Annotated in this window: 56 protein-coding genes (1 of these 56 only partly in view); 22 read left to right on the top strand and 34 right to left on the bottom strand. The window is 69.6% G+C overall.

Annotated elements, in window-relative coordinates; translation table 11 throughout:
- The 6 genes from ACYVDG_RS18425 to ACYVDG_RS18400 form a co-directional block, all read right to left on the bottom strand.
- Positions 1–29: the start of a DUF1416 domain-containing protein gene (locus tag ACYVDG_RS18425; protein ID WP_460754125.1), read on the bottom strand. The gene continues 277 nt to the left of window position 1, outside the view; 29 of the gene's 306 nt are visible here — the first part of the coding sequence; the start codon lies at positions 27–29; its stop codon lies off the left edge, out of view.
- Positions 26–871: a sulfurtransferase gene (locus ACYVDG_RS18420; RefSeq protein WP_460754122.1), complete on the bottom strand. Its 846-nt coding sequence runs from the start codon at positions 869–871 to the stop codon at positions 26–28. The genes ACYVDG_RS18425 and ACYVDG_RS18420 overlap by 4 nt, the downstream gene beginning before the upstream one ends.
- A 360-nt stretch (positions 872–1,231) precedes the next feature.
- Complete coding sequence (locus ACYVDG_RS18415) at positions 1,232–1,318, bottom strand: putative leader peptide (RefSeq protein ID WP_355267795.1); 87 nt, start codon at positions 1,316–1,318, stop codon at positions 1,232–1,234.
- Positions 1,319–1,367: 49 nt separating this feature from the next.
- On the bottom strand, positions 1,368–1,691 hold the full coding sequence (locus ACYVDG_RS18410) for a TlpA family protein disulfide reductase (RefSeq protein WP_460754119.1): 324 nt from the start codon (positions 1,689–1,691) through the stop codon (positions 1,368–1,370).
- Positions 1,691–2,389: an LmeA family phospholipid-binding protein gene (locus ACYVDG_RS18405; protein ID WP_460754116.1), complete on the bottom strand. Its 699-nt coding sequence runs from the start codon at positions 2,387–2,389 to the stop codon at positions 1,691–1,693. Before ACYVDG_RS18405 ends, ACYVDG_RS18410 begins: the two co-directional genes overlap by 1 nt.
- A 242-nt stretch (positions 2,390–2,631) precedes the next feature.
- Complete coding sequence (locus tag ACYVDG_RS18400; RefSeq protein WP_460754113.1) at positions 2,632–3,777, bottom strand: putative quinol monooxygenase; 1,146 nt, start codon at positions 3,775–3,777, stop codon at positions 2,632–2,634.
- A gap of 248 nt (positions 3,778–4,025) precedes the next feature.
- Here ACYVDG_RS18400 and ACYVDG_RS18395 point away from each other — a divergent pair, with 248 nt between their 5' ends.
- The gene (locus ACYVDG_RS18395) at positions 4,026–4,832 is read left to right on the top strand and encodes an HAD family hydrolase (protein ID WP_460754109.1); all 807 of its coding nucleotides are present in this window, start codon (positions 4,026–4,028) and stop codon (positions 4,830–4,832) included.
- A gap of 7 nt (positions 4,833–4,839) precedes the next feature.
- Here ACYVDG_RS18395 and ACYVDG_RS18390 read toward each other — a convergent pair whose 3' ends face one another.
- Entirely contained in the window at positions 4,840–5,520 is a 681-nt protein-coding gene (locus ACYVDG_RS18390; RefSeq protein WP_460754106.1) for a hypothetical protein, read from the bottom strand.
- Positions 5,521–5,644: 124 nt separating this feature from the next.
- Here ACYVDG_RS18390 and ACYVDG_RS18385 point away from each other — a divergent pair, with 124 nt between their 5' ends.
- Entirely contained in the window at positions 5,645–6,130 is a 486-nt protein-coding gene (locus tag ACYVDG_RS18385) for a MarR family winged helix-turn-helix transcriptional regulator (protein ID WP_460754103.1), read from the top strand.
- Positions 6,131–6,146: 16 nt separating this feature from the next.
- On the opposite strand, the gene ACYVDG_RS18380 is transcribed toward ACYVDG_RS18385, so the two are convergent.
- The 5 genes from ACYVDG_RS18380 to ACYVDG_RS18360 form a co-directional block, all read right to left on the bottom strand.
- Positions 6,147–7,082 (bottom strand): NAD-dependent epimerase/dehydratase family protein, encoded by a 936-nt coding sequence (locus ACYVDG_RS18380; protein ID WP_460754098.1) that lies wholly within the window; start codon positions 7,080–7,082, stop codon positions 6,147–6,149.
- A gap of 228 nt (positions 7,083–7,310) precedes the next feature.
- A complete protein-coding gene (locus ACYVDG_RS18375; protein ID WP_013155353.1) occupies positions 7,311–7,409 on the bottom strand; it encodes a 30S ribosomal protein bS22 in 99 nt (32 codons plus the stop codon).
- A gap of 223 nt (positions 7,410–7,632) precedes the next feature.
- Positions 7,633–8,268 (bottom strand): histidine phosphatase family protein, encoded by a 636-nt coding sequence (locus ACYVDG_RS18370; protein WP_460754095.1) that lies wholly within the window; start codon positions 8,266–8,268, stop codon positions 7,633–7,635.
- Positions 8,269–8,323: 55 nt separating this feature from the next.
- Entirely contained in the window at positions 8,324–9,619 is a 1,296-nt protein-coding gene (gene hemL, locus ACYVDG_RS18365) for a glutamate-1-semialdehyde 2,1-aminomutase (protein WP_460754092.1), read from the bottom strand.
- Positions 9,620–9,754: 135 nt separating this feature from the next.
- Positions 9,755–10,417, bottom strand: coding sequence for a phosphatase PAP2 family protein (locus ACYVDG_RS18360; RefSeq protein WP_460754088.1), 663 nt, complete (start codon positions 10,415–10,417; stop codon positions 9,755–9,757).
- 274 nt (positions 10,418–10,691) lie between these two features.
- Here ACYVDG_RS18360 and rraA point away from each other — a divergent pair, with 274 nt between their 5' ends.
- Positions 10,692–11,174: a ribonuclease E activity regulator RraA gene (gene rraA / locus ACYVDG_RS18355; RefSeq protein WP_460754084.1), complete on the top strand. Its 483-nt coding sequence runs from the start codon at positions 10,692–10,694 to the stop codon at positions 11,172–11,174.
- A gap of 155 nt (positions 11,175–11,329) precedes the next feature.
- Here rraA and ACYVDG_RS18350 read toward each other — a convergent pair whose 3' ends face one another.
- From ACYVDG_RS18350 to ACYVDG_RS18340, 3 genes are read right to left on the bottom strand one after another with little or no spacing between them, the layout of a single operon-like run.
- Positions 11,330–12,082, bottom strand: a complete 753-nt coding sequence (locus ACYVDG_RS18350) for an ABC transporter (RefSeq protein WP_460754082.1) — start codon at positions 12,080–12,082, stop codon at positions 11,330–11,332.
- A complete protein-coding gene (locus tag ACYVDG_RS18345; protein WP_460754079.1) occupies positions 12,079–13,044 on the bottom strand; it encodes an ABC transporter ATP-binding protein in 966 nt (321 codons plus the stop codon). The genes ACYVDG_RS18350 and ACYVDG_RS18345 overlap by 4 nt, the downstream gene beginning before the upstream one ends.
- Positions 13,041–13,769 carry a hypothetical protein gene (locus tag ACYVDG_RS18340; RefSeq protein WP_460754076.1) on the bottom strand — a complete coding sequence of 243 codons (729 nt, stop codon included), beginning with the start codon at positions 13,767–13,769 and terminating at the stop codon, positions 13,041–13,043. The genes ACYVDG_RS18345 and ACYVDG_RS18340 overlap by 4 nt, the downstream gene beginning before the upstream one ends.
- A gap of 196 nt (positions 13,770–13,965) precedes the next feature.
- Here ACYVDG_RS18340 and ACYVDG_RS18335 point away from each other — a divergent pair, with 196 nt between their 5' ends.
- The gene (locus ACYVDG_RS18335) at positions 13,966–15,258 is read left to right on the top strand and encodes a sensor histidine kinase (RefSeq protein WP_460754073.1); all 1,293 of its coding nucleotides are present in this window, start codon (positions 13,966–13,968) and stop codon (positions 15,256–15,258) included.
- Positions 15,255–15,911 (top strand): response regulator, encoded by a 657-nt coding sequence (locus tag ACYVDG_RS18330; protein WP_460754070.1) that lies wholly within the window; start codon positions 15,255–15,257, stop codon positions 15,909–15,911. Before ACYVDG_RS18335 ends, ACYVDG_RS18330 begins: the two co-directional genes overlap by 4 nt.
- Before the next feature lie 31 nt (positions 15,912–15,942).
- Here ACYVDG_RS18330 and ACYVDG_RS18325 read toward each other — a convergent pair whose 3' ends face one another.
- The 9 genes from ACYVDG_RS18325 to ACYVDG_RS18285 all read right to left on the bottom strand — a co-directional run bounded on the left by ACYVDG_RS18325 (position 15,943) and on the right by ACYVDG_RS18285 (position 24,551).
- Positions 15,943–16,626 (bottom strand): hypothetical protein, encoded by a 684-nt coding sequence (locus ACYVDG_RS18325; protein WP_460754067.1) that lies wholly within the window; start codon positions 16,624–16,626, stop codon positions 15,943–15,945.
- Positions 16,627–16,711: 85 nt separating this feature from the next.
- A complete protein-coding gene (locus tag ACYVDG_RS18320; RefSeq protein WP_460754308.1) occupies positions 16,712–17,314 on the bottom strand; it encodes a bifunctional DNA primase/polymerase in 603 nt (200 codons plus the stop codon).
- Between the two features lie 142 nt (positions 17,315–17,456).
- Positions 17,457–18,455: a porphobilinogen synthase gene (gene hemB, locus ACYVDG_RS18315; protein WP_460754063.1), complete on the bottom strand. Its 999-nt coding sequence runs from the start codon at positions 18,453–18,455 to the stop codon at positions 17,457–17,459.
- A gap of 83 nt (positions 18,456–18,538) precedes the next feature.
- Positions 18,539–20,227 carry a bifunctional uroporphyrinogen-III C-methyltransferase/uroporphyrinogen-III synthase gene (locus ACYVDG_RS18310; protein WP_460754060.1) on the bottom strand — a complete coding sequence of 563 codons (1,689 nt, stop codon included), beginning with the start codon at positions 20,225–20,227 and terminating at the stop codon, positions 18,539–18,541.
- A 124-nt stretch (positions 20,228–20,351) separates the two neighbouring features.
- On the bottom strand, positions 20,352–21,317 hold the full coding sequence (gene hemC / locus ACYVDG_RS18305) for a hydroxymethylbilane synthase (RefSeq protein ID WP_460754057.1): 966 nt from the start codon (positions 21,315–21,317) through the stop codon (positions 20,352–20,354).
- The gene (locus ACYVDG_RS18300; RefSeq protein ID WP_460754054.1) at positions 21,314–22,822 is read right to left on the bottom strand and encodes a glutamyl-tRNA reductase; all 1,509 of its coding nucleotides are present in this window, start codon (positions 22,820–22,822) and stop codon (positions 21,314–21,316) included. The genes hemC and ACYVDG_RS18300 overlap by 4 nt, the downstream gene beginning before the upstream one ends.
- A 150-nt stretch (positions 22,823–22,972) precedes the next feature.
- Entirely contained in the window at positions 22,973–23,665 is a 693-nt protein-coding gene (locus tag ACYVDG_RS18295; protein WP_460754051.1) for a redox-sensing transcriptional repressor Rex, read from the bottom strand.
- Between the two features lie 328 nt (positions 23,666–23,993).
- On the bottom strand, positions 23,994–24,260 hold the full coding sequence (locus tag ACYVDG_RS18290) for a glutaredoxin family protein (protein WP_460754048.1): 267 nt from the start codon (positions 24,258–24,260) through the stop codon (positions 23,994–23,996).
- Positions 24,261–24,293: 33 nt separating this feature from the next.
- Positions 24,294–24,551 (bottom strand): MoaD/ThiS family protein, encoded by a 258-nt coding sequence (locus tag ACYVDG_RS18285; RefSeq protein WP_460754044.1) that lies wholly within the window; start codon positions 24,549–24,551, stop codon positions 24,294–24,296.
- A 109-nt stretch (positions 24,552–24,660) separates the two neighbouring features.
- Between ACYVDG_RS18285 and ACYVDG_RS18280 the strand changes: the two genes are divergently transcribed.
- The 6 genes from ACYVDG_RS18280 (at position 24,661) to pstB (ending at position 32,903) form a co-directional block, all read left to right on the top strand.
- The gene (locus tag ACYVDG_RS18280) at positions 24,661–25,446 is read left to right on the top strand and encodes a winged helix-turn-helix transcriptional regulator (protein WP_460754039.1); all 786 of its coding nucleotides are present in this window, start codon (positions 24,661–24,663) and stop codon (positions 25,444–25,446) included.
- Positions 25,447–25,733: 287 nt separating this feature from the next.
- Entirely contained in the window at positions 25,734–26,873 is a 1,140-nt protein-coding gene (locus ACYVDG_RS18275) for a hypothetical protein (RefSeq protein ID WP_460754035.1), read from the top strand.
- A gap of 1,901 nt (positions 26,874–28,774) precedes the next feature.
- Positions 28,775–29,770 carry a mycothiol synthase gene (gene mshD, locus ACYVDG_RS18270; RefSeq protein WP_460754032.1) on the top strand — a complete coding sequence of 332 codons (996 nt, stop codon included), beginning with the start codon at positions 28,775–28,777 and terminating at the stop codon, positions 29,768–29,770.
- Between the two features lie 292 nt (positions 29,771–30,062).
- Positions 30,063–31,028: a phosphate ABC transporter permease subunit PstC gene (gene pstC / locus ACYVDG_RS18265; RefSeq protein WP_460754029.1), complete on the top strand. Its 966-nt coding sequence runs from the start codon at positions 30,063–30,065 to the stop codon at positions 31,026–31,028.
- Positions 31,025–32,104 carry a phosphate ABC transporter permease PstA gene (pstA, locus tag ACYVDG_RS18260; protein ID WP_460754026.1) on the top strand — a complete coding sequence of 360 codons (1,080 nt, stop codon included), beginning with the start codon at positions 31,025–31,027 and terminating at the stop codon, positions 32,102–32,104. The genes pstC and pstA overlap by 4 nt, the downstream gene beginning before the upstream one ends.
- A gap of 19 nt (positions 32,105–32,123) precedes the next feature.
- Positions 32,124–32,903, top strand: coding sequence for a phosphate ABC transporter ATP-binding protein PstB (gene pstB / locus ACYVDG_RS18255; protein WP_460754021.1), 780 nt, complete (start codon positions 32,124–32,126; stop codon positions 32,901–32,903).
- Positions 32,904–32,976: 73 nt separating this feature from the next.
- Here pstB and ACYVDG_RS18250 read toward each other — a convergent pair whose 3' ends face one another.
- Both ACYVDG_RS18250 and ACYVDG_RS18245 read right to left on the bottom strand, forming a co-directional pair.
- A complete protein-coding gene (locus ACYVDG_RS18250; RefSeq protein WP_460754013.1) occupies positions 32,977–33,465 on the bottom strand; it encodes a GNAT family N-acetyltransferase in 489 nt (162 codons plus the stop codon).
- 14 nt (positions 33,466–33,479) lie between these two features.
- Positions 33,480–33,896: a PaaI family thioesterase gene (locus ACYVDG_RS18245; protein ID WP_460754009.1), complete on the bottom strand. Its 417-nt coding sequence runs from the start codon at positions 33,894–33,896 to the stop codon at positions 33,480–33,482.
- A gap of 138 nt (positions 33,897–34,034) precedes the next feature.
- Here ACYVDG_RS18245 and ACYVDG_RS18240 point away from each other — a divergent pair, with 138 nt between their 5' ends.
- Entirely contained in the window at positions 34,035–35,021 is a 987-nt protein-coding gene (locus ACYVDG_RS18240) for a hypothetical protein (protein ID WP_460754005.1), read from the top strand.
- Between the two features lie 49 nt (positions 35,022–35,070).
- Here the strand turns inward: ACYVDG_RS18240 and ACYVDG_RS18235 are convergent, their stop codons facing one another.
- The gene (locus tag ACYVDG_RS18235; RefSeq protein ID WP_460754001.1) at positions 35,071–35,514 is read right to left on the bottom strand and encodes a GreA/GreB family elongation factor; all 444 of its coding nucleotides are present in this window, start codon (positions 35,512–35,514) and stop codon (positions 35,071–35,073) included.
- Positions 35,515–35,638: 124 nt separating this feature from the next.
- Positions 35,639–36,895: an NAD(P)/FAD-dependent oxidoreductase gene (locus ACYVDG_RS18230; protein ID WP_460753996.1), complete on the bottom strand. Its 1,257-nt coding sequence runs from the start codon at positions 36,893–36,895 to the stop codon at positions 35,639–35,641.
- Between the two features lie 157 nt (positions 36,896–37,052).
- Between ACYVDG_RS18230 and ACYVDG_RS18225 the strand changes: the two genes are divergently transcribed.
- Entirely contained in the window at positions 37,053–38,612 is a 1,560-nt protein-coding gene (locus tag ACYVDG_RS18225) for a PucR family transcriptional regulator (protein WP_460753993.1), read from the top strand.
- A 45-nt stretch (positions 38,613–38,657) separates the two neighbouring features.
- On the opposite strand, the gene ACYVDG_RS18220 is transcribed toward ACYVDG_RS18225, so the two are convergent.
- Entirely contained in the window at positions 38,658–39,275 is a 618-nt protein-coding gene (locus ACYVDG_RS18220) for a DUF47 domain-containing protein (protein WP_460753989.1), read from the bottom strand.
- A 481-nt stretch (positions 39,276–39,756) separates the two neighbouring features.
- Here ACYVDG_RS18220 and ACYVDG_RS18215 point away from each other — a divergent pair, with 481 nt between their 5' ends.
- From ACYVDG_RS18215 to purM, 3 genes are all read left to right on the top strand, one after another.
- Entirely contained in the window at positions 39,757–40,197 is a 441-nt protein-coding gene (locus tag ACYVDG_RS18215; RefSeq protein WP_460753984.1) for a sterol carrier family protein, read from the top strand.
- A 56-nt stretch (positions 40,198–40,253) separates the two neighbouring features.
- Positions 40,254–41,750 (top strand): amidophosphoribosyltransferase, encoded by a 1,497-nt coding sequence (gene purF, locus ACYVDG_RS18210; protein ID WP_460753980.1) that lies wholly within the window; start codon positions 40,254–40,256, stop codon positions 41,748–41,750.
- Between the two features lie 113 nt (positions 41,751–41,863).
- On the top strand, positions 41,864–42,928 hold the full coding sequence (gene purM / locus ACYVDG_RS18205; protein WP_460753975.1) for a phosphoribosylformylglycinamidine cyclo-ligase: 1,065 nt from the start codon (positions 41,864–41,866) through the stop codon (positions 42,926–42,928).
- A 153-nt stretch (positions 42,929–43,081) separates the two neighbouring features.
- On the opposite strand, the gene ACYVDG_RS18200 is transcribed toward purM, so the two are convergent.
- A complete protein-coding gene (locus ACYVDG_RS18200) occupies positions 43,082–43,309 on the bottom strand; it encodes a DUF3073 domain-containing protein (RefSeq protein WP_460753972.1) in 228 nt (75 codons plus the stop codon).
- Between the two features lie 253 nt (positions 43,310–43,562).
- Between ACYVDG_RS18200 and ACYVDG_RS18195 the strand changes: the two genes are divergently transcribed.
- Positions 43,563–44,396, top strand: a complete 834-nt coding sequence (locus ACYVDG_RS18195) for a hypothetical protein (RefSeq protein ID WP_460753968.1) — start codon at positions 43,563–43,565, stop codon at positions 44,394–44,396.
- Positions 44,397–45,103: 707 nt separating this feature from the next.
- Positions 45,104–45,307 (top strand): developmental transcriptional regulator BldC, encoded by a 204-nt coding sequence (bldC, locus tag ACYVDG_RS18190; RefSeq protein WP_013155387.1) that lies wholly within the window; start codon positions 45,104–45,106, stop codon positions 45,305–45,307.
- A 148-nt stretch (positions 45,308–45,455) separates the two neighbouring features.
- Here the strand turns inward: bldC and ACYVDG_RS18185 are convergent, their stop codons facing one another.
- The 3 genes from ACYVDG_RS18185 to ACYVDG_RS18175 all read right to left on the bottom strand — a co-directional run bounded on the left by ACYVDG_RS18185 (position 45,456) and on the right by ACYVDG_RS18175 (position 49,980).
- Entirely contained in the window at positions 45,456–46,730 is a 1,275-nt protein-coding gene (locus tag ACYVDG_RS18185; RefSeq protein ID WP_460753965.1) for a hypothetical protein, read from the bottom strand.
- A gap of 405 nt (positions 46,731–47,135) precedes the next feature.
- Positions 47,136–48,251 (bottom strand): hypothetical protein, encoded by a 1,116-nt coding sequence (locus tag ACYVDG_RS18180; RefSeq protein ID WP_460753962.1) that lies wholly within the window; start codon positions 48,249–48,251, stop codon positions 47,136–47,138.
- Positions 48,252–48,912: 661 nt separating this feature from the next.
- A complete protein-coding gene (locus ACYVDG_RS18175) occupies positions 48,913–49,980 on the bottom strand; it encodes a hypothetical protein (RefSeq protein ID WP_460753958.1) in 1,068 nt (355 codons plus the stop codon).
- A gap of 541 nt (positions 49,981–50,521) precedes the next feature.
- On the opposite strand from ACYVDG_RS18175, the gene ACYVDG_RS18170 reads away from it, so the two are divergent.
- The 4 genes from ACYVDG_RS18170 (at position 50,522) to ACYVDG_RS18155 (ending at position 53,822) form a co-directional block, all read left to right on the top strand.
- Positions 50,522–51,439 carry an N-acetylmuramoyl-L-alanine amidase gene (locus ACYVDG_RS18170; RefSeq protein WP_460753953.1) on the top strand — a complete coding sequence of 306 codons (918 nt, stop codon included), beginning with the start codon at positions 50,522–50,524 and terminating at the stop codon, positions 51,437–51,439.
- Positions 51,440–51,625: 186 nt separating this feature from the next.
- Positions 51,626–52,414, top strand: a complete 789-nt coding sequence (locus ACYVDG_RS18165) for a DivIVA domain-containing protein (RefSeq protein WP_460753948.1) — start codon at positions 51,626–51,628, stop codon at positions 52,412–52,414.
- Between the two features lie 156 nt (positions 52,415–52,570).
- Positions 52,571–53,503, top strand: coding sequence for a M48 family metallopeptidase (locus tag ACYVDG_RS18160; RefSeq protein ID WP_460753945.1), 933 nt, complete (start codon positions 52,571–52,573; stop codon positions 53,501–53,503).
- A gap of 58 nt (positions 53,504–53,561) precedes the next feature.
- Complete coding sequence (locus tag ACYVDG_RS18155) at positions 53,562–53,822, top strand: DUF6504 family protein (RefSeq protein ID WP_460753942.1); 261 nt, start codon at positions 53,562–53,564, stop codon at positions 53,820–53,822.
- A gap of 596 nt (positions 53,823–54,418) precedes the next feature.
- On the opposite strand, the gene ACYVDG_RS18150 is transcribed toward ACYVDG_RS18155, so the two are convergent.
- On the bottom strand, positions 54,419–55,750 hold the full coding sequence (locus ACYVDG_RS18150; protein WP_460753935.1) for an HNH endonuclease signature motif containing protein: 1,332 nt from the start codon (positions 55,748–55,750) through the stop codon (positions 54,419–54,421).
- Positions 55,751–56,283 lie beyond the last annotated feature (533 nt).

Genomic DNA, 56,283 nt, shown 5'->3' with positions numbered 1-56,283 from the left:
CCCTCGGGTGCTCCGCAGCTGTCGCTCACTTGGCCTCCGCCTCTCCGAGCTCGACCGGAACGCCCACCAGAGAGCCGTACTCGGTCCAGGAACCGTCGTAGTTCTTGACGTTCTCCAGCCCGACGATCTCGTGCAGGGCGAACCAGGTGTGCGAGGAGCGCTCGCCGATGCGGCAGTACGCGATGATGTCCTTGTCGAGGTCCACCCCGGCCTCGGTGTAGAGCTCGCGCAGCTCGTCCGCGGTCTTGAAGGTGCCGTCCTCGTTGGCCGTCTTGGCCCACGGGATGTTGCGCGCGGTCGGGATGTGGCCCGGGCGCTGCGAGGTCTCCTGCGGCAGGTGCGCGGGCGTCAGCAGCTTGCCGGTGAACTCGTCGGGCGAGCGGACGTCGACCAGGTCCTTGGTGCCGATCGCGTTGACGACCTCGTCGCGGAAGGCGCGGATCGAGGAGTCCTGCTCCTTGGCCTTGTACTCGGTGGCGGCCCGCTCCGGGACCTCCTTCACGAGCTCGCGGGAGTCCAGCTCCCACTTCTTGCGGCCGCCGTCGAGCAGGCGCACGTTGTCGTGCCCGTACAGCTTGAAGTACCAGTAGGCGTAGGCGGCGAACCAGTTGTTGTTGCCGCCGTACAGGATGACCTGGTCGTCGTTGCCGATGCCCTTGGCGGACAGCAGCTTCTCGAAACCGGTCTGGTCCACGAAGTCACGGCGGACCGGGTCCTGGAGGTCCGTCTTCCAGTCGATCTTGACGGCGCCGGGGATGTGGCCCTTGTCGTAGGCGGACGTGTCCTCGTCAACCTCCACGAGGACGACGTTGGCGTCGTCCAGGTGAGCCTCCACCCAGTCGGCGTCCACTAGGACGTCGGAGCGGCTCATGGGGAACCTCCTGTTTTTCAGTGCGGTATGACATACGCGGTCGGTGCGTTGCGTTCCGGGCGCGCTCTGCCCGGAACGGGGGATTCAGGCGGCTTCTCACCGGCCCGAACGGCGGGCGTCCGGGTGGTCCCCGCAACCGGCGGGAGCCGGAAAGTACACGGGAGAAGCACTGCGCGTAGAAAGGGCGGGCGCGGCGCTACCGAGCCGCCCCTGGCACACAGGGGTTTCGTGGAAGCTGGCCATCGAAGCGCCGGAGCGCTGTCCGTCGAAGGTGACCTGCAAAGGAATTCATCCCAGCTGCGTGCACGGGGGAGGGCCGGTCGCACGGAGCGGGCGGAGGCTTCGGAGAACCCGTCCGCCCTAGGGACACGGACAGAGCGCGGCGGCGACGCGGCAGAAGTCCACCGCACGTCGCTTCGTCAGATACGCGCTCGTCAAGGAAGTCACGTCCTAGACGCTACAGGCCGGACCGCGCTCTTGTCACGGGTGGGCTGGGTCACAGGACGGCTTCGCCGACCGCGGCGATCACGTCGGCCTTGCGGGGTTGTCCCCCGGCACGGCGGACGATCCTGCCCGACGGGTCGAGCACGAACACCGTTGGGGTTCCGCGGATCTCCAGGTGCCGCACCAGGTCGAGCCGGGATTCGGCGTCGATCTCCACGTGCACGACGCCCTCGACCATCTCCGCCACGTCCGCCAGGATCCGACGGGTGGCGCGGCACGGCTGGCAGAAGGCACTCGAGATCTGCACGAGCGTGGCCCTCGGGCCCAGCTCGGCGCCGAGGAGGCCGGCGCCGAGCGTCTCCGCCGCGGTGTTCATCAGGCGTCCTCAGAGCCCATCAGGGGGACGTCCTCACCGGTGCCGGTGACCTGCAGGCCGTTGGAGGTGGCCTCCATTTCGGTGATGCTCAGGCCGAAGGGCAGCTCGGGCACCTGGGCGCTGAAGGTCAGCATGTTCGTGACCGCGCCGCTGACGTCGACGGGGGCGTCGCCCACCTCGATGTCGACCGGGGTCACGTGGAGGGTGTCGCCCTCGACGGTGAACTCGCCGCCGCTGGTGACCGTGGTGCTCAGGCCGAGCTCGGAGAGGGCGAGCTCACCGCTGATCCGGGGCTCCCCGTCCTCGTTGCTGATGGTCATGCCCTCGGGCAGGTGCGGGTTGAAGTAGGAGTAGGGCACCACGAAGGAACCGTCGATCTCGCCAGCGGTCACCGTGGGCTCGTCCATGAGGTCGCTCAGCGGCGCTTCGACGTCGGAGGCGGTCGCCTCGACCTGTTCGACCGTCACCCCGTCCATGGTCGCGCTGTCGGCGGTGATGTCGATCTCCGTGTAGGTACCGCTGACGACCTGCGGGAGGAACGCCCAGCCCGCGATGGAGACTTCCGGTTCCTCGGACATTTCCATCTGCTGCGCCATGCGCTCGGCAAGGGTGTTCTGCGCGAACGCGCGCGCCCCGATGTCCGCCGCCACGACGAGCACGGCGACAAGGATCAGGAAGACGACAAGAAACTTACGCATCGGACTCCCAGCACACTTTCTTTCGCTCCGGCGCGCCTCTCGACTGGGTCATCCGGCCGGTATCGGTCACACGCCACTGGCACCCGACGGGTGCCGGTCATGAAAAACCTGTAGGGAAGGCTACTTCACTCGGGATTGGACGCAGGTTGCCTCTCGTTGGTTCCGCCCCAGGCCGCTGAACTCGCACCTCTGGAAGGGACCCCCCACCCGTGTTGGAGGATTGCCAGCCGTGAAAACCCTGCTCAGGACTGCATGAGCATGGCTGCGAGGCCGTCGTTGGCCGCGGCACCGGAGAGGGAGAGCTCGATCACGTTGGTGGCCACCACGTGCCCGGACAGGCGGCGGGTGAACTCCACGATGTGCGGCTGCTGGTCGTGCTCCTCCTGAGCGAGCTCGTCACGGTAGATCGCGTAGACGATGCGCTGCAGGGGCGCTCTGGGCACCGTGTGCGCGGCGAACAGCAGAGTGTCCGGTTCGCGCTTGGAGACCTCGGCGACGACGGCGTTGGCGAGCTGGTCGAACCCGCCCCCCTGGCCTTCGGCGAGCGTGTAGATCGTGATGACACCGCGGACCTTGGCCGACGCACCCGCGGGCGCCTCCCCGTAGAGGTCGTCATAGGGGTCGGCGTTGCGGCGTTTGCGGCGCACGGGCTCCTCCTGGGGCTCGTCGTCGTACTCGTCGTAGTCGTCGTCGAAATCGTCGTCGTAGTAGTCGTCATCGTCGTCGAAGGGGTCGCGGCGGGGCTTGGCCGCCAGGGCCCCGGCGCCCCAGAGGGCGGAGATGGCGCCGAGCATCAGCAGCGGGCCGATCGCGTCCAGGCCGAAGCGGCCGACGACGACGGAGAGGATGGAGGCGAGGACGAGGAGGCCCAGCACCGCGAGGTCCGTCATCCCGGAGCCTCGGGTGCCGCGCCTGGCCACGGCGATGATCGCGACGACGAGGAGGACGGCGACGAAGACCTGCGCGCCGTTCACGAGCGCGCGCGGGATCAGGTCGTAGTGTTCGCCCAGCGGGGGGAAGGAAGCGTCGAACCTGCCGCTGGCGCGGTCGGCCGCCAGCACCACCAGGGGGACGATGGTCAGGGCGCTGAGGAACAGGCGCGAGGTGAAGCGGGCGTTCGGCGAACGGACCGCGTACTCGAAGGCGCCCCACGCCATGAAGAGCGGGCCTATGAGGCTGACACCGATATGCAGCAGGCGGAAGGTGAGCTCGCCGAAGTCGAACATCGCGCCTATCACCGCGGCGCTGAGCCCGACGGTCATGCCCAGGGCGGCGACCAGCCAAGCGATCGCGGCGATGCTGGGACGGCGTTGGGCATACGCGGTCAGCGCGGCGGTGGCGCTCCAGCCCACCAACGCGCTTATGAATGTCAGTCCTACCGTGACCATCTCGACAATGATGCTGCACGCGAGCGGGTGGATGTGCACCGAGTGCACTCTTGGGAGGTCGGGCTCGGGGACGATCCCGCAGAGTGGAGGCCGAAACCGCACCCGGGACTGTGAGCTTCATCACTGGACTTGGCGCCTTTGCGCAGCCGCGACACGGGAGTCGCGGGTGGTCGTAGGCTCGCATGTACGCGGGGAGCGCCACCCCGGACACCGGAGGGCCGCCTCCCCACCCGAGCCAGGAGAGAACCGTGTCACACGACGCCGTGTCCCCGGAACCGGTCGGCCCCGGAGCCGCCTTCTTCGACGTGGACAACACCCTGATGCGGGGTGCGTCGATCTACCACTTCGCCCGCGGCCTGGCCTCCCGCGACCTGTTCACCACACGGGACCTGATGCGCTTCGCGTGGGGCCAGACGGTGTTCCGGCTCACCGGCAGCGAGCAGCCCGAGCACATCAACGCGGCGCGCGAGGCGGCCTTGGCCTTCGTGGCCGGACACGACGTCGACGACCTGGTCGCCCTGTGCGAGGAGATCTACGACGAAACCATGGCCGACCGCATCTGGCAGGGCACCCAGGCGCTGGTTCAGGGCCACCTGGACGCGGGACGGCCGGTGTGGCTGGTCACCGCCACCCCGGTGGAGCTGGCCCAGATCATCCGTCGGCGACTGGGACTGACCGGCGCGCTGGGCACCGAGGCGGAGAGCATCGACGGGGTGTACACGGGACGGCTCAACGGCGACCTGCTGCACGGCCCCGCGAAGGCCGTCGCCGTGCGGGCGCTGGCTGAGAAGGAGGGGCTGGACCTCGCGGCGTGCTCGGCCTACAGCGACTCCTCGAACGACCTCCCGCTGCTGTCGCTCGTGGGAGATCCGCACGCGGTCAACCCGGACGGCGACCTCCGCCGGTACGCGCGCACCCACGAGTGGCCGGTCCACGACTTCCGCAGACACCGGGCGGCGCTGAAGGTGGCCGTACCCGCCGCCGTGGCGGGCGCCGTCGCCGGGGCCGTGGCGGTACGCGCGGTACGGCACCGCCGGGCCCTCACGCTGCCCTGAGAGCCGCTCAGAGCCGCCGGTAGAACACGGGCCGGGCCTTCATGCCCGCGCCGCGGAGATCGGCGCGCACCCGGCGGAAGAAACTCGGCCTGGTGAACTGGGCGAGCAGGAAGCGGGCCGGGCCGCTCGGCAGCCGCACGTGGTTGACGAGCTCGAAGGGCGCCTCCCCCAGTGGCTGGAGGAGGGTCGAGTTGTCGACACCGATCCGGCTGACGTACCAGCGGGTCAGACCTTCCCACACCGCCACGGCACGATCGGGGTCGGGCGCGGTGAAGTGGTTGAGCAGGAAGGTCGCACCGGGGTCGCTCCCGGTCTCACCGATCCGGCGCGTGTTCCGGGCGGTCATCACGAGTTCTCCGTCCAGGCGCCCGTAGGCCTCCGAGGCGAGGACTTCCGCCACGGCCTCGGGAGAAGCGGTAGTGACGAGCAGGACGACGTCGAAGCGCGGCCCGCCCTCGAGAGGCGGCATGAACACCGCTTCGTAGACCGTGGTGGCGACGGCCCCTGGGAGCGCCTCCAGCTCGCCAGCGAGCGCCCGGAACTCCTCCAGGGCATCGTCCCGCGCCCTGCTGCGCCGGACGAAGGGCGCATGTCCGGGCGGTGCGACGCGCGCCCCGACGTACACGTAGCCGTACGGGTGAGGGTCGAGGAAGCAGGTGCGGTGCCGCTCCGGGTCGTTACTAGCCATGGGTCACTCCTCCTCTGGGGATTCCCCCGTCACCTCCGGCGGGGAAGGCTCCGTGGAGACGACGCTACCCATTACACTTCGTATATCCAAACAGTTTGGATATACGAATAATATGATCAGGGGTATGGCAGACGACAGGACTCCCGGGTCCCCCGGCACCCCGAACCGCTTTCTCGTGACGGAACTGGGGGTCATACCGCAGTTGGAGGTCTATTTCAGGCGCATCAAGGTGGACATGCCCGACGACGTCGCGGCCGTGTTCGCCGAACACGGGCTGACCGCGCGGCACGGCGGTGTACTCGGGCAGTTGGCCGTGGCCCAGGCGCTCGGGGTGTCCGAACTGGCCGGGCGGATGGCGGTGTCGCTGCCGACCGCGAGCGAGTTGGCGGGAGACCTCAGGCGTGCCGGGCTGGTGGTGTCAGAGGAAGATCCGGACAACCGGCGACGCACGCTCCTGAGCCTGGCCGACGACTACCGGTCCTCCGTGGAGTCTTTGGTGACCGCACGGGCGGCGCCGCTCCAACGTGCGATGGAACGCCTGTCCGAGCAGGACAGGGAGGGTTTCGCCGCGGGACTCCGGGCGTGGGCCGACGAGATGCGCGACTGGTGAGTGCGGGGTTCGGGGCCTAACGCCCCAGGGTGGCGCGGGCCAGGGCGAGGACGTGCACCGGGCGCAGACCCGTGGCGCGGGGCGGGCCGCCGCGGTCGTGCGCGTACGACTCGAAGGCCTCGATAGAGCTGTAGGAGGGCGCCCAGTCCAGAACCCGGACCAAGGGTGCCGGGTCCAGCTGCGAAGCGGTCAGGCCGGCGCCCACCGAGCGGGCGGCGCTGGAACTGGCGTAGTCGATCCGGCCGTGCTTGGCCATGCCCCGCAGCACCTTGAGGCCGCGGGCGGGGACGGGCAGCCGCTGGCCGCCGATCCTGCGCAGGCAGTGCGAGAGCGGGACGGCGTCCGCACCGGCGACGTCGAAGAAGCCGGTCTCGTCGCTGAGAGCCGTACGCACCAGCGCCTCGACCCCGTCGTCCTCGTGCAGGAACTGCACTCGCGGATCGCGGCCCATCACGGTGGGGACGACACGGGAGCACATGTAACGGGTGAGCGGGGTGTCCACCGAAGGACCGATGAGGTTGGCGAACCTCAGGACGGCCACGGACAGATCGGGGCGGCGCCGCTGGAGGCCGCGGGTGTGCCGCTCGACCTCGGCCGCGTCATCGGCGTCCAGGGTGGCGCTGGAGCGCACCACGAGCCGCTGGACGGTGGAGGAGCGCTGGGCCGCGCCCAGCACCCGCATCGTGCCCAGGAGGTTGTCCTCCCGGTTGGGACCCTTCGCCGTGTCCAGGCCCAGGTGCAGGACCAGTTCGGCGCCGGAGCCGGCGACTATGCGGTCCAGGCTGCCGTCGTGGAGGTCGACGTGCTGGTAATCAATACCCGTGTTCCCGCTCGGTGGCGGGGCGGAGTCCGCGCCGATCACCCGATGTACACCGGGCTCCTTGCTCAGGGTCTGGGCGACCCTTGCGGCCAAGGGGCTGGAGACCCCGGTGACGAGTACGACACGAGCCATGGCTACACGTTCCTTGGAAGGAGACGATAGTGGTCCGGATGGCCCGCGGACCGTTCACCCGCTTGGGGTGAACCGGCGACCGCGACCCGTGAAACACAACAGTGGTTCACCCAGAAAATTCCATTGCGGTGGCAAACCCCACGCAAGGAAAAAGAAGTGTCTCCGCGTCCGGGGCGTGCCTGGGGCCCGCCCGCGCCCGCGGAGAGACGACGTTCGCCGCGAACGGTCCTACTTCTTGTTGCGACGCGCGACACGCGTGCGCTTGAGCAGCTTGCGGTGCTTCTTCTTCGCCATCCGCTTGCGGCGCTTCTTGATGACGGAACCCATGGGATCACCTTCTCGCTGACGAGTGAGTACGGACATGCCGAACCACCGGTGACGGACACCTGCTGGCTCGGATGCGGTTGCTGGGCTCGCTCGGGCACACACGCGCGCGAACGCGCGGGTGGACCGGTACGACCGGGGCGTGCCCCGGGGAGGACGACGTTCTCAAGACGCACGTCTACCGCACCCGTGCGCCCAGCTTACCGCTACGGGTAAGCGGCGCGGGTCACGCCCCGGGAAGCGACGGGCCGTCCTTGTAGAGCACGGCGGCCGGTTCGGCGTAACTGACGCTGGCCAGCCGCTGATCCGCGAAGGTCAGCGACGTGACACTGGCGAGATTACATTCCCGCAGGTCGGGCCGGTGCCAGAGACGCTTGCCCTCGGCCGCGCGGCGGGACATCCAGATCGGCAGCTGGTGGCTGACACACACGGCCTCGCGGCCCCAGGCGGCCCTGCGAACAGTCTTGATGACCTCGACCATCCGGTCGACGATCTCCTGGTAGGGCTCGCCCCAAGAGGGCTTGAAGGGGTTGTAGAGCCGCTTCAGCACCTGGGGGTCGCGCACCGACCGGCCGGACAGCGACATTCCCTCGAACTTGTTGGCCGCCTCGATGAGCCGGTCGTCCAGGGTCACCGGAAGGTCGAAGGCCTTCTCCAGCGGGACCGCGGTCTCCTGGGTGCGGTCCAGCGGCGAAGAGAACAGGGCCGCGATGTCGTGGCCCTCGAACCAGTCGGCGGCCATCTCCGCCATCCGCTGTCCCCGGTCGCTCAGGTGGTAGTCGGGCAGCCGACCGTAGAGAACCTTGTCGGGGTTGTACACCTCACCGTGCCGGAGCAGGTGGACGACGGTGGTCGTGGTCATCGTGGCAGCTTTCTGTCTCGATTACGGGCTCTGTGTCCGGGACTCGGACGCCGGTTCAGCCCTGGGCCCGGGCCGCCGCCTGCGCGGCCTTGGGCAGGGCCGAGACCACCCTGTCGATGGCGGCGTCGTCGTGCGCGGAGGAGAAGAACCACGACTCGAAGGCCGCGGGCGGCAGGTAGACGCCCTGCTCGAGCATGGCGTGGAAGAACGCCGCGAACACCTTGGTGTCCGTGCCTCGGGCGGTGTCGAAGTCGGTCACTTCGTGGTCGGTGAAGAACACCGTGAACAGGTTGCCCCCGCTCTGGACCCGGTGGGTGACGCCCTCGGCGCTGAGAGCCTTGGAGATCTCGGACTCGACCTGGGCGGAGACCCGGTCGATGTGCTCGTAGACCTCCGGGGTGGCACCGCGCAGGGTCGCCAGGCCGGCCGCCGTGGCCAGCGGGTTACCGGAAAGGGTGCCCGCCTGGTAGACGGGGCCGTCCGGCGCGAGGCGGTCCATGATCTCGGCGCGCCCGCCGAAGGCCGCCGCGGGCAGTCCGCCGCCCATGACCTTGCCGAAGGTCACGAGGTCGGCGGCCACGCCTTCAAGGCCGTACCAGCCGGAGGCGCTGACACGGAAGCCGGTGAGGACCTCGTCGAGGACCAAGAGCGCGCCGCTGGCGTGCGCGATCTCCTTGAGGCGGGCGTTGAACCCGGCCTTGGGCGGGACGACGCCCATGTTCGCGGGGCAGGCCTCCGCGATCACGCAGGCGATGTCGTCACCGTGCTCGGCGAAGGCCCGCTCGACGGCCTCGACGTCGTTGTAGGGCAGCACCAGGGTGTCCGCGGCGCTGGCACCGGTGACTCCCGGCGAGTCCGGCAGGGCGAACGTGGCCAGGCCGGAGCCTGCGGAGGCGAGGAGTGCGTCCACGTGCCCGTGGTAGTTGCCCGCGAACTTGACGACCTTGCTGCGCCCGGTGAACCCGCGCGCGAGCCGGATCGCCGACATGGTGGCTTCGGTCCCGGAGTTGACCAGGCGGACCCGCTCCGCCGGGGTGCGCTCGACGATCAGCTCGGCGAGTTCGACCTCACCGGGTGTCGGAGCGCCGTAGGAGGTCCCGGCCGCGACGGCGCCGTGGAGGGCTTCCACGACCGAGGGGTTCGCGTGCCCCAGGACGAGCGGCCCCCAGGAGCAGACGAGGTCGACGTACTGGCGGCCTTCGGAGTCCGTGAGGTAGGGGCCTTCGCCCTTGACGAAGAACGGCGGGGTGCCGCCGACGGCACCGAACGCGCGGACAGGCGAGTTCACGCCGCCGGGAACGACGGCGGCCGCCCGCTGGAAGAGCTCTGCGGAAGTCTGTTGAGTACCCACCTCACCAGTGTGTCAGCTGTCTCCGCCGCCGTGACCGTGACCCGCCTCGCAGCGATCTTCCTTCCCTCCCGGTGCGCCCAGACACACGTGTGCCCTGCCCCGAAGGGAAAGGGCAGGGCACACGGGCTCGGGGGTCTAGACGTTGGCGCGGGTGTCCTTAGGGGACTGCTGGGTCTCCGGGGGCTGGCCGGGCCTCTCGGCCCGGAGCAGGGGACGGAGGAGGTCGAACTCCGCGAGCTTGTCGACGAGGGCGGTCATCGGGCGGGCCATCACGAGGGAGACCAGCGCGGCGACCAGGGCGCCGACGATGAGGCCGACGGTGACGTCGTGCGGGTAGTGGGCGCCGACGAGGACGCGGGAGAAGGCCTCGAGGACGGCGAACAGGATCGCGGCGACGGCGAAGCGGCGCCAAGCGACGATGACCGCGGCGGCCGCGGCCCCGGCGATGGCGGCGTGGTTGCTGGGGAAGGACCAGTCGCCGATCGGGTCGCACGTGGCGATGGTGCTCAGATCGGTCATGGCCTGACAGGGGCGCAGCTGTTCGAAGAACGACTTGAGCGTGACGCTGGCGCCGTAGGCGATGACCGTGGCGACCGGGGCGAACAGGGCCAGGCCGACCAGTCGGGAGTTGGCGGAGCGGGCCCGCCACCAGGCCATGAGGAAGAGGATCGCGAAGGCACCGAGGAGGAGGTCGGTGCCCCATTCGGCCGCGGTCTGCATCCAGGGGTCGAGTCCGGCACCGAACTCGATCACGGCCCGCGACCAGGCGGCACTGATGGCGAAGATCTCGGAGACCATCTCACTCCATTGGAGACGTGAGGGGAGAAGAGTCGCTGGGACAAGCAGGGGGAAGGCTCGGCGACGTCCCGGTGACGGGACTCCCACGGGCTAATGACTGGAAGGTTCCCATCTTGTCATCTACCGGGGACTCCCAGGTCCGCAAGAGCGGGATCCTTACGGAGGAGCTGGAGTCCGCCCAGCGCAACAATGCTCGCCCCGACACGACTCCCGTGCTCTACCGGTGAGTAATTTGGACTGGTCCACCCGTTTGCCTCCACAGAGCGGAGCTGTCATGGCCACGAACTTCACCACGGCGGACCTGATCGACGACCACGGCGACACCCTGCGCAGCTGCTCCACGCAGTTCCGCCAGTACGGGAGGCACCAGGTCTTCTCCGGACCGATCCGCACCGTCCGCTGCCACGAGGACAACGGGATGGTCAAGCAGGTCCTCAACTCCCCCGGCGGGGGCGCGGTCCTGGTCGTCGACGGAAACGGCTCCCTGCGGACCGCCCTGATGGGCGACCTGATCGCGGAGGCCGCGGTGCGCAACAACTGGGCCGGGGTGGTCATCAACGGCGCGGTCCGCGACACCGTCGCACTGGGCCAGCTGGAGCTCGGCGTGAAGGCCCTCGGTTCCAACCCCCGCAAGTCCCTCAAGGACGCCGCGGGCCGCCAGGACGTTCCGGTCACCTTCGGAGACGTCACCTTCGTCCCCGGTGAGTGGCTCTACAGCGACCACGACGGCATCGTCGTCAACGCCACGGAGATCTGAGCGGGCCGTGGGTTGGCCGCCCGAGGCGAACCGCCCGGGCCGCCCGGGCCGCCCGAAATCGGAGCACGGGTGAACGGCGGGGGCCGGCCAAGACCCCCGCCGTTCATATTCCATGACGGATCCGCCCTGTTCGCCATGGAAGCGCTCGAATCCCCTCAGATCTCGCGGGCGCCGCTCCTGCGCACGGCGACCGCCAAGACCGCCGCGGTGAACACGACCGTGACCGCCGCCATCGGTGCGAACTCGGCGAGCGGAACCCCCGAGCTCAGGCCGACCTGCCCGTTGAGCAGGCCGCTGGGCCCCCACTGGGCGAGGAACGGCAGCTGGCCCACGATCAGGACCACGACCAGGACCAGGACGGAGAAGCCCGCCGTGGCGAGAGTGCTCCGGGCGACCGTCGACACCAGCGCCACCACGGCCACCGCGAAGGCCAGGTACAGCCCGGCCAGGAAGGCACCGAGCAGCGTCGAGACCAGCGGCAGGGACTGGTAGAGGAACGAGGTCACCGCCCAGGCGACCAAGGCGCCCGCCAGGAAGGCCGCGAGGGCGGCGGCTGTGGAGAGCGCGAACCGCGGCAGGACCAGGTCCGAAGCGCGCTTCACGCGTGAGCGGTAGAAGGCGGAGCGGCCCGGACTGGCGTCCACCGACAGCGCAGCCGCGGCCACCAGCACCACCGCCAGCACCCCGAAGGGCGCGGCCAACTCCATGTAGGAGCCCAGGGCGTCCGGCGCGGTGGCCGCCGGGATGACGATGCCCATTCCGGGCTCGGCCATCTCGACGAGGTCCTTCGTGAAATAGGCCGTCAGAGGCCCGAGTGCCCCGAAGACGCCGCAGAGCAGGACCAGGGCGAGCAGGGTGTGGGTGCGGATCAGCCGGGTGGTCTCCAGTCGGTACAGCGTGCCGTTCATCGGTCCGTCCTGTTCGGGAGGGAGAGGTCGGTTCGGTTCGGGGCGGCGGGTCCAGGCGTGTTCGTGAGGGAGAGGAACGCCGACTCCAGGTCCGCCTCGTAGCCGGTCATGGCGACGAGCGGGGTCCGGTGCTCGGCGAGGATCGCGGGAAGGCGGAGTTCGCCGGACTCGGCGTCGACCGCTTCCAGGTACACGCAGTCCTCCTCCACGGCAGCCGCGTGGGCGACCCAGGGCATGGCCCGCAGGCGTCCGGCCAGCTGCTCAGCCGAACCGCGTATCCGGACGTGCCAAGCGTTCGGCCGCCCCTGGTCGGCGATGTCGGCCATCGGGCCTTGGTAGACCATCCGGCCCCTGACCAGAACGGCGACGTCGTCGCAGACCCTCTGCACGTCCCCGAGCAGGTGGCTGGCGAGGATGATCGTGCACTCCCCTCGCAGTGAGGTGATGAGGTCGAGGACGTCCACGCGCCCCTGCGGATCGAGCCCGGAGGCGGGTTCGTCGAGGATGAGCACGTCCGGGCGGCACACCAGAGCGGCGGCGAGACCGAGGCGCTGGCGCATCCCCCGGGAGAACCGGCCGTTGCGCCGGTCGGCCGCCTCGGCGAGCCCCACCCTGGAAAGCGCCCGATCCACGTCCCGCTCCGTCGCGTGGTCCCCCGTGATCTCCGCGCTGAGGGCGACCACCTCGGCGGCGGTCAGCCACGGCTCGAAGTCGGGGACGTCCGGGCACAGCAGGAAACGCGCCCCCGCAGAATCCACACTGCCTTTCCCTTCGGCCCGCATCCCCGCCAGGATCGAGAGCAACGTGGTCTTCCCCGCGCCGTTCGGGCCGACCAGCCCGAATACACTTCCCCGGGGAACTGCGAGGTCGATATCGAAAACTCCGACCCCGTTGCCATAGGAGCGGGTGACTTTCTCAGTGGTGACTACGTATTCTGGCTCCACCGTTTTCTCGGGGCTCATACGACACTCCTGGTCTTGTTCTTCCACTCCTGGTTTCCGACGAAGGGGACAGCGCAACCGATGAGGATCGCGGGGAGCATGAGCCCCACCAGGTAGGCGGCCAGCATCGGTTCTGAGGCGAGGAACCCGACCGCCGCGCAGAGCACGCCGACGAGTGCGACCGCGATCCCCACCGGCCACCGCGCCCTGTCCCACCAGCGGGCGGACAGCGTGTCGTAGTCGGCCTTGGCCCGCAGGAGCGGGACGAGCAACCCCATCCCCACCAGGAACGCGGCCACGAACAGCACCATCATGTGGTCGGTGGACAGGGGAAGTTCCCGGCCGGCCTCAGCGCGGAGCATGACGGTGTGGATGACCAACACGAAGCCGCCCATCAGCACCAGAAAGAGGTCCAGGAGTGCGCGTGCGCCCTTCGCCGACCAGAACACCGGCATCGTGAGCTCTCGCTGAAACCGCGCGGCTATGGGCAGCCCGATCGACAGGATCACCATCAGCAGCACCATGACGCTCGGAGCGGCCGAAGCATACAGCCAGCGCGGGGTCAGCGTGGGTTCTCCGGCCAAATCGACCTTTCCGCTGGGGACCATCCGGGGGAGCTCCGCCCAGTGCGTCCAGGACACCACGGCCATCAGCACGACCAGGACCAACCCGACCGCCGATCCGGCCCACGGGAACTGGAAAGCGCCCCGCCCGTCCTTCCCTTGCTCTTCCTTCACTTTCTCCACCGCTCCTCCGATCTACGTCCCATTCGCCTTCGACAAAAATCTACGAAGAAAACGGAAAGGAGGCATCGGGCCGGAGGCACGGGAGGGTCACGGGCTTTACCGAACCGGGAACATGCCAGAGGTCATGGTCAGGACGTGCTCGTTCCATGACCCCGGAGTACATTTCCCCCGGGCCGGTCTGGGCTATTGTCGAAGAATGAAGTCGCTCGGTTCCCTTCCCGACCTGTCCTCTTGGGTCGAGCTGCGCGAGGACCGCCCGCCGCTCGTTCTCCACCTGTTGTTCTGGGGGGCGGTGACGACCACTCTGCTGATGCTGGCCCTGGCGATCGCGGTCGCCACTGACACAGGGGAGCTCCAGGAGCAGGGGCCTGCCGTCTACGGGCTCGTGATGACCAGCCTGGTCGCCTTGTGCCTTTCCTGTTTCCTGTGGCCCTTCCTTGCGTGGTCCCCGAACGCTCCGTGGCTCCGCAAAGCGGCGAGCGTGGCATTTCTCGTGCTCACCCTGAGCATCATGTTCATCAGCAACCACACAATGTTCCTCGTCGTGTGCGTGGCCACGATGAACGCGGTGGCGGTCTTCGGGATCCCCGGATTCATCGGCTATGCCGCGCTGCTCACCAGCTCGTCCATGCTTGTGATGGTGGTGCTCCCTGGTGAGCCCTTCTACGTAGGACTGGTCCTCGCGGCGGGACTCGTACTCTTGACCGCCCTGTCCGCCTTGGTCTTCATCGGTCTCGTGGTCTCCGCCCAGCGCGCCGAACACACGCGCGCGCTTCTCGCCGAGTTGGAGGAGGCCCACGCCGAGCTGCGCCAGCACGCCGACCGCGTGCGCGAGCTGACCGTGGCCGAGGAGCGCGCCCGGATGTCCCGGGAGATGCACGACAGCACCGGCCACTACCTGACGGCGCTCACGATGTCCCTCTCCAACGCCCTCCGCTTCCGTACGGCCCGTCCCGACGCCGCCTGGGACGAGGTGGACCAGGCCCGGGAGCTGGCTCGTGAGGCGCTCACCGACACCCGCCGCTGGGTGCGCGCGCTGCGCCCGCTCCAGTTGGAGGGGCGCGCGGGCACGGCGGCCATGCGCGCGATGGCTGAGTCCTTCGACGGCGGCGGTGTCCACATCGACTTCACCGATACCGGAACCTGGCCGGAGCTGAGCCAGGAGGCGGAGCTGGTCTGCTACCGGGCGCTCCAGGAGGGGTTGACCAACGCGCTGCGCCACTCGGGCGGCGACCGGGTCGAGGTGGCGGTTGCGGCCTCTCCGGAAGGTGTGTCCGTCTCCGTGGCCGACAACGGGAACGGCGCGGTGGAGGAGACGGTCCGGAGCGGGTTCGGGCTGCGCGGTCTCCGCGAGCGGGTGTCCGCCTTGGCGGGCTCCGTGACCTCCGGCAACCTTCCGGAGGGCGGTTTCCGGCTCCGGGTGACCGTCCCGGCCGCGTCCGCGGATCCCGGCCCTCCCGCTACGGTGACGGCGGGAGGTGTCGCGTGAGCGCGGTTTCGGTGCTGATCGTGGACGACCAGATCCTGTTGCGGCAGGGGCTGCGGAAGCTGTTGGAGATCGAAGAGGGCATCGAGGTCGTCGGCGAGGCGGCCGACGGGGTCGAGGCCTTGGAGTTCCTGGCAGCCGCACCGCCCCCCGGCGTGGCCCTGGTGGACGCCCGCATGCCGCGCATGGACGGGATCGAGCTCGTCACCCGGATGCGCGCCGAGTACCCGGACGTGCCGGCGGTCATCCTCACCACCTTCGACGACGACGAACTCGTCTTCGGCGGCCTGCGCGCGGGCGCCCGCGGCTATCTGCTCAAGGACGTCCCACCGGACGAGCTGGTGCTGGCCATCCGCCAAGCGGCCCGGGGCGACACGGTCCTCGGCGGCCCGGCCGCGGAACGCCTGGTTGCGGCCTTGGGCGACCCCGTTCCCTCCGCTCCCCCGGCGTCCCCGGCACCTCCGGAGTCCCTGCTGTCCGAGCGCGAGGAGGAGGTGGCGCGCCTGGTGGGCGGGGGCGCCACCAACCGGGAGATCGCCCGGACCCTGTTCATCACCGAGGGCACGGCGAAGAACCACGTCACGAACATCCTCCGCAAGCTGGAGCTGCGCGACCGCACCCGATTGGCCCTGTGGTTCAACGAGCGCGGGGAATGAGATAGCGGGTGCCGACCAAGCATGGACGGGGTCAGTCCACTCGGACCGACGTCAGGATGGCCTCCAAGTCATCGGTGCCGGCCTCGCCACCGTCCGGTTGTGCCGCCTCGTGCAGGACCACGTGCAGCATCGTGAAGTCGTCGGTTCCGGTGTCCACCACCAGCGTGGTCCCGGACAGGTCGGTGTTGTACCCCATGTCGGCGCGGGCGGCGTCGGGTGCTCCAGGCACCTCGAACTCCGTGACGCCGCGCGCCTCGAAGCCCTCGTTCAGCGGGCCGATGAACCCGCTCAGGAGGTTGGCCGCGCCCATCGCGTCCGCTGCCGGACCGTCGTCCGGGGACTTCTCTGCGAGAGTCGCGCTGGTATAGGCGAGCACGGTCCCGTCGTCTCGGACCAGACCGTGCTGGAGGGCCTCGGAGTCCATGGCGAAGTCCTCCGGGGACTCCTCGATCGGCTCCCAGTCCTCGGGGAGGTCGTAGGCGAGTCCTTCGCCCTCAACGGTCGTCGTGGGCTCCTCCGCCTCTTCAGGCTGTCCGTCTCCGGGCTCGCCGGCCCCGGTCTCCGTGTCGGCGGGCGTCTCCTCCACGGCGTCCTCCGCAGCTCCGTCGCCCGCCTCGTCTCCGTCTCGGCAGGCGCCGACCGACAGCACGACGGCAGCGCAGAAAGCCATCATGCGCAGGGGCAGGGGTGGTTTGCGTTGCGTAGTCTCACGCACACGAAGTTAGAGCATGGCGCAGAGCAGCCGGTTCACTCTGGCCGGATACGGCCAAACCGCCCGAAAGGCACCGGTCAGGCCGGGGTCAGCCCGTGAACTCCTCGCTGGCGTCGTTGAGGATGTCGAGTACCGCGATCGGGTCGGGGAGCACGACCGAGCCCTCTACGTCGCGCGGAGCCCGGATCCAGGTGACGCGTCCGCCGGAAGCCAGGACGGAGGGGGCGCCGAGGACGAAGCTGTCCCGGCAGTGCCAGCGCAGCCCCGGCATTTCCTCGACGGACTCGGGGACGCAGTCCAGGTGGCAGGACCACCACTCGTCCTCGTCCATCGGGGAGCGGGTGGCGGCGAAGAACAGGTAGCGCGAGTCCAGGGAGGCGACCGGGCCCGCCGGGACACCGGAGCGGCCCATCCGGGCCAGGGCCATCACACCGGCCTCCCGGGGCACGTCTAGGACGTCGAAGACCCGGCCGGTGGGCAGGACCACGTTCGCGCCCGGGTTCGCCGTCCACCAGCGTCGGATCGTCTCCGTGTCGGTGCTCGCCTCCACGCCCCAGGCAGCGTTGACCGGATGTGCCGCCGGGTCGGGACAGCCCATCCGGTCGCACGTACACGCCCGGTCCTCACCGGGGGCCGCGCCCCGGACCACGGGCCAGCCCAGGCCCGCGTAGCGCAGTGCCGACTCCAGCATGCTGTCCGTCGCGTGGCGTCGTTTCCTTCGGTACAGCACGTCGGCCATCTGGTCTCCCCGGTCGTCGTCGGTGCGGGCGCGGCCGACTGTGAAGAGTGGCCCGGCGCCCGGCGGCCGCGACCGGGGCGTGGGCCTGGCCGCGTCAGCGGAGCAGACGGGCCGCCTCGGTGGCCCAGTACGTGAGGATCTGTTCGGCCCCCGCGCGCCGGTAGGAGGTCAGCGTCTCCAGGATCGCCCGCTCCCGGTCGAGCCAGCCCTTCTCTGCCGCCGCCTCGATCATGGCGTACTCACCGCTCACCTGATAGGCCGACACGGGTACCGGCGCGGACTCCGCGACCTTGGCCACCACGTCGAGGTAGGCCAGGCCCGGTTTGACCATCACCATGTCGGCGCCCTCGGCGACGTCCAAGGCCACCTCGCGCAACGACTCGCGGACGTTGGCCGGGTCCTGCTGGTAGCCGGCGCGGTCCCCGAACCGGGGTGCGCCCTCGGCCGCCTCGCGGAAGGGGCCGTAGAACACGGACGCGTACTTGGCGGCGTAGGCGAGGATCGGCACCTGCGGGTACCCGGCCCGGTCCAGTCCGGTGCGGATCGCCCCGACCTGACCGTCCATCATCCCGCTGGGCGCGACCACCGCGGCTCCGGCCTCAGCCTGGGCGGCGGCGATGGACGCGTACCGCTCCAGTGTGAGGTCGTTGTTGACGTGCCCGCTCTCCTCCAGCGGCCCGCAGTGGCCGTGGTCGGTGTACTCGCACAGGCACAGGTCGGCCATCACCACGATGTCCGTGCCGACCTCCGCGGACAGGTCGCGCAGGGCCGCTTGGACCACGCCGTCCGGGTCGTCGGCCTGCGAGCCCACACTGTCCTTGTGCTCGGGGATCCCGAACAGCATCAGCCCGCTGACCCCGGCCGCGGCCGCCTCACCGGCGGCCTTGCGCAGACTGTCACGGGTGTGCTGCACCTGGCCGGGCATCGAGGAGATCGGCACCGGCTCGGTGATCCCCTCCTTGACGAACATCGGCAGGATCAGGTTCTCCGGGAGCACCCGGGTCTCCGCGGCCAAGCGACGCAGCGCAGGGCCTCGGCGCAGGCGGCGCGGCCTGGCGACGGGAAACTCGGCGTCGTGGCTGGCAGCGGTCATTTCTGGGCTCCCGGATTGTGGCGGCACGGGTAGTGGCGGCGTGTGGACGGTTCTGCGGCGCCGGGGCCGCGGCCCGGTCGGGCTCAGAGCTTGCGGCGGCGGCCGCGGCGCTTCTGACTCGGCTTGAGGACGGGCTTGCCCGCCTCGATCGCTTCCCGGCGCTTGGCCGCACCGTACTCCGAAAGTGCCCCCGCGAGGGCGGAAACCGAGGCTTTCGGCGCCACGACGTCGACCCGCAGGCCGAACTCGATGGCGGTCTTCTCCGTCTCCGGGCCGATCACGGCGATGGCGGTGGTGTTGTGCGGCTTGCCCGCGATCCCCACCAGGTTGCGCACCGTCGAGGACGACGTGAAGAGCACGGCGTCGAACCCGCCGCCCTTGATGGCCTCGCGGACCGGCTGGGGCGGGGGCGCGGCGCGCACCGTGCGGTAGGCCGTGACGTCGTCGATCTCCCAACCGAGGTCGGTGAGGCCGGCGGCGAGGGTCTCTGTGGCGATGTCCGCGCGCGGCAGCAGGACCCGCTCGATGGGGTCGATCTCGGCGTCGTAGGGCGGCCACACCGACACCAGGCCCTTGCTGGACTGGGCGTCTTCCGGCGGCTCCAGGTCGGGCTGGATGCCGAAGTCCCGCACCGCCTGCGCGGTGGCCTCTCCGACCACGGCGACCTTCACACCCGCGAAGGCCCGGGCGTCCAGTCCGTAGGACTCCAGTCGTTCGCGGATGGCCTTCACGGCGTTGACGGAGGTGAAGGCGACCCACTGGTAGCGGCCGGTCACCAGGCCGCGTACGGCCCGCTCCATCTGCTGCGGGGTGCGGGGCGGCTCCACCGAGATGGTGGGCACCTCCTCGGGTACCCCGCCGTAGCTGATGAGCTGGTCGGACAGCGCCGCGGCCTGCTCCTTGGTGCGGGGCACCAGGACGCGCCAGCCGAACAGCGGACGGGTCTCGAACCAGGAGTGTTCGGCCTGGCGGGCCACCGGCGCGCCGACGACCATCAGCGCGGGCGCCGTGACGTGGTGGTTCTTGGCGTCGGTGGACTTGAGCTCGGCGACCAGGCGGGCCAGCGTCGAGGTGACCGTGGTCTGCCTCGTGGTGCCTCCGGCGCGGATGACGGCGACCGGCGTGGTCGCGGGGCGCCCGCCCGCGATGAGGGTCTTGCACAGTACGTCGAACCCGGGGCCCTGGTGCTCGGGTGCCTCCCCCGCGGGTGCGTCCGCGCCCAGGATGACCAAGGGGGCGTCGCTGGCGGCGGCCTCCGCCCAGTCGACCTCCTTGTCGCCGTGCGGTCGGGCGTGCAGGACACGCACCTCGGCGCTGGCGTCGGTGAGCAGGGGAATGCCGCCGAAGGTGGGCACGGCGGTGACTGAGGAGACGCCGGGGGCGACCTCGACCTCGATACCCGCCTCCTTGCACGTGGCGACCAGCTCGGCGCCGCGGCAGCCGAAGAAGGGGTCTCCGGAGTACAGGCGCACGACCCGCTGGCCCTCGCGGGCCCGGGTGACGGCGAGGGCGTTGATGTCGCCGCCGCACTCGGCGGCCTCGACCACGGACACGTCCTCGGCGCAGTGGGCGAGCAGTTCCGCCCGGAACCCGGAGAGCTCCTCACCCGCGGGCTCGCGCAGGGTGACGACCACGTCGGCGTTGCGCAGCAGCTCGGCGCCGCGCAGGGTCAGCAGGTCAGCGCCGCCCGGACCGGAACCGACCAGGGCGACGTGGCCGGGCCGCCGAGCGGCGCGGGGTTCCTCCGGCTGGGCGTTGGCGTTGGCGTTCACGTACTGGCTCCTCGTGTGTGGGTCGCCCGTGCCCTGGATCCGGCCTCCGGGGCGGTGACGGTGAGGCGGGGGCGACCCGCGCGGGTGTTGCCCAGCAGCTGAGGTGCTGCCCGGGTCATCGGATTCAGGTGTTCTGGGGTTCGTCCCTCTCGGCGAAGGCCTCGGCGACGATGCGGTCGGCGCCCTCGGCGATCATCTGGCGGGCCAGTTCCCGGCCGAGCGCGACGGCGTCGTCGAGCTTTTCGGGCGAGTCGAGATCGATGGTCTTCTCCCTGCGCACGGCGGTGGCCCCGTTGGTGGCGACCACGGCGGCCCGCAGGCGCAGGGTGCCCGAACCGTACTCGGCGAAGGCACCGACCGGGGCGGCGCACCCCGCCTCGAGTTCGGCGAGGACGGTACGCTCCGCGACGACCTCGGTGCGGGTCGGCGCGTGGTCCACGGAGGACAGGTAGGCGAGGTCGGCGTCCGCGCGTTCGGTGCGGCACTCCACGGCCAAGGCGCCCTGGCCCGGGGCGGGCAGCATCCGGTCGGGGCCGAACACGTCGGTGACCCGGTCCCGGCGGCCCACGCGGCCGAGTCCGGCGTAGGCGAGGATCACGGCGTCGAGCTCGCCGGAGGTGACCTTGCCCAGGCGGGTCTCGGCATTGCCGCGGATGGGCAGGTAGACCAGGTCGGGGCGGAGCGCGGCCAGCTGGGCCACGCGGCGCGGGGAGCCCGTACCGACCTTGGACCCGGCGGGCAGGTCGGCGAACTCGAGACCGTCCCGGGCGCACAGGGCGTCGCGGGGGTCGTCGCGCTCGGGGATGGCGGCGAGGACCAGGCCGTCGGCGGGCGTGGTGGGCAGGTCCTTGAGCGAGTGCACGGCGAAGTCGATGGTGCCCGCGACCAGTTCGTCGCGCAGGGCGTTGACGAAGACACCTGTGCCGCCGAGCTGGGTCAGGTGGGCCTTGGTGACGTCGCCGAAGCTGGTGATGAGCTCCAGGTCGATCGCCTTCCCGGTCCGCTCCGTGATCGTGTCGGCGACCCCGCGGGACTGGGTGGTGGCCATGGTGCTGCGGCGGGTGCCGAGCTTGGCGGGTGTGCCGGTCATGCCTTCTCCTGCGCGGACCGCGCCGCGGTGTCGGGTGCGGGGTCGGCCGCGATCTCCGGGGCCTTCAGGTCGAGGTCGAACAGTTGGCGCAAGGCGGCCTCATAGGACTCCCCGTCGGGGTCCGCGGCCAGCTCCTTCACGCGGACGGTAGGTCTGTGCAGGAGCTTGTCGGCGACGCGGCGCATCGCGCGGCCGATCTCCTCGCGGGTGCGCTCGTCCATGTCGTCGGGCAGGCGGCCGCGGAGGCGGGCGAGCTCGGCGTCGACGACGTCGCGGGCCTGGGTGCGCAGGGCGACGACGGTGGGTGCGACCTCGCTGGCTCTGCGGACCGCGCGGAACTCCCCGACCTCCTCGTCGACGATCCCGCGGACGAGGGTGAGCGCATTGGAACGCTCTCCGGCGGTATCGGCGCTGGAGGCGGCCTGCCTGAGGTCTTCGATGTCGACCAGTCTGACCCCGGTCTGCTCTCGCACGGCGGGGTCGATGTCGCGGGGCAGCGCGAGGTCGAGGAAGACGAGGGGCCGGGTCCGGCCCCGGGTCGCGGCGGCCACGGCGTCGGCGGTGAGCACGAGGCCTTGGGCTCCGGTGCAGGAGATGACAAGGTCGACGTCGGCGAGGGAGTCGGCCGCCTCGGAGAAGGGCACGGTGTGCGCGTGCACGGTGTCGTAGGCCTCGTTGAGGCATTCGGACAGGCGGGCGGCGCGCTCCCGGGTGCGGTTGGCGACGATGACCGTTCCGGCGCCCTGGCGGGCGACGGTGTTGGCGGAGAGCGCGCTCATGGAACCGGCCCCGAGGACCAGCACACGGGTGCCCGTGAGCGGGCCGGAGGGAAGTTCCGCGCTGAGGACCCTGGGTTGGTCCCGGGCGGGCGCCTCCGCGGCGCCCTGGCCGGGCAGTGCGCCCTGGCCGGACATGGGGCAGCCCGCGGGCGGGGTGACGTCGGCGACCGGGGTACCTGGGACCGGGGTCACCGCCAGGTCGCGCGTGGCGACGGTGAGGCCGAAGCTGACCATGTCCGCCCCGGCGTGGTCGAGGTGGGTCTCGGTGTGGGCGCGCTTGCCCACGCGCAGCGCGCGCTGGCCGAGGTCGTTGAGGACCCGGCCGACCGAGCCGGTCTCCTGTCCCTCCTTGAGGGCGTCGCGGACCTGGCCGAGGATCTGGCCCTCGCCGACGACCATGGAGTCGAGGCCGCAGGTCACGGAGTACAGGTGGCGGACGGCGTTGTCGTCGAAGTGCACGTAGAGGAACTCGGAGAGTTCACTGAGGGACACGCCGGTGTGCCAGGAGAGGAGTTCGGTGACGGCCGCGACCCCGCCGTGGTAGGCGTCGACGTCGGCGTAGATCTCCGTGCGGTTGCACGTGGAGACCACCATGACCTCGTTGACCGCGTCGGAGCCGACCATCTCCCCGACCGCACTGGCACGCGTCTCCCCGTTCAGCGCGACACGTTCGAGTAGCGCCACCGGCGAACTCCGATGGCTCAACCCCACGGCCAGGACACTCATCCGCACTCCTATGCAGGCACTATGTCTCTCCATGTTCGGGCACGGCCGAGTACCCCCGCCGTCAGCCCCCCGAAACGCGGCACACGCTCGCTCTTCGGCACCGCTCTCCGGACCCCGGACGCACAGAGAACGTCCCGGGACCCTGCGGTCTCACGTCACTCCCAGTCCCGCCCGCTGCGGATGGCCGTCACCGTCGGCCCGGCGCTGCGCGTGGAAGGCCAGGATCTGGAGTTCGATGGACAAGTCGACCTTACGCACATCGACCCCGTCCGGCACATTCAGCACGACCGGAGCGAAGTTGAGGATGCTGGTCACCCCGGCCTCAACGAAGCGGCTGGCCACCCCTTGAGCGGATCCGGCCGGCGTGGCGATGACGCCGATCGAAACGCCCCTGGAACGCACAACCTCTTCCAGGCTGTCAATATGCCTCACATCCAGCGACGCCACGGTCCTGCCGACCACCTCCGGGTCGGCGTCGAGCAGGGCCGCGATCCTGAACCCGCGCGTGCCGAATCCCCCGTAGTTGGCCAGTGCGCGGCCCAGGTTTCCGATGCCGACGATGGCCACGGACCAGTCCTGGGTGAGACCAAGCTCACGTGAGATTTGATAGATGAGGTATTCCACCTCGTAACCCACGCCACGTGTTCCATAGGACCCGAGGTGGGAGAGGTCCTTGCGGAGCTTCGCGGAGTTCACTCCGGCGGCGTTGGCCAGCGCCTCGGAGGAGACAGTGGCCGTACCCCGTTCCTGCAGGGATTGAAGGGCTCGAAGGTAGACCGGAAGCCGGGCGACGGTGGCCTCCGGTATTCCCCGCTCCCGGGGCCGGGGTGGACGATTGGTCACAGGCAAGCGCTCCTGGGGGCCGGGTCGGGTCGGGCGGGGTGCGGGCCACGCACGAATCGGACGCAGGGCGCCGGGTCCGCGCGCTTCCCCGACCTACGGGTCTGGGCCTCCAGATTACGTGCTTGTGAAAGCACGCACAAAGTGGGGTGCCGTGTGACGCCGGGATCGCGAGTTCCCACAAATGGGGCCCTTGCCGACCAGTTCGAAACGGGAGATCACATCACCGGCATTCCGCCCGGACAGGGAGCAGGCAGAGCACGGGCAGAGAATGGCACCGCCGTCTTTCCCGGACTGACGGCGGTGTGTTTCCCCGTTGGAGAACCGCCCTTCAGGGAGAGAGCTCGGAACGCAGGCGCTCCTCCGAAACCCGCCAGAAGTCGTGCCTGCGCCCGTCGACGAAGGTCACCGGGACCTTGTCCCAGTACTCCTCCCGATCCGCCTCGGACACCCCGTCGAGCTCCTGCTCGGCGCGGTCCGCACCGAGCTCGTCCGTCACACGGGTGATGACCGACCACGCGTCCTCACACAGATGGCATCCGGGCTTGCCCAGCATCACCACCCGCGCCATCCCCGCCCACTCCGAGGTTTCCGGCATGTTTCCCTCCGATTCCGTCATGTTTTCGACCTCTCATCCCCCCGCGAAGGGCGGTAGGACCTCGATCACAGTCCCGTCCGTAACCGCGACCTCACCGTGCGCCCGCTTGCCGACCGGGTGCTCGTCGACCAGGAGCGAGGAAGCCCCGAGTACACGCTGGAAACGGTCCTCGGGGTGCAGTTGACACGCCACTTCGAGAGCGGCCGCGAGGGTGTCGGCTTCGACGGTCTCTTCGGCCGTTCCGGCCGCTTCCTTCGCCGATGCCCAGTACCGGATAGTGCACTTCGCCATCTATTGATTATCCTTGGTGTTGCTCGGAGGCGACGAATTCAACAAATCTTCACCGGGGGCAATGGCGCCTTCGATCGCCCGCGGCAAGCGGGCCGACGAGAAGAGACGCATGAGCCATCTGCTGCTACTGACGAACTCGAACGAACCGTCTGACCACGTCCTACCCGCCCTCGGACTCCTCCTGCACTCGGTGCGGGTGGCGCCCGCGGAGGCCGGCGCCCTCCTGGCGTCCGGTGCCAGTGGGAACTCCAGCACCCCCGTAGACGCCATTCTGGTCGACGCGCGTACGGACCTGGCGGCGGCCCGCAACTTCTGCCGCCTGCTCGACACCACCGGACTGGACTGCCCGCTGCTGGTCATCCTCACCGAGGGCGGCGTCGCGGCGCTCACCCCGGACTGGCAGGCCGACGACTTCGTCCTGGCCACCGCGGGACCGGCCGAAGTCGAGGCACGCCTCCGCCTCGCCGTCGGCTCGGCCGGCGCGCGGGTCGACGACCCGGACGAGATCCGCCGAGGCGACCTCGTGATCGACGAGGCGACCTACATCGCCCGGCTCCGCGGCCGCATCCTCGACCTCACCTTCAAGGAGTTCGAACTGCTCAAGTTCCTGGCGCAGCACCCCGGCCGGGTGTACACCAGGGCCCAACTCCTCCAGGAGGTCTGGGGCTACGACTACTTCGGCGGCACCAGGACCATCGACGTCCACGTAAGGCGGCTACGCGCCAAGCTGGGATCGGAGTACGAGTCCCTCATCGGCACGGTCCGCAACGTGGGCTACCGCTTCGTTCCCGACCCCGCGTCCAAGTCGGGGGCCGCTGCTTCCGTCCCGGCTGAAGCAGCAGGGGAAGCCGATCCGCTGCCCGCCGCCCGTTCCGCTGAGGCCGGTGCCACGTAGGGGCACGGGGACTGCAGGACCAGGACTCATCGGCTACGGGTATTCCGGGGCGCCCGCGTTCGGCGCCCCGGCGCCTTTTGCGCCCTCTCGCGCCGCTCCGCTCCGATTTCTCCCCTTGACACGCCATCCGTCCCGAATCCAACGACGAGCGCTCTCGAACTCGGCGGCCACACCGCATAGGATCGGGGGCGCACCCGACACACGGGCATGGCAGGCGTGGCGGAGCCCAACGGCCGGGTGCGGCCCGAGCCGCAATGGCGCGCCCCCGGAGGAGTGAGCTCGCACCGATGCCCACCGCCGCGACAACCCCCGCTGTCCCTGTTACCGCGAGACTCCCCCACAGACGCCGCCTGAGCATCGCCCTCGGCGCCGCCTTCGTCGGCTCCACCCTCATCGCCGTGATGGCCCCCGCGCACGCCGAACCGGCAGCCGTCGGCTTCGCCTTCACGAGCACCTCCGACTCCGTCGAGAAGGGCTCGTCGGCGGAGAACACGCTGACCGTGACCAACCTGGGTGACGCCACCGTCTGCCTGCTCGGGCTCGACGTCGACGGCCCCTTCGAGGCGGCGGAGTTCTCCGAGCAGTCACTCGAATCCCGAGGTGAGGCCCACAGCGCGGTCACCGGCACACCCGAAGAGACCACCGACGTGGTCGCGACGCTGCGCTACGTGCTCCCCGACCCCGGCACCGAGTGCACCGACGTCGACGACGCGGACGCGGTCTCAATCCCCTCAGACACGTGGACGGTCGAGGTCACCGACCCCGAGCCCTCCGAACCGCCGGAGGAGCCGACCGAGACACCGACGGACGAGCCGACGGAGGACCCCTCCGAGACGCCGACCGACGAGCCGACGGAGGACCCCTCCGAGACGCCGACCGACGAGCCCACCGAAGACCCCTCCGAGACACCGACCGACGGCCCCACCGAGGGGCCCGACGCGCCGGATCCCGGAGACCCTTCGGACACCCCCTCTGAGACCCCGCCCTCGGACGGCAACGACGAGAACGAGGACACCGGTTCCGGTGGCGGTGACGGCAGCGGCGGTGGCGGTGGCGGCGGTGAGGCCGGAGGCGGCGGGAACACGCCCAACGTCCCCGGGAACTCCCCCAGCTCCGGCGTCGACAGCGTGCCCACCAGCGACGCCGACATCCCCACGCTCCCGCGCAACGAGGCGGACCTGCCCGACCTCTCCCCGGGATCGTCGGAGGACTTGGCCGAGCTGCCGATGGTCACCCCGACCTCTGAGGACGAGGACGAAGACACCGAGACGGAGGTCGCCGCCGACCACTCCGAAATCGGTTCCTCCGTCACCCCCGCGGTCCTGCTCGCGGCGTTCCTACTGGCACTGCTGCTGGCCGCACCGCTCGCGCCGACCCGCCGGGTCCGGCTCGGCACCGGCTACCAGGGCAAGCGGCGCCGGGCATAACCCGTCGGACGCGCTACGCGGACGTCGGGGCAGACAGGACCTTAGAGCTTGCTGACAAGGGGTGTTGGGGTCCCCTGCCCTTGGGGTGTGCCCCTGTCCCCGGGGGGTGCGGGTTTCCGCGCGGGCTTGGGGTCCAGCGTGGGAGCCCGTGGGCGGCGGCCCGTGGGCGGCGGCCCGTGGGCGGCGGCCCGTGGGCGGCGGCCCGTGGGCGGCGGCCCGTGGGCGGCGGCCCGTGGGCGGCGGCCCGTGGGCGGCGGTTTGCTGTTGGGTACGGGTGGTTTCCCCGTTTCCTGCCGCTTGATGGTGGCCGTCTCCGCTGCGCGCGTCAAGGTCGTCGCCGTCGAAGCGCTGGCGCGCTATCGGAGGCGCTCCACCTTGACCCGCTTCGCTGCGACGGCGGGTCGGCGGCAGTCAGGAAACGGGGGACGTGTGGTCGGGGCCCCAAGGGGGCCCTTCGGGCCCCGAGCCTGCGGCCCGAAGGGCCGGGCTTCGCCCGGTCCGGCCGTGGCCGGCCGGACCCCTCCCCATACGCCCGGCTTCATCAGCCAGCGCGTCCCAATCCAGTGACCAGCCAGCGACGAAGGACCCGAACAGGCCGGGCGCATGGCCGAGCGCGTCCCACCGGGCTTTCGGCCAGGCTCAGGCCCCCTCATCGAAGTTGATCTTGCCCCCAGCTCCACCCTCGACGGCCGAGGGTTGAGACAGGGGCAAGATCATCGGGGATCAACCGGTTTCGGACGCAACGGACACCCCCACCAAGCCGGTTCCGGACACCGGGGCCGCCCCCCCGGGGGGGCGGCCGCTACCCCCGGTGGAGGCACCCGGGACACCGACCCCCCGCCCAGAAGCACCCGGGGGCCAGTGAACCCCCTCCCTGGAGGCAAACTCGGCGCCCAAAATGCCTCCAACAGGGGGGCTCACCACGCCCCACCCCACACCCCACCGGGCCACCGGCACCACCCGCACCCGTATGGGCCACCCACCACCGAGCCGCCAGACCGGTGGGACGCGCCCAGCCATCCAGGCACCTGTTCGGGCCCTTCGTCGCCCACCCGCCACTGGATTGCGACGCGCCTGCCGACACAACCAGACCCACGGGCAGGAACCCGGCCGGCCACGGCCGGACCGGGCCGCAGGCTCGGAGCAGTTCCCGGCCGAAGGCCGGGGCATCCACAGCCCCGACCACACGCCCCCCGTTTCCTGACTGCCGCCGACCCGCCGTCGCAGCGAAGCGGGTCAAGGTGGAGCGCCTCCGATAGCGCGCCAGCGCTTCGACGGCGACGACCTTGACGCGCGCAGCGGAGACGGCCACCATCAAGCGGCAGGAAACGGGGAAACCACCCGCACCCAACAACAACTCCAGCCACCCTCAACCCCCACCCCCACACCCGCGTGGACAGGTACACACCCCAAGGCCAAGGGACCCCGACACCCCTTGTCAGCAGGCTCTTAGGACGCCTGGGTGGCCGGGTCCTCGGGGCCCGAGGTCTCGCGCCCGGGGCGCCCCCAGCGGCACTGTCACTGCGCATCTCTCAGTCGACAGCCAAATCCGGACAGGCCCCACTGTGCAATGCTGCCGAGCTGGCGAGGCAGTGCACAGCAGGGGAACTCCTTCATCGGCCTTGTGCCAGCACCACTGGACACGCCCGCCCGTCGCCCACCACCAACCCTCAACGGACGCCTACAGCGCAGCACCTTCCGCCCGTCGCCCACCACCAACCCTCAACGGACGCCTACAGCGCAGCACCTTCCGCCCGTCGCCCACCGCCAACCCTCAACGGACGCCTACAGCGCAGCACCTTCCGCCCGTCGCCCACCACCAACCCTCAACGGACGCCTACAGCGCAACACCCCCCTCGCGACGGGCAGCATCCACCGAACACGCCTTAGGATTCGGGCTCATGAGCACCCCGCTAGTCACTGACAACCTCGCCCCGGAACTCGTCGGCCCCGTCCTGGCCTTGGCCGAGGAGGCACGGGTCACCGACGGGATCGCGCCGCTGTCCGAACAGACCCTGCTACGGGTCAGACACGGCGCCCCGTCGGGCAGCAGCCGCTACCACGTGGTCACCGACGACGGCGCAGTCGTGGGCTTCGCGCTCGTCGAACGGACCGAAGGCGAACCCGACTCCGGCGAAGTGGTGGTCGCCCCCGCCCACCGGGGCCGCGGACACGGATCCGCGCTGCTGCGCTCGGTTCGCGACGACGCCGGACCCGACGGGGTCCGCGTGTGGGCACACGGGCGGACCCCCGGGGCGGTGTCGGTGGCGGCGGCCGACGGGTGGGTCACCGTCCGCGAGCTGCACAAGATGCGCATGCCCCTGCGGGACCTGGGCGCTGAATGGCCCGGCGGCCCCTGGAGCGCGCCCGAACTCCCCGCGGTCGCGCTGCGGCCCGAGGTCGCGGAGCAGGTACAGGTCCGCCCCTTCGTGGTGGGCCAGGACGAGCAGGCCTGGCTGGAGGCCAACGCGCGCGCCTTCACCGACCACCCCGAGCAGGGCTCGCTGACCCTGGACGACCTGCTCCAGCGCGAGGTCGAGGACTGGTTCGACCCCGAGGGCTTCTTCGTGGCGGCCACGGACAGCGGGACCATCGCCGCCTACCACTGGACCAAGACGCACGCCGACGGCGCCGGCCTCAGCGACGACGAGACCGTGGGAGAGGTCTACGTGGTGGGTGTGGACCCGGCTTGGCAGGGCACCGGCCTGGGCCGTGCGCTGACCCTTGCCGGGCTTCACCACCTGCGCGACGCCGGGTTGCCCTGGGTTCACCTGTACGTGGACGGAGACAACGAGGCCGCGGTGCGCCTGTACGAGTCCCTCGGGTTCTCCATGTGGGACACGGACGTGATGTTCGCGCCCTCCGAAGGCGCGGAGCCCGCCGGTGGCGCGGACTGAGCCGACCGGGTCCCAGCGGGCTCCCGGGCCCGGACACCCCTCGGCTGACGTGCGACTGGTCACATTCACCGAGCGAACCCCTTGGAGCCACGGGAGTGCGATTTCTCGTTCATCTTCCGTTCACCTTCTCTGGGACAACTGGTCACCTCCTGCGCCTACCTTCACATTCGGCGCGGATCGTCTGCCTTCCGCGCGTCGACCGTGACACGGCGGTCATCTCCCGTGCGGTTCACGGGCAGTGGCACACAGACCGAGCGACCGGCCCCACAACCTTTTCCGAACCGGAGAATCCATGACGACCACGGACGCGCCCCAGGCGGCACCGCCGCCCACGGGCAAGCGCCGGATCGGCGATGTCGTATTCGCCGGGCTCGCCCGAAGCTCGGGCCTCCTGATCCTCGCGATCCTCGCGGGTGTGGCCGCCTTCCTGCTGATCCAGGCCTGGCCGTCGCTCTCCGCCAACACCTCGAACTTCCTCACCGACACGGCGTGGGACGCCAACGTCCGGGAGAACCCGTCGTTCGGTGTGCTGGCCCTGGCCTTCGGCACGGTCCTGGCGGCCGCGATCGCGCTGCTCTTGGCCACCCCCGTGGCGATCGGCATCGCGCTCTTCATCGTCTACTACGCGCCCCGGAAGCTCGCCACCACGCTCGGCTACCTGGTCGACCTGCTCGCCGCGATCCCCAGCGTGGTCTACGGCCTCTGGGGCATGATGGTCCTCGCCCCGCAGCTGGTGCCGGTCTACGAGGGCATGTCCGAGCACCTGGGCTGGATCCCGCTCTTCGAGGGTCCCACCTCCACCTCAGCCAGGACCCTGCTCACCGCGGGCATCGTCCTGGCCGTCATGATCCTGCCCATCATCACCGCGATGTCCCGCGACGTGTTCCACCAGGTCCCGCAGGCCCACCGTGAGGCAGCGCTGGCCATGGGCGCCACCCGCTGGGAGATGATCCGGCTGGCCGTGCTGCCCTTCGGCAAGTCCGGGATCGTCGGCGGCGCCATGCTCGGCATGGGGCGCGCACTGGGCGAGACCATGGCGGTCGCCATGATCCTCTCGCCCTCGCTGGCGGTCTCCTTCAACCTGCTCCAGAGCGGAAACCAGACCATCGCCGCGCACATCGCGCTCCAGTACCCCGAGGCCACCGGGTTCGGCGTCTCCGCGCTGATCGCCGCCGGCCTGGTCCTGTTCGCGATCACCCTGGCCGTCAACATGGCCGCCCGCTACATCGTGGCCCGGGGCAACAAGGAGTCCGCATGAGCATGACGACCACGCAGCCTCCCGAGCCCGAGACGGGTGCGGTCGAGAACGAGCTGCGCTCCGTGACCCTGCCGAACCGCTTCCCCGCCGTCCTGCTGGCCTCCTGCGCCATGGTGGTCGCCGGGGTGCTGGCCGCGTTCTCCTCCTTCGGCATCGTCCTGTGGGCACTGCTCACCGGTGTCGCCTACACGGTGATCATCGTGACCGCATCGGCGCGGATGGAGGGCGGTCGCAAGGCCAAGGACCGCCTGGTCACCGCACTGGTCTACTCGGCCTTCCTCTTGGCCATGGCCCCGCTGGTCTCGCTCCTGTACACCGTGGTGACCTTCGGTCTGGACCGCTTCGGCTGGAACTTCCTGACCGTGTCCATGAACGGTGTCCTGCCGAGCATGGACGCGGGCGGCGCCTACCACGCCATCATCGGCACCCTGATGATCACGGGCATGGCGACGCTCATGTCCGTACCGATCGGTGTGCTCACCGCCGTCTACCTGGTGGAGTACGCGCAGGGCCGCCTGAAGAAGGTCATCACCTTCTTCGTGGACGTCATGACGGGCATCCCCTCCATCGTCGCCGGCCTCTTCGTGGTCGCGCTCTGGATGATGATCTTCGGTCCGGGCAACACCAACGGCGCGGCGGGCGCGATCTCGCTGGCCGTGCTGATGATCCCCGTCGTGGTCCGCTCCAGCGAGGAGATGCTGCGGCTGGTACCCCGGGACCTGCGCGAGGCGTCCTACGCCCTGGGAGTGCCCAAGTGGCGCACGATCACCAAGGTGGTGCTCCCCACGTCGGCCGCCGGTCTGACCACCGGAATCATGCTCGCCATCGCGCGCGTTATCGGAGAGACGGCACCGCTGGTGCTCACCACGGGCTCGTCCGCCGTCTCCATCAACTGGAACCTGTTCGACGGTCAGATGATGAACCTCCCGGTGTTCATCTTCTCCCAGTTCCGCATGGGCGGAGCCGTCAACTACGAGAGGGCATGGGCGGCGGCGCTCACACTGGTCCTCACGGTCATGCTCCTGTTCCTCACGGCACGCGTGATCGGCAGCCTCTTCTCACCCAAGACCCGCTAGAGCACACGAGGTACACCCTGTGGCGAAACGAATCGACGTCTCCGGACTCCACGTCTACTACGGTGACTTCCTTGCCGTCGAGGACGTGTCCATGACCATCGAGCCCCGGTCGGTGACGGCGTTCATCGGGTCCTCTGGCTGCGGCAAGTCGACCTTCCTCCGCACCCTCAACCGGTTGCACGAGGTCACCCCCGGCGCCCGGGCCGAGGGCAAGGTCCTGCTCGACGACCTCGACATCTACGGCCGCGAGGTCGACCCGGTGATGGTCCGCAGCGAGATCGGCATGGTCTTCCAGAAGGCCAACCCGTTCCCCACGATGTCGATCTACGACAACGTGATCGCCGGGGCCCGGCTCAACAACTCCCGGATGAGCCGCTCCGAAGCCGATGACCTGGTCGAGGAGTCCCTGCGCGGCGCCAACCTCTGGGAAGAGGTCAAGGAGCGCCTGAACAAGCCGGGCGCGGGCCTGTCCGGCGGCCAGCAGCAGCGCCTGTGCATCGCCCGGGCCACTGCGGTCAAGCCGTCCGTGCTGCTCATGGACGAGCCCTGCTCCGCTCTGGACCCGATCTCGACGCTGGCGATCGAGGACCTCATTCACAACCTGAAGGAGGAGTACACGATCGTGATCGTCACCCACAACATGCAGCAGGCCGCCCGCGTCTCCGACCAGACCGCATTCTTCAACCTGTCGGCCCCGGGCAAGCCCGGCAAGCTCATCGAGATGGGCGAGACCAACCAGATCTTCACCCGCCCGGAGAAGAAGGACACGGAGAACTACATCACCGGCCGCTTCGGTTAAGCCGACAAAAGCCCAGGTCAAAAGCGTCGGCCGATGATCACCCAGGCCGCTTCGGGCGGTTCTGGGGCTGTGGTCAGAGCTTGCGGTGGAAGCGGGTGTAGGTGTTGAACTCGGTCACCGGGGCGAAGCCCAGGCGGTGGAGTACCGCACTGCTGGGATCGTTGCCATGGATGACTCCGCAGTAGACGTCCGTGGCGGCCAGGGACCGCTTGGCCTCTTGTATGAGCGCCTCGCAGGCCGCCGTCGCGTAGCCCCGGCCAGTCGCTGCCCGGTCCAGCCAGAAGCCGAGCCCGTAGCGCGGCGGGTCCACCGCGACCAGGCTGACCCTGCCGATCAGCAGCCCGTGGACCCGGACCCCGTAGGCCCACTCCTCTCCGGACTCGTGACGGGAGAACGCGGCCCGGATCGCCTCCGGCGAGGCGTCGACCTCCTCCAGGAAGTTCCCGTGCCTGGTGAGGTGCTCCCGGTTGGCGCGCATGAGCTCCCGGTAGGCGTCGACGTCGTCCCCCGTGAAGAGGGCGAGGACGACCCCGGGCAGGGCTGTGGGCACGGTCTGCGGCATGCTGTGGGCTCCGCTCATCCGGTCAGCGCGATGGTGCCCTGGGCCGCCGCCGCGACCTTCTCGGTGCCGTCGTCCTCGACCATCACGAGGTCGCAGCGGCAGACAGCCCGCTTGCGCGTGGACTCGAGGGCCTCCGCGCGGGCGCTGAGCAGCCGACCCTTCCCCGGGCGCAGGTAGTCGATGGAGAACCCGCTCGTGAGTACCGAGGGCCCCAGAACGCTGCCGCCGGCGAAGGTGAGGGCGTTGTCCGCCGCGTAGGAGAGCACCCCGCCGTGCAGGAACCCGTTCTGTTGGAGGAGGTCGTCACGGACGTCGACCTCCAGGACGACCCTGCCGGGCTCGAAGGCGGCGATCCGGGCCCGGACCAGCTTGCTGAAGGGTTGTGCGTCCAGGACGAGGTTGGCGAGCTCCGGGGTGATCTCGTCGGCCACGGCTTCCTCCTACTTGTTGGTACAGCAACTGTAGGGCGCGTTTTGGTTGCTTCTCCAGAGAATTCGTCCAACCCTGGCCAATTGACCCAATTGTGGTGATTTGACGCCTAATGTCCCCCTTGAGTGGAGGGGGACATCATGCGAGTTTCCACATTGGTCCCAGCAGCCACCGTCCTACTCGCCGTCTCCGGATGTGCCTGTGGGCCGGACTTCGCCACCCCCACCGGTGACGGGCAGCAGGAGACGGAGAGCCCGGGGCAGCGGGCCCCGGAGAACGGGCCGGGCACCCACGGGCCACCGGAACCGGCGGAGGAGGGCCCGGCGGAACCCGGCTCACCGGGACCCACCGCCGACGACGAACCCCCTGAGGAGACCGGCCCCACGACCGGACCCGAGGACGGTGGCGGAGCCGCGACCGCGGACGAACCCGTCCGCCTGGCCCTGGGTGCAACCCACACCTTCGAGGACGGCTTCACCGTGACCATGGGCGCGGTGGAACGCCGCACCGAACCGGCTGAGGCCGCCGCGGACGGCTCCGACACCGCGCCCGACGACGCCTCCCCGGACGAGGACGGCGAACCCGCAGACGATCCGGGCTACGAGGAAGGCGAAGCGGACCCCGACACTCCCGAGGACGAGTCCTGGCCCGAGGAGGACGAGTCCTGGCCCGAGGAAGACGACCTCGAGGACCCCGAAGACGCCGAGGACCTCGAAGACCTCGAGGAAGAGGACTCCTGGGCCGAGGAAGACGAGGACGTGCCCGAGACCGAGGACGACCTGCCCGTTGAGGAGCCCGTCGAGGAACCAGCGGAAGAATCCCTCGAGGACGGCGACGACTACTACGCCTGGAGCGTGGACGTCGTCAACGACGGGGACGAGGACGTCTACACCGGAGCGGTCCTCAGCGCCTGCTCCGTCGGCGAACCGCTGACAGTGTCCGGGGCGCCCTACCTGGGCGAGGTGCTCGCACCACCCGCCTACCTCGCTTCGGAACAGAACGCCGCATGGGACGAGGACTGCTGGTCCGACGCGGACGACTCCACCCTCCAGTGGACCCTGGAGTTCCTGAACGAGGAGGGCGAACGTCTCTACCCGGTGCTCGTCTTCGAGGGCCGGGTGGACTGAGCCACCGGGGCCCTCCGGACCGGGACGGGCGGCGGGCGGCCCGCCGGGCTCAGGAGCCGTAGGGGACCGCGTCGACCAGGGTCACCCGGATGGTCCGGCCGTTGGGCACCGTGTAGGAGCGCTCCTCTCCGGCCCGGGCCCCGATGAGTGCACTACCGAGCGGGGACTCAGGCGAATACACGCTCACCCCGTCCGACGCCGCGCGGTCGCGCACCCCGAGAAGGAACGTCTCGGTCTCGGGGTCGTCGCCGTAGCGGACGGTAAGGACCATGCCGGGCTCGGCGACACCGTCGTCTGGCGGTGTCTCCCCGATGACCGCGTCCCGCAGGATCTCCTGGACGCGGGTGACGCGCGCTTCGCGGGCGTCCTTGTCCTCAGGGATGGGGAAGCCGTACTCCTCGGCTCTCGACGGGTCGGCCGTTCCGGTGAGGACCGCCAGTTCGGCGGAGAGGCGTTCGTGGGTTCCCGGGGTCAGCCAGGTGCTGTTGGACATCGTGTGTCTCCTTGTGGATCGTGTCGCCCGGTACGCGGATGCATCCGGTACACGGAGTCGTCCGGTATGAAGGGCGCCCCGCCGGATGTCCGACGGGGCGCTGATGGAACGTGCGGGGAGCGGGTCAGCGCAGGGGGTCGAAAGGACGCAGGGTCTCGGGAAGCGTGCCGGTGGCGACCGCTCTGGCGAGCAGGCGGCCGGTGATCGGACCGTGGGTGAGGCCCCACATGCCGTGCCCTCCCGCCACGTACAAGCGGGGGATCCTGGTGGGACCGATCAGCGGCAGGCCGTCCGAGGTGACCGGGCGGGAACCCACCCACTCGTCGGTACGCGCGGAGAGGTCGACCCCGGTCAGGTACGGCCCGGCCGAGGCGGTGATCGCGTCCATCCGGCTCTCGCTCCTGGGCGCCTCGATGTCGCGGAACTCCATGGTTCCGGCGACCCTCAGGCCCTCGCCGTGCGGGGTGCAGGCCACCCGGGCCTCGGGCAGGTAGAGCGGCCCCGGCACGGGTCGGACGGTGGGCACCGTGAAGCTGTACCCCCGGCCCGCGCGGAGCGGGACGTCCACCCCCCAGGCGCGCCCGTGGCGGCCGAGCCAGGCCCCCGTGGCCACAACGACCGCGTCCGCCGACTCCGTCTCCCCGTGCGCGGAGCGCAGCGTGAAGCGGCCCTGACGGGCCTCGACGCCGGTCACCCGGAACCCCTCGATGACGCTCCCGCCGCGCTCGCGCACCGAGTCCGCGAGGGCGTGTGTGTACAGCCCGGGATTGATGTAGCGCTGGCCGTCGATCCGCACGCCCGCTCGGACCGCGTCCGAGACGAACGGGCTCTGTCCGCGCGCCGCGTCCCGGTCCAGTGCGGAGTAGGAGAGGGGCAGCCCGGACGCGCGGGCCTGGTCCAGCTCCATGAGCAGGTGCGCGGCCTTCTTCTCCTTCGAGAACAGGGCGGTGATCGGGCCCTCCTCGACCTTGGCCGACACACCGGTCTCGGACAGCTCTTGGAAGGTGTCCAGGCTGGCGGAGCTGAGCGGGACGTTGCCGCGCAGGGCCCGCTCCCAGGTGGACTGCCTGCTGTTCAGGGCGAAGGAGGCCAGGAAGCGCAGGAGGCCGGTGTCCGTGGTCGGCGGGACGGACAGCGGGGCGTTCGGGTCGAGAAGCGCCTGCAGTCCGTGTTGGAGGACCCCCGGCTCGTTGAGCGGAATGGCCAACCCCGGCGCGATCCAGCCCGCGTTGCCCCAGGACGAGCCCGAGGCCACCGTGTCGCGTTCGACCACGGTGACCCCGACCCCGTACTTCTGAAGGAACCAGGCGGTCGAGAGGCCGACGATCCCGGCCCCGACGACGATGACGGTACGCGGTGATCCCGCGCCCTTCGCGGACATGGCGTGTTCTCCTGTGCGTACTGGGTGACAGGTGCGGTGCCGCACCCGACCAGAGTCTCTCCCGGAAGCCGCGCCCGACCTTTGTCCTAGCCGAACAATCTCGGCGTACCCTCGTGTGACAGACCGACAACGGACCGACAGCCGCCGGAGGCGTTCCGTGGTACTGCTCGACCGCCTGGTCACCATCCTCGGTACGTACGGCGCCCGGCTGTGGGGACCGCGCCCCACCGGTGACACGGCCCTGCACGGGGTGGCCTTGCACGATCCGGCCGTCCCCGGCCCTGAGGAGGCCGACGTCTTCCTCGCTGTGGGCGTCACCGATCCGCTGCACGCGGTCGAGCTCGCCGAGCGCTCCAGAGCCCTGGCCGTCGTGGTGCGCACGGAGCTGGACGACGAGGGCGGTCGGCACCGCGAAGCGGTCGCGCGCGCCGCGGAGAGCGGCATCGCCCTGCTCGGCGTCGATCCCGCGGTGTCCTGGGGGCAGGTCGCCGGGGTGGTGTACGGCCTGGTGCTGGAGGGCGGTGAGACCGAGGCGGGGCGCGGCCCGGCGGACCTCCCCGCGCTCGCGGACGCGGTCGCCGCACGGGTCGGCGGCCCGGTGACCATCGAGGACCCGCGCCTGCGCGTACTGGCCTACTCGGACCGCCAGACCGACGCGGACCAGGCCCGGTGGGACACCATCCTGGGCCGCCGGGTCCCCGACGCGGTCCAGCGCCACCTGGAACACACCGGGGTCACCGCACACCTGGCCTCGTCCGCCGAACCGGTGTACCTGCCGCCGGAACCCGACCTCGGCCTGGGCGGACGCACCGCGGTAGCGGTACGCGTCGGCCGTGAGTTCCTGGGCTCCCTGTGGGCCGTGTGCGACGGGCCCTTGGACGCCGAGCACTCGGCGCAGCTGACCGAAGGGGCCCGCACGGTGGCCCTGCACCTGCTGCGCACCCGGGTCAGCGCGGACCTGGAACGCCAGGTCGAGTCCGACCTGGTGAGCCGACTGCTTGAGGGTGCGATGGACCCGACCGAGACCGCCGGGCGACTGGGGCTCGCCCCGGTACCGCACCGGGTGGTGGCCCTACAGGCGCACACCCCGGACGAACGCCACTCCGCCACCCTGATGACCTTCGAACGCGCCACCACCGGTTTCGGCTGGTCGCGCCCGGGGCGGAGCACGGTGTTCGGCAGTACCGTCTACACGATCCTGCCGTGCGGCGCCGATACGTCCCCCGCCCGCAACTGGGTGCGCGAAACCACGCGGGCGCTCCCCGGACACGTGGTCGTCAACGCGGGGATCGGCGGCCCCGCGGAACTGGCCAGGCTCACGGCCAGCCGACGGGAGGCGGACGAGAGCCTCACCCTGCACGCCTCCCGCCCGGAGGGCCCCGCTGTGGCCTACGACGAGTCCTGGGGCGACGTCCTGATCCACCGCCTCCGCATGGCCTCCGCTTCCGGCCGCCGACCGGCCGACGGACCCGTGGCCGATCTCACACGCCACGACGCCGAGCAGGGCACCCGGTACGCGGAAACGCTGCGTGCCTGGCTCCAGGCGCAGGGCGACCCGAACGGGGCAGCGGAACTCCTGGGGGTGCACCCCAACACGGTCCGCCACCGGATGCGGAGGATGGCCGCCGTGACGCCGCTGGCCCTGGACCAGCCCCGGATGCGCCTGGCCCTCGCCATCGCCCTGGAGACACAAGAACAGGAAGATCAGGGATTCTAGGGAGTTGGGGGTGAGGGAGTTGGGGGTAAGGGGTCGTCTTGCCGCTCAACCGTTCTTGACGACGATGGTCTCCACCGTGTTGGCGACGTGTTCGAAGGCGTCGGCCGCGGTCTCCAGCTCCTCGATGACGTCTTTGAGCTTGAGTACGGTCAGCGCGTCGTACTCCCCGCTGAACAGCTTGGCGAGGAGCTTGCGGTAGATGCGGTCGGCCTGGTTCTCCAGCTGGTTGATCTCGATCCAGTAGCGGGTGAGGTCCTTCATGGTCCGCAGGCGCGGCATGGCCTCCGCGGTGAGTTCGGCGGCCCGCTCGAGGACCTCGATCTGGTCGATGATGCCTTTGGGCAGGCGCTCCAGCCCGTAGAGGCCGATGAGGTCGACGGCGGCCTCCATCGAGTCCATCACGTCGTCCAGGTTGGAGGCGAGACGGTAGATGTCCTCGCGGTGCAACGGCGGGGCCGTGCTCTTGTTGAGCCGGCGCATGATCGCGTGGGTGGCGTCGTCTCCGGCGTGCTCGCAGGCACGCATCTTCTCGGTGATGGCCTCGCGGTCGGCACCGTCGCTCATCAGTTCCACCAGCAGGCGGGCCCCGATGACCAGGTTGTTCGCCGAGTCGGTGAACATCTCGTAGTAACTGTCATCACGCGGGCGCAAGCGCAGGCGCACGTCGTTCTCCCGGTGGTGCGGTGGTCTTCCTTGGTGGATGCTAAGGGCGCTGACAGGCTGCTTCAGCGCGACAGTCCAGGGCGGTACACGCTCCGGCCGAGTGTTGGGGAAGGCGGTCCGGGCGCGGTCACCCCTCGTTCATCTGTCTGTCCTGGTGCCTGGAACGCCGTTGGAGACGGGTTCCATCACGATCCTCCCGATCTCGGGCGACACCGGGACGGTTCGGGACGCTACCGTCTCCCGCCCTCGCTGGCCAGCGGGTCACTGAGACCGGAATCACTTCAAGTGTCAGAGGTCGGCCGTCGACGTCTCCGGCGATCCCCCGGTGTCCACCTTCGGGCCATTGCCCCGCAATGACAAGTACCCCTGTCATTCGCCCTCTCGCCCGGTTCCGTCCACCCCGCACCGGGGCAGGCCGGACACCCCTGTGGACCAGGCACGAGCCCGGAACGATCTGCCGGACACGTCTTAGGATCTGCGCATGCCTTCAGCCCTGACCCCGAGCGCCGTGCGGCGGCTCCGCACCGCGCTCGACGACCAGCTCTCCGTCCTCGGCGAACCCGCCTTCGAGGGTTCCGACGAGGAGGCCGTGGCCGCGTCCGTCCGGGCGGTCCTTCGGGCCGAGGAGCCACTGCGCCCCGCGTTGAAAGCCGCCGTCCGGTGCAGCCTGGCAGTACTGGCCGACCGCGCCCCCGGACGCAGCCTGGAGGTGCGGGTGCCGCCGTACGGCGCGGTCCAGGTGATCGAGGGACCCAGCCATACGCGCGGCACACCGCCGGGGGTGGTCGAGGCTGATCCGCTCACGTGGCTGCGGTTGGCAGACGGCCGGACCGGCTGGGCGAACGCGGTCGCCGAGCACAGCGTGCGGGCCAGCGGGGTACGCTCCGACCTGTCGTCCCACCTCCCGTTGTGGCGGGAATGACCGGCGCCCCGACCCCGAGTGGCGAGCCGCCCTCAGCCAGCGGCTAAGCTGTGCCTGTGTCGTACTCCGACGGCCGGCTCTCCATGGACCTCGATCCGCTCGAACGCGGCCCGCAGGACGCCTGCGGTGTTTTCGGGGTCTGGGCACCCGGCGAAGAAGTCAGCAAGCTCACCTACTTCGGCCTCTACGCGATCCAGCACCGCGGCCAGGAATCCGCGGGCATCGCCACAAGTGACGGCGAACGCATCGTCGTATACAAGGACATGGGACTCGTCTCCCAGGTCTTCGACGAGGCGACCCTGGACTCGCTGAGAGGCCACCTCGCGATCGGCCACTGCCGCTACTCCACCACCGGTTCCCCGGTGTGGGAGAACGCCCAGCCGACGTTCTACACGGCGCGCGAGGGGGGTCTGGCGCTCGGCCACAACGGCAACCTGATCAACACCCCGGAACTGGCCGCGATGCTGCCCGACCAGCGCCGCGGCGCCACGACGGACACCGAGGTCCTCACCAACCTCCTCGCGGCCAGGGCCAAGGACGGCCAGAGCCTCGAGGACGCGGCCATGGAGCTGCTCCCCAAGGTGCAGGGCGCGTTCTCCCTGGTCTTCATGGACGAGGACACCCTCTACGCGGCGCGCGACCCGCAGGGCATCCGCCCGTTCGTCCTCGGCCGCCTCGGTGAGACCTCCGGCGCCGGCGGCTGGGTCGTCGCCAGCGAGACCGCGGCCCTGGACATCGTGGGTGCCGAGGTCGTCCGCGAGATCGAGCCGGGTGAGCTCCTCGTGATCGACGGCGAAGGGGTCCGTTCCCGCAGCTTCGCCCCGACCAAGCGCAAGGGCTGCCTGTTCGAGTACGTCTACCTGGCCCGCCCGGACACCAGCATCGCCGGTCGCAGCGTCAACTCCACCCGGGTAGAGGTCGGCCGGCGGCTGGCCAAGGAGCACCCGGTCGACGCCGACCTGGTGATCCCGGTCCCCGAGTCCGGCACCCCGGCCGCGGTGGGTTACGCGGAGGCCAGCGGGATCCCGTTCGCCCAGGGCCTGGTGAAGAACTCCTACGTCGGGCGCACCTTCATCCAACCCAGCCAGACCCTGCGCCAGTTGGGTATCCGGCTCAAGCTCAACCCCCTGCGCGAGGTCATCGAGGGCCGTCGGCTCGTGGTCGTGGACGACTCGATCGTGCGCGGCAACACCCAGCGGGCCCTGGTCCGGATGCTCCGCGACGCGGGCGCCGCGGAGGTGCACGTCCGGATCTCCAGCCCGCCGGTGCTGTGGCCCTGCTATTACGGCATCGACTTCGCCACCCGGGCCGAGCTCATCGCCGCGAACCTGACGGAGCGCGAGATCGCCGAGTCGGTCAACGCGGACTCGTTGGCCTACGTCGACCTGGACGAGCTCATCGCCGCGTCCGAGCAGCCCAAGGACCAGCTGTGCCGGGCCTGCTTCGACGGGGTCTACCCGTTGGAGGTCGACGCCGACTCCCAGGGCAAGTACCTGCTGGAGAAGGCCTGCGGCACCCCGGAAGGCTCCACTCTCGCCACCAGCCCCAAGTAACACGCGCGCGGGCCCATCCGGTCCGCCGCGCCCGGAACCGAGTCCGGATCCTCCGGCGTGCCCTGGAACAGGGCCGGGGAGCATTCACACCACCGAAAACGAGGAGAACTCGCGTGGCAGCCGACAGCACAGGGGCGACGGGCGCGTACGCGGCCGCGGGTGTCGACATCGCCGCCGGTGAGCGCGCCGTCGACCTGATGAAGCGTCACGTCGCGCGCACCCGCCGACCGGAGCAGGTCACCGACGCCAGCGGGTTCGCGGGCCTGTTCCGCCTGGACACGGCCAAGTACAAGGACCCGGTCCTGGCCACCTCCACGGACGGTGTGGGCACCAAGGTCATGCTCGCCCAGCAGATGGACAAGCACGACACCATCGGTGTCGACCTGGTTGCGATGGTCGTCGACGACCTCGTGGTCAGCGGTGCCGAGCCCCTCTTCATGACCGACTACATCGCGACCGGTGCCGTGGTACCCGAGCGCATCGCCGACATCGTCGGCGGGATCGCGGAGGGCTGCCACCAGGCCGGGTGCGCCCTCATCGGGGGCGAGACCGCTGAGCACCCGGGGGCCATGGAGCCCGACGAGTACGACCTGGCGGGCGCCGGCACCGGTGTGGTCGAGGGCGACGCGATCCTCGGCCCGGACCGGGTACGCGAGGGCGATGCCGTGATCGCGATGGCCTCGTCCGGGCCGCACTCCAACGGCTACTCCCTGGTCCGCCACATCGTGGACGGAGCCGACCTGGACCTGTACGCGGAGGCCCCGGAGCTGGGCGGGGTACTGGGTGAGGTGCTGCTGACCCCGACCCGGGTCTACGCGAAGGACTGCGTGGCGCTCACCGAAGCGGTGGAGGTGCACGCCTACTCGCACGTCACCGGTGGCGGCCTGGCCGCGAACCTGTCCCGGTCACTGCCGGAGGGCCTCGACGCGGAGCTGGACCGCTCCACCTGGGCGCCGACCCCGGTTTTCGGCTACTTGTCGGAGAAGGGCGGCATCACCCGGGACGACATGGAGGCCACGTTCAACATGGGCGTGGGCATGGTCGCGATCGTGGCGGCAGCCGACGCGGACCGCGCACTGGGCGTACTCGCCGACCGCGGGGTTCCGTCCTGGCGCCTGGGCGAGGTCCGGAGCGGTTCCGGGCAGGCCGTGCTGACCGGCGAGTACCGGACCGCGTGAACAGGGACGCGAAAATAGCCGGTGCGAACCACCTGGGTGGTTCGCACCGGCTATATCCACCTGTCCGCGACGGCTTCCGGTCGGAAAACCGTGTCCGCTACAGGTCAGCGGTTGTTGTCCGAGCGACCCGAAAGTCTCGGCCTCATCCGACGACTACTTGTCGGACTCCGAATACTTCTCGGCTAGATCCGCGTAACGGTCGACCAGGTCGTCCTGAGGATCAGCGTAAGGATCATCCGGTCCAGACGGCCCGGAGTGTGACCCCTCGTCCTCAGCGACACCCAGCTCCGACCGCAGCCGATCAAGGTCGGTCCCACCGGTGCTGTACTTGAGCTTCCGGGCGACCTTCTGCTGCTTGGCCTTGGCTCGGCCGCGCCCCATTGGCTCGACCCCCTCAACGATTGGGTTCCGACGAACCCCAGATCACTTACTAACCCGCACTACCGGGCTGACGGCCGCCAAACGCGACTGACGGCGTGCGCCAGCTTACGTACACATCCAACCGTACCTGGTCGGACCCCGCCGTGCCTACGCCACCCGGGTGTGACGGATGTGGCGTACGCACGAGATCCCCTCCTACCAGGCACTTCTCACGGTGAGTGCCTGAGGCAACGATCTGTGCCACGATTCGATCGTGCTGCCCTACACCGCCTATCTCCGCGTCTACCAGCCCATCGCGGCCTTCTCTCCCCGCGACCGCAGGTACTGGGAAGGATACGCGGAGTCCACGGACCGACCGAAGCGGGTCAACGCCCTGGCCTCCGAGCACGCCGCGAGCCTGAGCAGACTCATCACCACGCCGCCGGTCGTCGCGCCCTCCGAGGAGAGCCGCGACGCCTACCTCCGCCGCGTGAACGAGCGCCTGTACGTGTGCCCGTGGCAGACCCGGCTTCGCTCCTGGCGCGCCTTCGACGAGTTCGCGGACTCCATGCCGACACCGCTGGTCGAGGCCTTCGTCCCCGCTCCGGAGGCCGAGCGGGCCGAGGCCGGCTACCGGCAGTGGCGCGACTCAGGGGCGGAACTGTATCCGGGGATCCTGTCGAGCAACTGGACGGTCCCGGCTCCCTGGTTCATCCCGTTCGAACACCAGGAGCGGTGCCTCGTGCTGTCGGCAGGCTCCACCAGGACCCTGCTGTACCTGACCAAGACCGCGCAGGCCCATCGGCGCCTCGAGCACACGGTAGCGGTGCTGAGCGAGCACATCGGGCAGCACGCGGTCTCCACGTCCACCGAGCAGCTCATGGACTGGCTCTCGCTGACCGCCCACCCCGACTCCCTCCTCGAACTCGACTACGGAGGCCTGCCGCACCTGCTCAGCGACGAGCACCTGAGCGAGGACCGCTCCGTCGCCGAGGTGACCGAGGCCGTCGAGGCACTCGAGAAGGGCGACCGGGCCCGGGTCACGGAGCTCCGCAGGAGGCTCGCACGGCGCTGGAAGTCGGTGCGCGCCCTGGAGCACGCCAACTGACGGTCATGGAATCACCAGATTTTCATGGACACTCGCCGATCAACTGTCGTTATCGAGGCGGCTGAGAGGCCCCGCGCCACGCCGCGAGCCAACCTGGTACACCAGGTTTCTCGCCCGCGGCTTGCTCACTTTCCGCACGTTACGGCGGCGCGGAGGCGGACACCCCCAGGGCACGACATCAAGCATCGTGAAACTGGGCATAACGCCCGATAGGGATCGACGTAGACTGTAGCCATCCGGTCACTGAGTGCACCCTGAGTAATCGAGAAACCCTTGCCACGCCGAGGATGCGCGTGGCCCGACCCGCCAACCGAAGCGGGCCCGCGCCCTTGGCGCCTCCCCGCCTGACTCTTCTCCTTCAAGCAACTGACCAGGGCTTCCATCCCCCTCTCCCGAGCTCGACCCCCGGGTTTCGGTCAGCCCTGCCCTAGCACTTCGGGCACTCCGGATCGAGAAAAACGAGGCCCGAGAACGAAGTTTTGACCGAATACGCCACATGCCACTAAACGTGTCGCTAGAATCACTTAGCGTGACGCGGCCACGGGCGGCTTTTGTTGGCCTCCCACGTGCAAAGTTGCTTGGAGTGGTCGTGCAATCACCTCGGGTGATGCCAATATGGACCTAGCGAAAATATTGGACATCCGGGCCAAGTGCCAGGAATAAGGCTCAAGGATCGGCACACAGATCCAGGAGGAGAGGCCGTACACATGTCAACTCGCACGCCCGAGGCGGAGCCCCTGTTGACCCCCGCCGAGGTTGCCACCATGTTCCGCGTGGACCCCAAGACCGTGACACGCTGGGCCAAGGCGGGCAAGCTGACCTCGATCCGCACCTTGGGCGGCCACCGCCGCTACCGCGAGACTGAGGTCCGCGCTCTGCTGGCCGGAATCCCCAGCCAGCGTACGGAGTGAGATCCCCGGTCTGTGCCGATTCCGGGGGGAACGGCCGGACGGACTCCGGCTACTGACGAAGGTCCAGGGCGGGTCACCCAGGCGGGGTGGCCCGCCCAACCGTGAGCGGCCCAGCGCAGACAGCCCCGCCTCCGCCACACGGCCGCGGTCAGTCCTCGATCTGGTCGTCCATGGCGGTGGTGCGCTTACGGGCGAGGAAGGAAGCGGCCGCGCCGCCACCCACCGCCACGACCGCGGCGGTGACCAGTGCGACGATCGAGCTGCCGGTCGTGGCCAGTCGGCTGCTGGGGGCGGCGGTCTCCTCCAGTTCCTCCCCGCCCCGGTCGCCGTCGTCGGACTTGGTCGCCGACACGTGGGTGGATCCGACCGCCCACGAGTCGGCGAAGTCCACCGCGAAACCGCTGTCGCGGTCCGGCTCGCCCACCTGCACCCAGACCGTGAGCGAGGAACGGATGCCCTCACCGACCCAGTCCTCGTCCTCGTCCTCGAAGCCCGCCTCGTTCACCAGGAAGCGCACACTGACGGGCACCTCGTCCAGGACGTCGCCGCTGTCCTCGTCGTAGACCTCCAGCGTGTCCTCGACCGTGTGGTCACCGTCGAAGTGCGGAACCGGATCGCCGAAGGCGGTCAGCTCGCCGTGTTCGAAGGTCGCCTCGGTCCGCCCGTCGTAGTCGGCGACGGCGCTGCTCCGCAGGCCGCTGAGGGTGAACTCGAGTGCGTTGCCGTCAGCGGAGACGTTGTCGGACCCGCCCTCACCGAGGATCACGGTGTCCTCGTCCTCATCCTCGTCCTCAGCCGGGCTCGAGGCGCTGGGGGAAGCCGAAGGGCTCGCGCGAGGTGTGTCCGGGTCGGTCTCCTCCGCCCGCTGGGGCTCTCGGTCCCCGGAACCGCCCCCCCGGTCACCGCCCTCCACACCGGGCTCCGACTCGTCCTGGCCGTCGCGTCCCTCCTCGGACGGCCCCGACGGCGGTGCCGACGGCGGTGCCGACGGCGGTGCCGACGGCGGTGCCGATGGCGACTCCGAGGGCTGCGTACCCTCAGCGCCCTCCCCGTCCGGGTCGACCATGCCGAGGTCGATGAGGTCGTCGACGCTGAGCCGGACCGACGCCCGCTCGACCACCGACTCCGCCTTCGACCCCTCGTCGTCGACCAGCGTGCTGCTCTCCCCCGTGACCTCCGCGTACTCGGCCAGGGGGCCGAAGAGCTCTGCCGCCTCCGCACCGTCCTCGGTGTCCCCGCCGAAGCTGATGGCGGTGGAGTAGCCCGTGACAAGATCCCCGTCGGTGACCCAGGCCTGGGCGTTCGCCCAGACGAGCTGGCCGGCCGAAGCGGGGGCGGCGGACGCGATGCCGAGCGCGCCGAGCGCCACGGCAAGGGTCCCACCGGCGAGGAGGCGGCGGGCGGACGATTTGGCGGGAGTCACCACAACACTCCTGTTGTATCTGGGGGATGCCCGGCTGAGCCGGTCCCGCACGGCGCTGACGCGACGGTCGGGATGTGCGGGCCGACCTGGCGGGCCGGGCGCGGTGTTCTGGGGCGGAGGGTCGTGACACCCGTCCGGTCGGGGGGGGACTGGTCTGTGTGGAGATCCGTGCACGGAGCGTTCCACACGGCGAGCCTAGTCCCTGGATCACGAAACGGAAACCGTTCGGCCGACGCTGGACCCATTCCCCGGAGGATCAGGTACTCGACCCGGATGACCGCCGTGAACTGGGGGAACGACAAAGGCCCCGGGGAGCGGCCTTGAATCCGCCCTCCCCGGGGCCCGGTCACACGAGCCTCAGCCGCTCACCGCGACCAAGACTGCCGACTCAGTTGAACCCGCCGACTAGTTCTCCTCGGTCTCGTCGAACTCGTCAGAGGCGTTGTTCTTCTTACGACGCGCCAGGTAAGCGGCAGCGCCACCACCTGCGGCGATCACGGCACCAGCGGCGACCAGAGCGGCGATCGGGCTACCGGTGACGGCCAGGTCGTCATCCGTGCCCTTGTCGTCGCCGTCGTCCTTACCGTGGTCCTTGCCGTCCTTGTCGTCGCCGTTGTCCTTGTCGTCGCCGTTGTCGCCGTTGTCGTCCTCGTCCGGGACGAGGTCGGCGGTACCGGCGATGGCGTCGGCGAAGTGGAAGTCGAGCAGGATGTCACCCGCGTCGAACGAGGCGTAGAGGCTGTTGTAAGCGCCGTCCCAGGTGATGTCCTCTTCGTAGAAGTCGTCGAACTCCGCCGCGCCGTCCTCTGCGTAGGTCTCGATGTCGATGGGCAGCTCGGTGTGGTGCTCGATGACCTCACCCGGCTCGAACGAGGCCGAGTACTCGCCGTCCCAGCCCTTGGTGACGGAGACCGAGGCGTTGGTGAACTCGACGTCCAGGAAGTAGTGCTCGTCGGTGGTACCGGCCTCGTCCTGCGTACCGGGCTCGTTCGGGGCACGGGCCTCGTCCGCTTCGGGACCTTCTTCGTCAGCCTCTTCGTCGGTCTCCCCGTCGCCTTCTTCCTCGGCGTCCTCGTCGTCCTCTTCGTCGTCCTCCTCCTCTTCGTCGTCCTCTTCTTCAGCCTCCTCGTCGAGGTCGTCGTCAGCCTCGTCCTCCGTGCTGGAGTCTTCCGCGGCAAGCGCCTCGGCGTCACCCTGGCTGCTGAGCAGATCGGTGTCCTCGGCCTCGATGAGGTCGAGGATGTCGTCCAGCGTGAGCTGGGCGTGGGCACTGTTCACAGCAACGGAGGAGTGCACGCCGTCGGCGTCCACCCGGGTGCTGGCGTCGGCGTCCACCGACAGGAAGGACTCCGGCTCGAAGACGACGTTCTCGCTGGCAGAGTCCTCGGTGCCCTGCTGCGTGGCCTCGAGAACGATCTCGTGGCCGGTGACGTTGGCGACAGCGGAACCGTACAGAACGGTGTCGGCGTTCGCGGGCAGGGCCGCGGCCATGGACAGGGCACCGAAGGCGACGAAGGTCATCCCGCCCTGCATGATACGGCGGGCGGTGAGACTACGAGTTTTGCGCAAAACAATCCTCATTCGGAATGTATCCAGCCCGATCGGGTCGGACTGGCCTGGCCACGCGATCCACCGCCGGAAAACCCAGCGGGAAGGTCTTGGAGCACGGTGCACGAACCAGGTTCGGTTAGGGGGAGGGTGGGGGCATTCAGAAGCCCGTCACCTGGGGAGACCGTGGAGTTCGGGGCTTGGTGCCAATGAGGGACAGGGGGCCGCCAAGCCGTTGTGTGACTCCCGATTTCCAAGAGGGACACTACCTTCCAGTAATGATCAAATCACCAGTTATTAATAACAAGCAGGTCACGATGCCTCATTAATCGCCCTCGGTAATCATTCGCGATAATCCGCGTGATTCTTTTATCCCGAAGTAAACCCAGCACCTATCCCGCGCGTCACGCGCGGTCGCGAAGAACGGATCCTTCATCAGCTGCACAAACTCACTTTCACATGGCAAACGCCACCACCGCCGTCCGGATGCGGCCTCCGGTAATGCGCTGTTCATTCGGCCCTATCTACTACAAGGGCCCCGGGGAGCGGCGGCTCCCCGGGGCCCGGTCACACGACCCTCAGCGCTTCACGGCGGACGAAACCGCCGAGACGACCGATACGGCCAGACGGCCGACTAGTTCTCCTCGGTCTCGTCGAACTCGTCGGAGGCGTTGTTCTTCTTGCGGCGCGCCAGGTAAGCGGCGGCGCCACCACCGGCGGCGATCACGGCACCAGCGGCGACCAGAGCGGCGATCGGGCTACCGGTGACGGCCAGGTCGTCATCCGTGCCCTTGTCGTCACCCCCGTCCGTACCGTGGTCCTTGCCGTCCTTGTCGTCCTTGTCGTCCTCGTCCTTGCCGTCGTCCTTGCCGTCCTCGTCCTTGCCGTTGTCCTTGTCGTCCTTGTCGTCGCCGTTGTCCTTGTCGTCCTCGTCCTTGTCGTCCTCATCCTTGTCGTCATCGTCGTCCTCGATGACGAGGTCCGAGGTGCCGACAGCCGCTTCGGCAAGGCTGAACTGGAGCCAGAACTCGTCCTCCACGGTGATGGTCGCGAAGAGGCCGTTGTAGGCCACGTCCCACGTGATGTCGTCCTCGAAGCGGTCGTCGACGCCTTCCTCTTCGCCGTCGACCGCTTCGGCCACGGCCTGGACCTGGCCCTCCGGGTGGTGCACGACGACATCCGGCGCGTCGTTCTCGACGAAGTAGTCCTCGTTCCAGTCCTTCATGACACCGACCGTGCCGTCGGTGAACTCGACGTCCAGGACGATCTCGTCGTCGTCCGCGTCGAGCGTGTCGAAGAACTCTTCGTCGAGCGCCTCGACGTCGCCTTCACTGCTCTGCAGGTCGTCGTCCGACTCCTCGATGACGTCCTCGATGTCCTGCATCGTGAGCTGGAAGTGGGCGCTGTTCACCGTGATGGAGGAGTGGGTGCCTTCGTCGTTCACCCAGTTGCTGGCCTCGGCGTCGACCGTGAGGTAGGTCTCCGGCTGCTCGTTGAAGCTCTCGCTGATCTCGTTGGGGGTGCCCTGCGGCGTGCCGTTGAGGGTGAGCTCGTACCCGGCAACATTGGCGGTGGCGGAGCCGTGCAGCACGGTGTCGGCGTTCGCGGGCAGGGCCGCTGCCATGGTCAGAGCGCCGAAAGCGACGAAGGTCATCCCGCCCTGCATGACACGGCGCGCGGTGAGACTACGAGTGTTACGCAAAACAATCCTCATTCGGAACGTCCCAGACCGAGGGGATCGGACTGGGCCTGGCCACGCGATCCACCGCCTGACACGCAGGCGGGGAGAACTCGGGGCACGGAGCACGAACCAGGTTCGGATAGGGGGAGGTCGGGGCGTTCAGAAGCCCACCACCTGTGGAAACCAGGGAGCTCCGGGCGTGGTGCCGAAGAGGGACAGGGGGCTACCGAGCCGTTGTGTGGCTCCCGATTTCCGAGAGGGACACTACCGGCCCACAAAGATCAAATCACCCACTCCAGATCACAAGCAGATCACGATACCCTTTTGATCGCCCTCGGTGACCATCCATTGTGCTTTGTGTGATTCTCTTTTGTGGACGTAAACCCCCCTCGACCTGCCGCGTCGTGCGCAGCCGAACAGAACCGCACCTTTTATCAGTCGTGCAGATGTCCTTTGTGCAGAACGCGTTGACCAACCCTGTCCGGATGTGGACTTCGACAATGCGCCCTTCAACCGGATTCATCTGGTAGATGGGGTGGTGTCCACCGGCTAGGTTGTGGTCATGCCCGTCTCCGAACCATCGGGGCGCCGGAGCCGCGCCAGCCGCGCCCTGTCCCTGCTCTGTCTCGCCGTCCTCTGGACCGCGGCCTGCGCGGCCCCGGCCGACGGCGCGCCCGAAACCGACCCGACAGCCGCTCCACCACTGCCCGGCCCCGAGGACCAGGACGACGGGAACGGGAATGGGGACGGGGAAGACTCCGACGGCGAGAACGGCGACACCCCGTCCGAGGACGAACCGGACCCGCCTGGCGACGGCCCTCTCGGCGACCGGGTTGTGGTCATCGATCCGGGTCACAACGGCGGCAACGCCGACGCCACCGACGAGATCAACGCCCAGGTCCCGGACGGCGTCGGTGAGAAGGCCTGCGACACCGTCGGCACCGAGACCGCGACCGGCTACGCCGAACACGAGTTCAACTGGGACCTGTCAGTGCTCGTCCAGGAACGGCTGGAGGCCGACGGGGCCACGGTGATCCTCACCCGGGAGGACAACGAAAGTGTCGGCCCCTGCATCGACGAGCGCGCCGAGATCGGCAACGAGAACGAGGCCGACGCAGCCCTGTCCATCCACGCCGATGGCGGGCCAGAGTCGGGACGGGGTTTCCACGTCATCACCCCCGGGGAGATTGACGGCCTCACCGAGGAGATAGTGGAGCCCTCCGCCCTGCTGGCCGAGGACATCCGTCGCGAATACCTCGAGGGGAGCGACATCCCCTACGCCGACTACCTCGCCGACGAGGGACTGGATGAACGCACGGACCTGGGCGGGCTGAACCTGTCCACGGTGCCGAAGGTGTTCCTGGAGGCTGGCAACATGCGCAGCACCGAAGACGCCGAACTCCTGGAGGACCCCGAGTGGCGGGAGGGCGCCGCCGACTCCGTCGCCCGCGGAGTAGCGGCCTACCTCCTGCGCGAATAAGGCCCCCTTCGCGAATAGGGCCTCAGGCGCGGGTAGGGCGCGTCCACACCCGGCCAAAACTACCGGCCGGTATGGCGTAGACCACCGCCCACCGGCATAATGCCATCATGCCCCCGGTCACACCGCCCGCGTCCGAATCACACGCGGGCCCGTGATATTGCCCCTTCGAACCTCGTGAACTGCACAATGGGGACCATGCCTCTGACACCGGCGGACATCCGCAACCAGAAGTTCCACACGGTGCGTCTGCGCCCGGGCTACAACGAGGAGGACGTCGACGAGCTCCTCGACCGGATCGAGGCCACCCTTGTGGCGTTGGAGGGCGGGCCGCGGAAAGGCCCGCTGATCACCGCGGACGAGATCCGCAACTCCCGCTTCCGCACCACCCGGATGAGCCCCGGGTACCGCGAGGACGAGGTGGACGACTTCCTCGACCGCGTCGTCGCCGACCTCGCCGGCCGCGGCCTCGGCCAGCCCGCGGCGCCACCCCCGCTGCCGCCGCACCCGGGACAGGTCGGCGCACAGCAGGCCCAGCAGCATCCAGCCCAGCCGCACCCAGCCCAGCCGCATCCGGGCCAGCGAACGCCCAGCCAGCCAGGCCCCGGGCAGCCGCAGCCGGTCCATCCCCACCCGGCGCAGGGATACCCGGGCCAGGACAGGCAGGACCTGCCGCCGACCGGAGCGCCCGCACCAGGACCGCGGATGGGCCCCAAGGACGTCCGGGACCAGCGCTTCGCCACCACACGGCTGACCACCGGTTACAACGAGCAAGAGGTCGACGAGTTCCTGGACCGCGCCGAATACACGCTGCACGTCCTCCTCCAGGGCCGTCCGGAACGGGCGACCCTGACCTCCGACGACGTGGAGCGGGCCCAGTTCGCCACCACCCGTGCACGCCCGGGGTACGACCCTGCCCAGGTCGACCGCTTCCTGGACGTCCTCGCCGACGAGCTGCGCCTCCACGAGCGCTCCTAGGCACGCCCGTGCCTGCTGTTCGGCCGGGCAAAGCGCCGGACACGCCCTGTCTCGGGACACGCCGTCTCCGCCAACCCCACGCAAAGGAAAGCGGAAAGTAATATTTAGACACAGGGAGTAATCGTCCCTTGTCGCCGGCGGCCCGAGGGGAGCACCATGCCACACGCGACGCCGCCCGGGGGCCACGCCCCCGCATGCTCGGTCTACGGGGTCCCCGGCTGTTCCCCCGCACCGGGGCCGGGCGGCACGTACTCGGCCTCACTGCACGGCCATTCGCGCGAGCTCTGTTCCGTGGACTCAGACGAGGAGGTCGTCGCCGCAGCCGCGCACCCCTGGGAGAAGCCGCTGGTCGCGCTGTGCGTGATGGTCTCGCTGGTGTTCGCCGCGGCACTGGTGCGGCTGGTGTGGTCGGTGTCGGGGTCCGCCCTGTGGACCGTGGTGTCTCTCCTGGTCACCCCCCTGGTCTGCTGGGCCGCGCGCGGACTGCGCTACGCCCGGGAACGCGCGGAGTCGGTGCGGATCTCACCCACCCAGTTCCCTGAGGCCTATCGGATGGTGGTGTCGCTGTCCGCGGACACGGGGCTGGCGCGGAACCCGGAGGCGTACGTGCGGTTGGGCCCGGTTTCTGCGCGGGCCGATGCCGCCGCACACGGCCTTCGCACCTACTTGGCCCTACCCGAGACACTGTTCGACGAGGGTGGTCGGCCACGCGACCCGAACGCCCTCGCCTTCCTCATCACGCACCAGATCGGCCACATCGCCGCGGGCCACACGGGGTACTGGCGCAGGGTGGCCACCCTGGGCGCCGAACTGGTCCCCGGGCTGGGCGCGGCCCTGTCCCGCGCCAACGAGTACACGGCCGACAACCACGCCCACGCGCACCTGCCCGAGGGCACCCACGCCGTGTCCCTGTTCGCCGGGGGGCCGCACTTGTACACGCGGGTGAACATCGGTGAGATGGCGGCCCGGGCACGGACGGACCGGGGGTGTTCGCTGCTGCTCTACCACCTGCTCTCCCGGCGCCCCAGCAACACGCGGAGGATGGCCGCGCTGCGCGACCGCGACCGCCGCGGCCGGGTCTTCCTCTGACCCGACACGCCCACGCCAGACTTGACGGTATCGAACACCAGTTCGATATGCTGTTCGTGTGAGTCTCCTGAACGAACAGATCGACGTCCGTTCCACCAACGGTGGAAACCCCGCCCAGTTCACCTGGCGCGGCCGCACCTTCCGGGTGCGCAGGATCATCGGCGACTGGCCCGCGCGCCCGGGGGCACCGGGTGTTCCGGCCACGGGGATCCATCTCCTGCGTGTCTCCGCCGAGTCCGAGTCGGGCGAACCGAGCATCATCGACATCACCCGGGACACCACCTCCGACCGCTGGACCATGCGAAGGCAGTGGCACTAGGGGTGCCCAACGCCCCGCTCTGCGCGGCGGCCTCCCGAACTACGTCCGGGTCCGGGGTGGTGCTGGAGTTCGGCCCAAGTGCTGGAGTTCGGCCCAGGTGCCGGGGTTTGCTGTGAGGTGCGGGTTTCCCCGTTTCCTGCCGCCCGATGGTGGCCGTCTCCGCTACGCGCCTCAAGGTCGTCGCCGTCGAAGCGCTGGCGCGCTATCGAAGGGCGCTCCACCTTGACCCGCTTCGCTACGACGGCGGGTTGGCGGCTATCAGGAAACGGGGGACGTGTGGTCGGGGAGGCGATGGGCCCGGAGGGCCAACGGCACAAGCACGGCCTGGCGGCCGTCAGCCGCCACTCCACCGGAGCGTTGACGCCTGGCGGTGTCGCGGCCGGTCATGGTGGGCGGCGAACCCCTCGGCCTGGGGGCCGATGCCTGCCACTCCGCCGGCGCTGTGACGGCTGGGGGTGTCGCGGCCGGTCATGGTGGGCGGCGAACCCCGGATGGGGTCGAGGGCCGGGGTGAGCCCGGGTGGGCATGGGTGCGTGCGGGTAGGGGCCCGGCGGTGACGGGGTGTTTGGTGGGGTGTGGTGGTTGGGGGTGGTCGGTTACGGGTTCGGGGGTGGGGCTGGGTCCCCGTCCCCACCCGGGTCCCCGCCCCGGTTCTGGCCTCGGTTTCGGGTGCGGCCCGACCACATCCGGCGGTCCTGGCGTACCGACCACCGGTGCTTGATCTGGTTGTGGGTCGCGCAGAGCGGCTGGATGTTGGCGGCGCTGGTGGTGCCGCCCTGCCAGAACTCCACGATGTGGTCGGCCTGGGTCCAGGGCAGGGGTACGTCGCAGCCGTACTGCCAGGCGCAGCTGGTGTGGCCGTGGAAGGCGGCCGCCCGGATCTTGGGCGGCGCCAGTCGGCAGGAGCGGCCCACGTCCAGGACCTGGCCGTTCTTCTGCTCGATGACCAGGCGGCGGATCCAGCTCTCACCGAGGAGTTCACGCACCACCGAGATGGGCACGACCTGCCCGGTCTCGGTGGTGGCCGGACCAGCGTCCTCGGCTTCCTCGTCCCCGGCCAGGGACGTGGCGGGCACGGTGATGTTGATCAACGCCGTGGCCGTGGTGGGGGTGTCGCACCCCTGGTGGGACTGGGCGAAGCCCAACGCGGCCATGAGGGCGTCGTAGGTGCGCTCGTACTTGGACAGCCCGTCTTCGGGGTGGAAGGGCACCTGGTAGTTGTCCAACGCCACCTGCAGGCGCAGCGCATCGGCGGGTGAGCCCCACACCTGGAACAGGAAAGTTTTGTCGAAGGTGGTGACCAGCTGGGCACCCCGGGCGGCGTGGGCGGCCTCGTGGTCCTTTTCCACCTTGTTCGGGTTGAGCCCCATGCACAGCTGGTGGGCAAAGCGGGTGATCTGGCCCACCGACATGTTCGGCCGGGTCTCCTTGAACCCCAGGATCCCGAACTCCATTTTCGCCCGGAACAGCTCCGGGTCAGGGTGGTCGCCCTTCTCCCTTTTCTCCACCCCCGCATCGGCGCCCTTGATGACGGCGGCGGCCTCGCCCACCGACAGCATTCCTTGCGCCAGTGCTTCCCGTGTGGGGGTCATTTCCTGGCGGAATTCGGCCCGCCCGATCAGGGCCAGGTCATTAGCTTGCGCGGCGGGAATGCCGAAGGCGTGGCGCAGCCACGCCTCCAGGCTCTTCTGCCCGCCCTGCTCCAACAGCTGCCCGGTGGCCTCGAGCTGGGCCAGCCGGGCGGCCATACTGACTTTGATCTGGTCGAGCTGTTCCCACACCCGGGTGGCCTGGTCCAACACCTCACCCGCCGCCCCCAGCGGCACGTCGCGGCCGAAGAAGCCGGCGCTCTCTTCCCGGGCAGCGTCCACCGCGACATCCACCGGGGTGTTCCCGGTGGGGGTGGGTGCTTCAGGAGAGATCGTCATTCTCCCATTATAAACAAAGCACCCGACAATGGGAAGTGTTATCGGAGATAATTCGGGACTACCTGCGCTCGGCAGGCCGGCCGACGCCCCTTTTGGTCGCCATTTTTCCGTCGCCCAGAATGGCCTTTATCCACCCACTCGCCTTGGTGTTTGTCCGCACCTGGAATTCCAGGTCGCTGATAGGGGGTGATCTTGCCCCTGTCTCCACTCTCGACGGCCGAGGGTGGAGACAGGGGCAAGATCATCGGGGAAAGGGCCGCCCGAGAGGGGTTCGCAGCAGAGCATGACCGGCCGTGACACCGCCAGGCGTCAACGCTCCGGTGGAGTGGCCATTGACGGCCGCCAGGCCGTGCTTGTGCCGTTGGGGCCCTCCGGCCCCGAAGGGGCCATCGCCTCCCCGACCACACGTCCCCGCCGAGTAGCCGGGGGGAATCTCACCCCCCGGCCCTCACAGATCCGTACGTGACAGTCTCCCGTCATACGGCTCTTATCACCCTGATCACCAGGAACGCGGAGCGTGCACCGTCCACTCC

The organism is Nocardiopsis oceani (genome assembly GCF_054777395.1).
This window is presented reverse-complemented; position numbering and strand designations above follow the sequence as displayed.

Coding starts and splice junctions, on each gene's coding strand:
- ACYVDG_RS18160 (WP_460753945.1), top strand. CDS start 52,571: ATGCCACACGCGACGCCGCCCGGGGGCCACGCCCCCGCATGCTCGGTC.
- ACYVDG_RS18215 (WP_460753984.1), top strand. CDS start 39,757: ATGCCTTCAGCCCTGACCCCGAGCGCCGTGCGGCGGCTCCGCACCGCG.
- pstC (WP_460754029.1), top strand. CDS start 30,063: ATGACGACCACGGACGCGCCCCAGGCGGCACCGCCGCCCACGGGCAAG.
- ACYVDG_RS18165 (WP_460753948.1), top strand. CDS start 51,626: ATGGGGACCATGCCTCTGACACCGGCGGACATCCGCAACCAGAAGTTC.
- ACYVDG_RS18385 (WP_460754103.1), top strand. CDS start 5,645: ATGGCAGACGACAGGACTCCCGGGTCCCCCGGCACCCCGAACCGCTTT.
- ACYVDG_RS18345 (WP_460754079.1), bottom strand. CDS start 13,044: ATGAGCCCCGAGAAAACGGTGGAGCCAGAATACGTAGTCACCACTGAG.
- ACYVDG_RS18235 (WP_460754001.1), bottom strand. CDS start 35,514: ATGTCCAACAGCACCTGGCTGACCCCGGGAACCCACGAACGCCTCTCC.
- ACYVDG_RS18240 (WP_460754005.1), top strand. CDS start 34,035: ATGCGAGTTTCCACATTGGTCCCAGCAGCCACCGTCCTACTCGCCGTC.
- ACYVDG_RS18180 (WP_460753962.1), bottom strand. CDS start 48,251: ATGACCTTCGTCGCCTTCGGTGCCCTGTCCATGGCCGCGGCCCTGCCC.
- ACYVDG_RS18285 (WP_460754044.1), bottom strand. CDS start 24,551: ATGGCGAAGTGCACTATCCGGTACTGGGCATCGGCGAAGGAAGCGGCC.
- ACYVDG_RS18370 (WP_460754095.1), bottom strand. CDS start 8,268: ATGACCACGACCACCGTCGTCCACCTGCTCCGGCACGGTGAGGTGTAC.
- ACYVDG_RS18250 (WP_460754013.1), bottom strand. CDS start 33,465: ATGCCGCAGACCGTGCCCACAGCCCTGCCCGGGGTCGTCCTCGCCCTC.
- ACYVDG_RS18405 (WP_460754116.1), bottom strand. CDS start 2,389: ATGCGTAAGTTTCTTGTCGTCTTCCTGATCCTTGTCGCCGTGCTCGTC.
- ACYVDG_RS18280 (WP_460754039.1), top strand. CDS start 24,661: ATGAGCCATCTGCTGCTACTGACGAACTCGAACGAACCGTCTGACCAC.
- ACYVDG_RS18170 (WP_460753953.1), top strand. CDS start 50,522: ATGCCCGTCTCCGAACCATCGGGGCGCCGGAGCCGCGCCAGCCGCGCC.
- hemC (WP_460754057.1), bottom strand. CDS start 21,317: ATGACCGGCACACCCGCCAAGCTCGGCACCCGCCGCAGCACCATGGCC.
- pstA (WP_460754026.1), top strand. CDS start 31,025: ATGAGCATGACGACCACGCAGCCTCCCGAGCCCGAGACGGGTGCGGTC.
- ACYVDG_RS18150 (WP_460753935.1), bottom strand. CDS start 55,750: ATGACGATCTCTCCTGAAGCACCCACCCCCACCGGGAACACCCCGGTG.
- ACYVDG_RS18230 (WP_460753996.1), bottom strand. CDS start 36,895: ATGTCCGCGAAGGGCGCGGGATCACCGCGTACCGTCATCGTCGTCGGG.
- ACYVDG_RS18275 (WP_460754035.1), top strand. CDS start 25,734: ATGCCCACCGCCGCGACAACCCCCGCTGTCCCTGTTACCGCGAGACTC.
- ACYVDG_RS18375 (WP_013155353.1), bottom strand. CDS start 7,409: ATGGGTTCCGTCATCAAGAAGCGCCGCAAGCGGATGGCGAAGAAGAAG.
- rraA (WP_460754084.1), top strand. CDS start 10,692: ATGGCCACGAACTTCACCACGGCGGACCTGATCGACGACCACGGCGAC.
- ACYVDG_RS18380 (WP_460754098.1), bottom strand. CDS start 7,082: ATGGCTCGTGTCGTACTCGTCACCGGGGTCTCCAGCCCCTTGGCCGCA.
- ACYVDG_RS18335 (WP_460754073.1), top strand. CDS start 13,966: ATGAAGTCGCTCGGTTCCCTTCCCGACCTGTCCTCTTGGGTCGAGCTG.
- ACYVDG_RS18290 (WP_460754048.1), bottom strand. CDS start 24,260: ATGCCGGAAACCTCGGAGTGGGCGGGGATGGCGCGGGTGGTGATGCTG.
- ACYVDG_RS18400 (WP_460754113.1), bottom strand. CDS start 3,777: ATGGTCACGGTAGGACTGACATTCATAAGCGCGTTGGTGGGCTGGAGC.
- ACYVDG_RS18350 (WP_460754082.1), bottom strand. CDS start 12,082: ATGAACGGCACGCTGTACCGACTGGAGACCACCCGGCTGATCCGCACC.
- mshD (WP_460754032.1), top strand. CDS start 28,775: ATGAGCACCCCGCTAGTCACTGACAACCTCGCCCCGGAACTCGTCGGC.
- ACYVDG_RS18300 (WP_460754054.1), bottom strand. CDS start 22,822: ATGAGTGTCCTGGCCGTGGGGTTGAGCCATCGGAGTTCGCCGGTGGCG.
- ACYVDG_RS18410 (WP_460754119.1), bottom strand. CDS start 1,691: ATGAACACCGCGGCGGAGACGCTCGGCGCCGGCCTCCTCGGCGCCGAG.
- ACYVDG_RS18320 (WP_460754308.1), bottom strand. CDS start 17,314: ATGCTGGAGTCGGCACTGCGCTACGCGGGCCTGGGCTGGCCCGTGGTC.
- ACYVDG_RS18360 (WP_460754088.1), bottom strand. CDS start 10,417: ATGGTCTCCGAGATCTTCGCCATCAGTGCCGCCTGGTCGCGGGCCGTG.
- ACYVDG_RS18390 (WP_460754106.1), bottom strand. CDS start 5,520: ATGGCTAGTAACGACCCGGAGCGGCACCGCACCTGCTTCCTCGACCCT.
- ACYVDG_RS18420 (WP_460754122.1), bottom strand. CDS start 871: ATGAGCCGCTCCGACGTCCTAGTGGACGCCGACTGGGTGGAGGCTCAC.
- bldC (WP_013155387.1), top strand. CDS start 45,104: ATGTCAACTCGCACGCCCGAGGCGGAGCCCCTGTTGACCCCCGCCGAG.
- hemB (WP_460754063.1), bottom strand. CDS start 18,455: ATGACCGCTGCCAGCCACGACGCCGAGTTTCCCGTCGCCAGGCCGCGC.
- ACYVDG_RS18200 (WP_460753972.1), bottom strand. CDS start 43,309: ATGGGGCGCGGCCGAGCCAAGGCCAAGCAGCAGAAGGTCGCCCGGAAG.